Genomic DNA, 57,671 nt, shown 5'->3' on the forward strand with positions numbered 1-57,671 from the left:
CCGGTCGAAATTGTCCTTGAAGGCCTGCGCATTGAACGGCGTGCCGTCATGGAATGTCACGCCCTTGCGCAGCTTGAAGGTCCAGGTCTTGTAATCGTCGGAATGGGTCCAGGACTCCGCGAGCTTCGGCGCCGCCTCGCCCTTGTCATCGAGCGTGACGAGCGTGTCGAAGATCGCGGCCGCCGCGGTGAAGGTGGAGGTATCGTAGACGCCGACCTTGAGCGGATCGAAGCCCGGAATGTCCAGCTCCTGGCCGACGGTGATGCTGCCGCCGGCCTTCTGCGCCGACGCCGGACCGGCCAGCGGGACGATCGCAAATGCCGCAACAAGGAAAATCGGCGCGTGCCTGCGCGCCGCAGCAGCAATCCTGGTCATGGTTCCTCCCGGGATCCTCGTCCGATGTTTCGGATCGTTGAATGACTCGGAGGCGAGATTGGCGACAAATGCGCGCGACGGCAAGGGGAACGCGCGAGCGATCAGTTGCCGCATGCGGCGGCGCAATGTTGCTCGGCGCGTCGCGGATGTTTTGCCTGTCGGAATTGACGCATCATTCGCGAAGGCCGATCTCCTCGCGCAGCGCATCCGTATGCTCGCCGAGCACGGCGATCGTCCTACCCGGCGTGGTGTCGGCACCCGACATCCGGAACGGCAGATTGAGCACCTGAAACGAGCCGCCTCCGTCCTGCACGGACGAGAGCGCTTGCCGGTGCGCGAGCTGCGGATCGGCCAGCGCCTCTGACACGGTGCGATAGGCCGAAGCCGGCACGCCGGCGGCGCCGAGCGCTGCGAGACACGCGTCGGTTGCGAGCTGCCGCGACCAGGCTTCGACGCCATCCATCACCTCTGCCCAGTTCTCGCGTCGCGTGGCATAGGTCGAGAAGCGAGGGTCAGAGATCCATTCGGGGCGGCCGATCACGCCCATCAGGGCCTGAAACGTCTTCTCGCTGGCGACCGTGATCATCACATAGCCGTTCGCCGTCTCGGTCGGCCCGAACATCGGGCGCGGCGGCGGCTTTACGGCAAATTGCGCGCCCTGCAATTCGGTCAAGGTCAGCGACAGCATCGATTCCAGCATGGAGACATCGATGTGCTGGCCGAGCCCGGTCACGCTGCGCTGATAGAGCGCGGAGGCGATCGCGCCGAAGCCGTAGGTGCCGGTGACGACGTCGGCATGATAGATGCCGCAATAGTCGGGCCTGTTGCGGCCGGGCTGATAGGCAAGATGCGCCATATCGTAGCCGGAGGCGGCATGGATTACCGGCGCGTAGGCCGGCAGCTCGGCCGAGGGGCCGGTCTGGCCGTAGCCGGAGATCGAGCAATAGATCAGCCTGGGATTGACCGGGCGCAGGCTGTCGCAGTCGAGCCGCAGCCGGCGCATCACGCCGGGACGAAAATTCTCGACCAGGATGTCCGACGTGGCGACCAGCCGGCGGACCACCTCGCGCCCGTCCTCGGACTTGAGGTCGAGCACCACGCTCTTCTTGCCGACATTGAGCTGGCCGAACACGGTGCTGCAGCCCTTGCGCAACGGTGGCCGGGTGCGCATCGTCTCGCCGCCGTCGGTCTCGATCTTGATGACCTCGGCGCCCATGTCGGCCAGCATCCGCGCGCAATGGGGCCCGGCGATGGTGGTCGAAAAATCCAGCACCCTGAGGCCCGCGAAGGCCTTTGTCGTCATCCCCTCATGCTTATCTGCTAGCTGCATCCCCATGCCCCTTTGGAACCTTCATTGTTCTCTCTTGTTGATGCGGCGACCCTAGAGGGCGGCGGCTGAGTAGGAAAGTCTTTACCGATCAGACGCGCCGCGTTGGGGGGCTGGAGAATTTCCGGAGCAACTGGACCCGTTCTTGCATAGCAGCAAACGGGATCGGATGAGGGCAGCTGTTCTTGAGGGTCTTGTTCGTCACGACAGAGATGGACGACTTCGTCCGCGTCGGTGGACTCGGCGCCGTGTCCGCGGCCTTGCCTCGTGCGCTCCGTCCCTTCGCCGATATCCGGATCATGCTGCCCGGCTATCGCGACATCATCGAGCAACTCACGCATATTCAGATCGTTGGCCGCTGCCCGGCATTCGCGGAAATGCCGGCCTGCTCGCTGGGCCGGGCCGCGACCAAGGACGGAATGCCTGTTTATGTGCTGTTGTGCTCGCAGCTCTACGACCGGCCCGGCAACCCCTATGGCGACGAGTCCGGGCGCGACTGGCCTGATAACGACATCCGCTTCGCGCGGTTTGCTTCGGCGGCCGCTGAGCTGGCCATGGGCATGCTGGACAAGAATTGGGCAGCAGACCTGATCCATGCCAATGACTGGCAGGCCTCGCTCGTGCCGGCCTATCTCGCCTGGCGCGGCGCCAAGCTGCCGTCGATCCTGACGATCCACAACCTTGCCTATCAGGGTCTCTTCCCGAAGGAGTCGTTGCGGCGGATCGGCGTCCCCGAAAGCTCCTTCCACATCGACGGCGTCGAGTTCTACGACCAGCTCTCCTTCCTGAAGGCGGGGCTGGTCTATGCCTCCCACCTCACCACCGTCAGCGGCACCTATGCGCGCGAGATCACGACCGAGGAATTCGGCTGCGGCCTCGAAGGCCTGCTGCGCGTCCGCTCCGAGGCGTCCGAGCTCACCGGCATCCTCAACGGCATCGACGAGAGCTGGGACCCGCGCTATTGCGCCCAGCTCGCGCAACAATTCGGGGCCGGCGACTGGGTCGGCAAGAAAGCCAATGCGGATTACGTGCGCAAGCAGTTCGGGCTTGCCGTCTCGCGCGGGCCGATGTTTGCGATCGTCGCACGGCTCGTGCATCAGAAGGGCATCGACCTCGTGCTGTCGGCCGCCGACGAGATCGTCGACGCCGGCGGGCAGATCGTGGTCACCGGCTCCGGCGAGCCCGCGCTCGAGCAGGCGCTGATCGACGCGCATCGCCGCCGCCCCGACGCCATCGGCGTCACCATCGGCTTCAACGACGCCCAGGCGCGGCGCATTTTCGCCGGCAGCGATTTCACCTTGATGCCCTCCCGCTTCGAGCCCTGCGGGCTCAGCCAGATGTACGCCCAGCGCTTCGGCTCGCTGCCGATCGGGCACCAGACCGGCGGCCTTGCCGAAACCATCAGCGACGGCGAGACCGGCTTCCTGTTCTCGAGACCGTCGCACGAATCTTTCCTCGGCGGCGTCCGCCGTGCCTTCGAGGCGTTCATGGCCCACGACCAGCTCGACACCATGCGCCGCAGCGCCATGGGCCGGTCATTCTCCTGGAGCATCTCGGCGGGAAGTTACAGCAAGCTGTACCGGAAGCTGGCGGCGGCGTGAGCTGCGCGTTCTCTCATGCCCCGGACGCAGCGCAGCGTCTCTTCGACGGTGCGCTGCTGAGCCGGGGCCCATGTCGCACCGGATTTCGCGGCTCCTGGATCCCGGCTCTGCGCCGCAACGCTCACGCGTTGCAGCTTGTCCGGGACACGGAGATCATTCCTCACCCCTTCCCGCGCACGTCCATTTGCGGGCGACCAATCCAGGCGCGGTTGAGGCAGCGGGTCATCCAGTCCGGCTGCGGCTCGCCGCGCAAGCGCGCCTGCGCTTCCTGGTAGGGACCGACATAGCGCAGCCGGTCGGGCAGTTTCGGATAAACGCGCGTGATCCACCGCAGGGCGTTCTGCGCAGATTTCTTGTCGCGCGCGTCGAGCTCAAGACCGAACCCTAAGCGCAGGCGCTCCGGCAGCAGGCTTGCCGTGAGCGCGCGGTACCATCGCGGCGGCCGCAGCCACGGACGTGCGCCACCGAAAATCTGCGCCGCGATCTCGCGCGCGGCCGGGCTCACGGTGAGCGTCTCCGACTGCACCATCGCGGCCATGTAGGCCGCAAAGCCGGACCAGTCGGCCGGCAGGTCATCCGCCGTCAGTCCGAACAGCGCGCCGAACGTCCGGCTTTCGGTCCAGTAGCGCTCGCGCTCCGCCACCGAGAACGGCGGCAGAACCAGATCGTGCGCCATCAACGCGGTCTCGACCAGCGTGGCATGAACCCAGCGCAGCGACGGGATGTCGTTGGCACAGTAACGCGAGCCGGCCGCGAACGGACCGACGGTCTCCGGCATCTCGCCGACGATCATGCTGTGGCGCCGGTGCAGTTGCCGCGATGACGACAGCGCCCGGTCGAGCGAGCCGAACACCATGGCAAAGACGATGTCGAAGGTGCGATGGAAGCGCCCGATCGGATCGGCAAGAGTCCTGGAATGTTCGGCGATCGCGGCCGCGACCCAGGGATGCGCGAGCTGCAGCAGCAGCGCCCGGCCGGCGCCGAGGAAGATGACGGCCTCCCGGTCGATCCGCCAGGTCACCGTGTCAGGACCGAACACGCCCGCGATCGGTCCCGCCGCGCAAGCGCGGACCTGATCGAGAGCTATCTCCAGCTCGTTCCCGGATACCACCTGCAGGGACCTCATCGACTGCGGCTTGCTACGATCCGCAACGCCTGTGGCAATTCGATGAAGCGAGCGTCGGCCTGAGGCGCTATTCCGCGGCCATCGGCATGTCGTCCAGATGCTCGTGCAGCACCACGCCCGACAGCGGATCGAATTCGCCGACCCACGGCGCGCGCGCCAGCACCGAGCGGGTATGTGCATAGCCCGCGTCCCAACGCTGCATGATCCCGGACGGGCTGAAGTCGATGTCCTTGGTGTGGCTTTCGCGATCGAGCTGAGGGGCGAGCAGCCGCACCACATGCATCCGGGTCGGACAGCCATAGCTGGTCAATTCCCTCACGGCGGGATCGGCGCGCTCGCTTTCGGACAGACGCCCGGCGAGCTGGTTGATGACGTGGCGCAGACGATGGGCCTGCTGCTGCCGGACGATCTGGCTCGCGATGCGGCTGGAGTACTGCACGTCCTTGTGACGGTTCAGCACCTCCGCCATCGTGGTCGGCTCGGTGCCGACGGGATTCCACAGATGCACCGCGAAGATCAGCGAATCCTTGCGCGGGTTGTCGTCAAAGACCGCCTCGGTCGGCGTGTTCGACAGGATGCCGCCGTCCCAATAGAGCTCGCCATCGATCCGCACCGCGGGGAATGCCGGCGGAAGCGCGCCCGATGCCATGATGTGCTTCACCGTCAGCTCGCCGTCGCGGCTGTCGAAATAGCGCATCTGGCTGCTACGGACATGCGCCGCGCCGACCGTCAACCGCGGCGCGCAGCGATTGACCAGGCTGAAATCGACGAGCTCGCGGAGCGTCTTCTCCAGCGGCGCGGTCGAATAGAAGCCCGCGTGATCGGTTCCCAGCGGGTAGGAATCGCCGGCATGCGCCAGCGGATTGGGGCGGAAGAAGCCGGGAATGCCGTTGGTGACGGTCGACCAATAAGCCAGCTTGTCATTGAAGCCGGGAAACGCGCTGCGCAGATTCCAGACCGGGTTCTGCTCCATCCGCTTCCAGAATTCTTTCAGCCGCGCCAGCCGCTGTCCCGGCTCGTTGCCTGCAATGAGGCTTGCATTGATCGCGCCGATCGAGGTGCCGATGATCCAGTCCGGCTCGATGCCGGCCTCGTGCAGGGCCTGGTACACGCCAGCCTGGTAGGAGCCGAGGGCGCCGCCGCCCTGGAGGACCAGCACGACCTGGCCCGGCAGGTCCTTGCTCTTTGCGTTGTCCTGTGTGCCGTTCATGGTTCGCTCCTGATGGGCCTGCGTCGGTCGAATGTTCGCCGTCGGCCGCGACTTGTTACGCCGCTGCGAACGATCCCGTTTCATGTCAATGCGCGGTCCAACCACCATCGACGGGAAGCGCAATGCCGGTGATCGAGGCGGCCGCGTCCGTCGCCAGGAACACCGTGAGCGCGCCAAGCTCCTCGACCGTGGCGAAGCGCTTGTTCGGCTGCTGCGGGAGCAAGACATCACGGATCACCTGATCGCGGGAAATGCCGTGCGCGGTGGCCTGCCCGTCGATCTGCGCCTCGACCAGCGGCGTGTAGACGTAACCGGGGCAGATCGCGTTACAGGTGATGCCCTCTTCCGCGGTCTCCAGCGCCGTCACCTTGGTCAGGCCGACGATGCCGTGCTTGGCGGCGACATAGGCCGCCTTGAACGGCGAACCGACCAGGCCGTGCGCGGATGCGACATTGACGATGCGGCCAAAGCCGTTCCGGCGCATCGCCGTCAGTGCGAGCCGTGTCGTGTGAAAAGCCGACGACAGGTTGATCGCAAGGATCTGGTCCCATTTCTCGACCGGAAACTGGTCCAGCGGCGCGACATGCTGGATGCCCGCATTGTTGACGAGGATGTCGAGCCGGCCGGACTCGGCGATGGTGGCTGCGATCATCTCGGCGATCGATTTCGGCCTCGTCATGTCGGCCGGCGAATAGCTCGCCTTGACGCCGAATTCGGCAGCGATCTGCTCGCGCGTCCGGCCGATTTCGCTGACGACACCAAGGCCATTGAGCACAATGTCGGCGCCGGCGGCAGCCAGCGCCCGCGCGATGCCGAGGCCGATTCCGCTGGTCGATCCGGTGATCAATGCCACCTTGCCGGCGAGCACGCGTGACGAAGCGGACGCCTGCGTCTTGATCGGGACATTCATGATCCAAACCTCTTCGGGGCAAACAGCCGGCGCGGGTCAGCGCCGTGGTCAGGCCGAAATGTGCCGGATCATCCAATCCTGTGAAAATGCCGGTTGGCTTCCGAGTCCATACGTCCGCGCTATCGCAGCCGGGATGTCATTCCCGGCGCCGATGGGCTAGATTTTCGTCGATCCTGCTGGGGAGCCGAACCATGGAAATGCATCAGGTCCGCTACTTCCTCGCCGTGGCGCAGCTCTTGAACTTCACGCGCGCCGCCGAGGAATGCAACGTGACGCAGCCGTCGCTGACGCGCGCGATCAAGCAGCTCGAGGCCGAGCTCGGCGGCGACCTGTTTCGCCGCGAGCGCCCGGCCGCCCAATTGACCGAGCTCGGCCAGCGCATGCATCCGCTGCTCAAGCAGTGCTATGACGCCGCCGCCGGCGCCCGTTCGCTTGCCTCCTCATTCAAGAGCGGCGAGATCGGTGCGCTGCGTATCGCGCTGACGCATTCGGTCGACCTTGCGTTGCTGATACCGCACCTCAACGAGATCAAACGACAGTTCAACCGGCTCGAATTCCGATTCCTGCGCGGCTCGAGCAGAGATGTCGGCGACTTCCTGAAGAAGGGGGAGGCGGAGCTCGGTATCGCGGCCGAGATCGACGAGGCCTGGGACCGGCTCGATACCTGGCCACTCTTCACCGAAGGCTTCGAGCTCGTCGTCAGCAGCGGACACCGGCTGGCCGGCCGCAGCAACATATCGGTGGAGGATTTGCGCTCCGAACAATTGCTGAGCCGGACCTTCTGCGAGCATTCCGGCCGCATCTCTGCCAGCCTGCGCGAGCATGGCATTGATCACGGCCACGAGATATCGAGCGAGCGCGATCTGATCGAGCTGGTCGAAGCCGACATCGGCGTTGCCATGGTCCCCCACACCTCGCCCGTGCCGGAAACGCTGACCCGCGCCGCGGTCACAGGGCTCGACGCCCGCCGCACCGTGAGCCTCTACGGTGTGGCTGGACGCCAGCGCACGGCGGTGGCCAATGCCGTGATGCGGATGCTGCGCGGCGCGGACTGGCGAGCGGTTGCCGGCTGAATTCGCTTGAGGAGCGTGCAGGTCGCGTCAGCGATCGGCGCTTGCGCTTTCGAGCGCTGCAAGCAGATCGTCGATCTCCATGCGCTTGCGGAAATCCGGATCGACGAAGCGGGCCTTGACGATGCCGTCGCGGCCGACCACGAACACGGCCGGGATCGGCAGCATCCAGCCGTCATTGCCGTGAAATTTCGCCATGTCTTGATAGGACAGCAAGTTCTGGATCTCGGCGCCGAGCCAGATCGCCAGATTCAACGACAGCGCGTAGCCGTTATCGAGATCGGTCAGGATCGGGAATGGCGCAGCGGAATCGACCTTGAGTTGCCGTGTATATTCCTGGGTTTCCGGCACGATGGCGACGATCCGCGCTCCCATGGCCTCGATGCGATCGAGCGCCTGAACCACGGCACGGACGTTGAGCCGGCAATAAGGACACCAGTGCCCACGGAAGAACATCACCGCGACCGGCCCATCCTCCAGGAGGGTCGGCAAGGTGACGAGACGTCCGCTTTCATCCGGCAGCATGAACGGCGGCATCGGATCTCCCGGACGAGGCGCTGTCTCGCCACCGCCGTTCCCACCCAATCGCGCCACCAGGCGATCGACCGCCTCGCCATAGGCCGGGAAGACCTCGCGGCTGGCATCGGCATAGGCGCGGAGCTGTTCGTTGAGCGTGCCATCCATGTCGCGACAGCGCTGGAAGGCGGCCCTGAGCCGCTCGGCATCGGCTGGCGAGAGAGACGTCATCTTCAGCTCCGGCATTCTTGAGACGAATACTAGTTTCCCGTTCCGGCCGCCCGCAAGGGGCGGCCGCGACTCGGGGCCGATCAGTTGACGTAGAAATTGCCTGTCGGATCCAGCCGGCCCGGCGTGTAGTACAGCGAACCGTTGTCCATGAAGAAGACGGTGTTTTCGGGCACCTTCTTGGCGTTCTTCATCATCGCCTCGTGGTTCTTCTCGGCCGGGGCCATCGCCATCGCCGACATCTTGCCGGGCCCACCATAGACATAGGCCATTCCGGCCTTGAAGTCCCAGGCCGCCTCCGAGAAGGCCGACGTGGCGATCACCGCGAAAGCTGCGGTGGCGATCATGGTCTTGGACAATTTCGTCATGGAATGCTCCTCCGGATTGACGTGAACGCCCGCCGATCGGGCGTGGGCCCATCCGACACCGGCTAGGTCGAAAGCGGAAATGCCGATGCCCAATCGGTTCGATAGCCGCCACGCATCAACATAGCGCTCGGCTATCGCATCGAGAGCAAGCCGGCATTTCAGGAGCGACGCAGCTTTCGCGACACTGCTGGCATAGCCGGCAACCAGCGGGGTTGCGGCCAACACAGGAGACCTCCCATGTCCACGAGCCACACATTGTCGCGCCTGATCTGGCCCGGCCTTGCCATCGTCGGCGCACTCTCGGCGCAGCCCGTGTTCGCCGGCGAATGTCCGGCCGACAAGATCAAGCCGAACGCACAGCAGATGGTCGACTACAAGCCGGTGGGCGTCACCGACGTCACGCTTGGCGCGATCGACCTCGGCAAGCAGCCGGCGCATCTCGAAGGCCGCGAGCTGCGTTTCCGCAAGCTCACCATCGCGCCCGGCGGCATCGTGCCCTGGCACAGCCATGACGATCGCCCTGCCCTGATCTTCGTGCAGCAAGGCGAAATCGTCGAATACGCCTCCAACTGCGTCGATCCGATCGTGCACAAGGCGGGCGACCTTCGCCCGGAAGTGTTTGGCACCTCGCATTGGTGGAAGAACCTCGGCAAGGAGACGGTCGTTCTCTATGTCGGCGACGTCCGCAAGGATCCGCACGATCACAACATGTGACGAGCACGCCGGCCCCGCTTGCTCGTGACGTGGCGCCCGGATGCCTTTCCCCCGCAAGCCGGGTGCCTCTCACTCTTAATAGGAGATGTCGGCTCATGACTGATCTGTCCGCACATATGAAGCCGTCTGCGATGGCGATGCATTCGCCCGGGCAGGCGCTTCGCTCGCTCGTGATCGGGCTGACCGCATTCCTGACTGTCGTCGATCTGTTCGCGACGCAGGCGATCCTGCCCTCGCTGACGCGCCATTACGGCGTCACGCCCGCGGCGATGGGCTTCGCCGTCAATGCCAGCACGTTCGGCATGGCGGTCGCCGGGCTTGTCGTGGGTCTCTTCAGCCCACACATCAATCGCCGCACCGGCATTCTGCTTAGCCTGATGCTTCTGGCGATCCCGACCAGCCTGCTCGCGGTCGCGCCTAATCTTGCTGTGTTCACCGCGCTCCGGGTCGTCCAAGGGCTCTGCATGGCCTCTGCCTTCGCATTGACCCTCGCCTATCTCGGCGAGCAATGCAGCGCGATGGACGCGGGCGCCGCGTTTGCCGCTTACATTACCGGGAACGTCGCCAGCAACCTGGTCGGGCGGCTGATCTCGGCCGCGGTCGCCGATCGCTTCGGGCTTGCCTGGAATTTCTACTTCTTTGCGGCCCTCAATCTTGCCGGTGCCGCGCTGGTCTACTTCAACATCAAGCGTGTCCAGCCGATGGCCACGACGAGGCTGATAGAAGCGCCGTTTGCCGCCATGGTCGCGCATTGGCGCGATCCGCGGCTGCGGGCGGCTTTCGGCATCGGCTTCTGCATCCTGTTCGCCTTTATCGGCACCTTCACATTCGTCAACTTCGTGCTAGTCCGGCCGCCGCTGTCGCTCGGCATGATGGACCTGGGGCTGATCTATTTCGTCTTCCTGCCATCAATCGTGACGACGTTGCTGGCCGGACGGGTCGTATCGCGCCTCGGGATACGTCCGACAATCTGGTGCGCGCTCGCCGTTGCTGGCGTCGGCCTGCCGCTCATGCTCACGCCGCATCTCGGCGAGGTGCTCGCCGGCATGGTCCTGGTCGGCGTAGGCACCTTTTTCGCGCAGGCCGCCGCCACCGGTTTCGTCGGACAGGCGGCAGCCGACAATCGTGGCGTTGCCAGCGGCACCTATCTCGCCTGCTATTTCTGCGGCGGGCTCGTCGGCACAGCCGTGCTCGGCCGCTTGTTCGACGGCTTCGGCTGGCATGCGTGCGTTGCCGGGATCGCGCTCGCCCTCGCGGCCGCGGCCCTGCTCACCTTCGCGTTGAAGCGCTAGCGCTTCGCGGGCACTTCCTGCGGCGGCGGGTCGTCGTCGGCAATCGCCCGCCAGGCCGCGCCGTCGAGATCGTCGTACTGGCCGCTGCGGAGCGACCAGAGGAAGGCGGCAAGGCCGGCGCCTCCGAGCAGCAGCGCCAGCGGCACCAGGTAAACCAGGATCTCCATCACACGATCTCCCGCGAGGCGCTGCGGGCACGCAGCGAATTGAGCATCACCACGATCGACGATCCGCTCATGGCGGCCGCCGCGATCAAGGGCGTGACGACGCCGCTGATCGCGATCGGCACGGCAAGCACATTATAGCCGATCGCAAGCCAGAGATTTTGCCGCATCAGATGCAGTGCCTTGCGCGCGGAATCGATCGCAGCGACGACCGGAGCCAGCGGCCGGCCGAGGAAGACGAGATCGGCGGTGGCCTGGCTGAGATGCGCAGCCGAGATCGGTGACATCGAGACATGGGCGGCCGCCAGCGACGGCGCGTCGTTCATGCCGTCGCCGACCATCAGCACCTTTGCACCGCGCTGCTTCAATTCCTCGATCCGCGCGATCTTGTCGGCCGGCGTGACGCCGGCGCGCCATTCGGCGACGTCGAGCGCGTGAGCCGCTGCGACCACCGCGGGTTCGCGGTCGCCGGAGAGGATCTCGATGCCGATATTGCGGGCCTTCAGCGCCGCGATCACCGCCTGCGCGTCCGGACGCAGGCCCTGGCGCACGGAGAGGATGAACTTATCCTCTCCCCTGCTGAAGGCCACGATGGACGCTTCGGGATCGAGACGGGTCGCGTCGGCGACCAGCGCCTCGGCGCCGCAGAAGGATGGACGGCCGAGGCGAAGCTCGACGCCGTCGGCCACGGCGCGCACGCCCTGCCCGGCCTCTTCGATCGCATTGAGGATCGGTGACTTTGCACCCGCGGCCTGCGCGACCGCGGCGGCGACCGGGTGATGGCTCGACAGTGCAAGGCGACCGGCGAGATCGAAAACATCGGCCGGGATGTCGGCGGCGTTGGTGACGTCGAGATCCGGCAACGTCAACGTGCCGGTCTTGTCGAAGATGACATGGTCGGCTTCGGCCAGCCGCTCGATGGCATCGCCGGAGTTGAGCAGCACGCCCGCCTTGAACATCGCGCCCGAGGCCACCGTCTGCACGGTCGGAATCGCAAGACCGAGCGCGCAGGGACAGGTGATGATCAAGACGGCAACGCCGGTGACAATAGCGTCATGCCAGCTCGCGCCCGCGATGACCCAGCCCAAAATGGTGATGAGCGCGGTCGCATGCACCACCGGCGCATAGAGCCGCGAAGCGCGGTCGGCGAGCCGCATGTAGCGCGAGCGCGCCTGGAGCGCGTTGTCGAGCAGCCGCGTGATCTCGGCAAGCAGCGTTGCTTCCGAAGCCGCCGAAACCCGTACCCGCAACGTGCCGGAGATGTTCATCGAGCCGGCATAGATGGGCGTGCCCTGCTCGGCCGTCACGTAGAGCGTCTCGCCGGTAATCAGGCTCTGGTCGATCTCGGAACGCCCCTCGATCACGCTTCCGTCGACCGCGCAGCGCTCGCCGGGCCTGAGCAGCACGATATCGCCGGGATGGATCGCGGCGACCGGCACCTGCGAGATTTCGTCGGGTCCAACGAATTTGGCCGCAGTCTCCGCCTTCAGCGCCGCAAGGTTGCCGGCAACAGCGCGGGTCCGCCGCCGCATGTTCTGGTCGAGGAAGCGGCCGACGAGCAGGAAGGTGAGCAGCATGATCGCCGCATCGAAATAGGCGTGCTCCGCATGATTGATGGTCTCGACCACGGACATGCCGAGCGCAAGGCACACGCCGATCGAAATCGGCACATCCATGTTGGTGGTCTTGTTCGACAGCGCGCGCCAGGCCGAACGGAAGAACGGCTGGCCGGCATAGGCCGCGGCCGGCAGTGCGATCAGCGCAGACAACCAGTGGAAGAAATCGCGCTGCTCCGGCAGCATGTCCGTGACGTTGCCCGACCACACCGGGATCGACAGCATCATCACGTTCATGGTGGCGAACGCGGCGACGCCGAGGCAGCGCAGCAGGAAGCGGGATTCCGCGACCTCGGTCGCTTCCGCGCTCTGGGTCTCGTAAGGGTAGGCCTTGTAGCCGAGTTCCTCGAGCCGATCGATGAAGCGAGCCGGATCGAGCGTACCCTCTTTCCATTCCAGCGCGACGCGCCGGTCGGTGAGGTTCACCCGCGCCAGCGTGACGTCGGGAATCGCCGACAGACCGCGCTCGATCTTGGCCATGCAGCCGGCGCAATGAACGCCCTCGACCGCCAGGTCGATATGCTGGACGCCTGCGCCCGCGGCGCGGACGTAGTGAGAGAAATCGCGCGTCACCTGCATGGCGTAAACCTCAGTTCAGGATCACGCGGTTGCGCGACAGGAACACGCGCTCGCCCTTGGCGTCACCCTCGATGACGAGATCCCACTGGCCCGGCGCGACGGAGGCGGCATTGCCGCGATAGACGCCGCTGCCCGCCTCGGCGAGCTCGACCGCAAGGTCGGCGCGCTTGTCGGTCGGCCGCTCGAGGCGCCCCTCGAATGTCAATCCGGTCACCGGTCGGTCCGCCGCGTCGCGGGCCTCGACCTGAAGCACGGCATTGCCGTCGGCGCGCCGCTCGATATGCGCACTGACCTTCCATTTGCGCGCCGCCTGATCCTGCGCCGCCGAGATCTCGCGGTCATAGACGAGGCCTGCGGCATAGGGGCTGTCAACCTCGGTGCCGGGCAGCGTCGCGATCGCGAGCTTCATCATGGTGACGTTGACGCCGATCACGACCCCGAAGAAGGCGACCAGCATCAGCAACACCTTGGTTCCGGTCAGCGGTTTGGCGGCCATTGCGATCTCCTGAACTTACGGCGCGACGAAATTGTCGGTGGTGGAGGCGACCACGCCGAGCCCGATATCGGTGACGTGGAAGCGGACCGGGATCGATTTCTCCGGATTATTGTCGGCCGGCGCGGTGACGAGCAGACGCAGCTCGCTGGTGGAGTCGCGCGGGATCACGATCATCGGCCTGTCCGGCGTCACCGAATCGACGCCGACGACGTGAATCGTGGGATTGACCGGACCGTCCGCATCGATCGCGATGACGCGATCATAACCGCTCTTGTTCAAGAGCCGCACCGTATAGGCGTTGCGGATCGAGCCGTCGCTGAGCTTGACCGCGAGCGGGTTGCGGTCGTGCAGCACGTTGACGTCGAGCAGGCTGCGGGTCGCGAGTGTATAGATCATGATGCCGCCGACCGCCGCTATGATCGCGCTGTAGACCACGGTGCGGGCGCGGACGAAGCGGTAGATCGGCGCCTTGCCTTCCTGGCGGCGGTGGATGTTGATGTCGTTGTCGTAGCCGATCAACCGCTTAGGCCGGCCGATCTTGCTCATTACGTTGTCGCAGGCGTCGATGCAGAGTCCGCACTGGATGCATTCGAGCTGCGGTCCGTTGCGGATGTCGATGCCGGTCGGGCAGACCGCGACGCATTGGTAGCAGTCGACGCAATCGCCGACCTGCTCGCCGAGCGCGCGCAGCTCCGCGGCCTTCTTGACCGAGGTGCGCTTCTCGCCGCGGTCGTAGCGGTAGGTGACGTTGAGCGCCCATTCGTCGGTGAGCGCGGCCTGGATGCGCGGCCAGGGGCACATGTAGGTGCAGACCTGCTCGCGCATATAGCCGGCGAGTAGATAGGTCGTCGCGGTGAGGATGCCGATCCAGGCATACGCGACCATCGGCGCCTGGAAGGTCAGGAGATCCTTCACCAGCGTCGGTGCATCGCTGAAATAGAGCACCCAGGCGCCGCCCGTCCACCACGCGATCATGAGCCAGATCGTATGCTTGGCGGCGATCTCCGAGACTCGCTTCAGCGTCAGTGAACCCGCCTGCTTGTCCTTGCGCATGCGCTCGCGGCGGTCACCCTCGACGAAGCGCTCGACGGCGTAGAACAGGTCGGTCCAGACCGTCTGCGGGCAGAGATAGCCGCACCAGATGCGGCCGCCGACCGAGTTCATCAGGAACAGCGCCACCGCGGCGACGATCAGAAGGCCGGTGAAGTAATAAACCTCCTGCGGCCACAGCTCGATGAAGAAGAAATAGAAGCGGCTGTTGGGCAGATCGATCAGCACCGCCTGGCTGGGGGCGCCAAGGCCGCGATTCCAGCGCACGAAGGGCAGGAAATAATAGACGCCGAGGCAGAACGCCATCAGGCCCCATTTGATGCGGCGGAAGGTACCGGAGACGCTCTGGGGATAGACCTTCTTGCGGGCGGCGTAGAGCGGCGCGTTGTCGTCAACCGGTGTGAGGTCTTTCGGATTTACGGCTTTGTTCATCGCTCAGCGCTTCCTGGAAGGTGCGATTGAACCTAGCCCCCGCGCCAACGAGGCCATTGATCCAACGCAAACGGGGGCGGATTTCTTCGCCCCCGCTGGAACCTGTTGTCCGCCGATCGACTATTTGCCGCCGCCCAGCGAGTGGACATAGACCGCCATCGCCTTGATGGTGGCGGGGTCGAGACGCCCTTCCCAGGCCGGCATGACACCGGCACGGCCGTTCGTGATGGTCTCGATCAAGACCGCCTCGTCGGAGCCGTAGAGCCAGATCTTGTCGGTCAGGTTGGGAGCGCCGAGCTCCTGGTTGCCCTTGCCGCCATCGCCATGGCAGGCGACGCAATTGTCCGCGAAGATCTTCTCGCCCTTTGCGGCGTCGTAGCCGTTGCGGGTCGGCAGGCCCGACAGCGAGCGCACGTAATTGGCCACCGTGACGATCTCGTCCGGCTTCAGCACGCCGTCCTTGCCGAAGGCCAGCATCTGGCCCTCGTGAGTCTTGGCGTGGCCGGAGCGCGCGCCGAACTGGATGGTCTGCATGATCTGGTCGAGCGTGCCGCCCCACAGCCAGTCGTCGTCGTTCAGGTTCGGGAAGCCCTTGGCGCCGGCCGCGCCGGAGCCGTGGCACGGCGCGCAATTGTCGCCGAACACGGTCTTGCCCTTGGCGCGGGCGAGCGCCAGCAAGGCCGGGTCCTTCTCGATGTCGGCGAGCGAAGCCGTGGCCAGCGCCGCCATCTTGTCACCCCGGATCTTCTCGAGATTGGCAAGCTCGACCGCGACGTCGGCGCGCGACGAGTAGCCGAACAGGCCCGTCGTGTTGCTCGAGATCAGCGGCCAGGCCGGATAGACGACCCAGTAGGCGATCGCCCAGACGATGGTCAGGTAGAAGCAGATCACCCACCAGCGCGGCAGCGGCGTGTTGAGCTCCTTGATGCCGTCCCATTCATGGCCGGTCGTGGCCCTGCCGGTGACGGAATCGATTTCGCTATGATGGTCGGTCATGATCTCTCACTCCTCCCGCAGGGGCAAGCTGGCCGCATCGTCGAACGCAGCCTTGTTGCGGGGCCAAAACGCGTAGGCGATGATCGCGAGAAAGATCGCGACGAAGACCGGCGTCCAGATCGTGGTCACGAGACCGGACGCTAGATTGTCGAGTGTCAGGATGGCTTTCATCGGTGATGCCTTCTCAGCGAAGATTGGCTTTCTCGTTGTAGATCTTGAAGTCAACCAGGGTGCCGAGCATCTGGAGGTACGCGATCAGCGCATCCATCTCGGTCGGCGTGCCGGGCTTGCCGTCGAAATTGTGCACCACGGCCTTGGCGTAGCGCTTGGTGAAGGCATCGGCGCCGGCATTGTCCGGATCGGCCTGGGCCTTCATGTCGGCGGCCGCATTGGCGATCTGGTCGTCGGTATAGGGCACGCCCACCGTCCGCAGCGTCCGCATGTGGTCGGCGATCGCGTCAGGATCGACTTCGGTCCTGGCGAGGAACGGATAGCCCGGCATCACCGATTGCGGCACGATCGCGCGCGGGTTGGTGAGATGGGTCACGTGCCAGTCGTCGGAATATTTGGCGCCGACGCGGGCGAGATCGGGACCGGTACGCTTCGAGCCCCACTGGAACGGGTGATCGAACATGCTCTCGGCGGCGAGCGAGAAGTGGCCGTAGCGCTCGACCTCGTCGCGCAGCGGGCGGATCATCTGCGAGTGGCAGAGATAGCAGCCTTCGCGGACGTAGATGTTGCGCCCGGCCAGCTCCAGCGGCGTGTAGGGCCTGACGCCGTCGACCTTCTCGATCGTGCTCTTGAGGTAGAACAGCGGGGTGATCTCGACGAGACCTCCGATCGCGACCACGAGCAGGATGCCCACGACCAGGATGATCGAGTTCTTTTCGAAGACTTGGTGGCGTGTCCAGAACGACATTGTTTGCTCCTCACTCCGCCGGCTGAAGAGCGACGGGCATCTGGACTTCCTGCTCGCCGACGCGAACCGTCATCCAGAGATTGTAGGCCATGATCAGCGCGCCGATCAGGAACAGGGCTCCGCCGGCGGCGCGGATGATGTAGAAGGGATGCATCGCCTCGACGGTCTCGATGAAGGAATATTCGAGGAAGCCGAGCGAGGTGTAGGCGCGCCACATCAGACCCTGGAGGATGCCGGACACCCACATCGCCGAGATGTAGAGAACGATGCCGAGGGTGGCGATCCAGAAGTGCCAGTTGACGAGCTTGAGGCTGTAGAGGCCCTTGCGATTCCACACCCACGGCACCAGGCAGTACAGCGCGCCGAAGGAGACGAAGCCGACCCAGCCGAGCGCACCGGAATGCACGTGGCCGATGGTCCAGTCGGTGTAGTGGCTGAGCGAGTTGACCACCTTGATCGACATCATCGGGCCTTCGAAGGTCGACATGCCGTAGAAGGCGACGGAGACGACCAGCATGCGCAGCACGGGATCGGTCCGCAGCTTGTCCCAGGCGCCCGACAGCGTCATCAGGCCGTTGATCATGCCGCCCCACGAGGGCATCCACAGCATGATCGAGAAGGTCATGCCGAGCGTCTGCGTCCAGTCCGGCAGCGCCGTGTAGTGCAGATGGTGCGGGCCGGCCCAGATGTAGAGGAAGATCAGCGCCCAGAAGTGCACGATCGAGAGACGATAGGAGTAGACCGGCCGCTCGGCCCGCTTCGGCACGAAGTAGTACATGATGGCGAGGAAGCCGGCGGTCAGGAAGAAGCCGACCGCGTTATGGCCGTACCACCACTGGAACATGGCATCCTGGATGCCGCCCCAGGCGATGTAGGACTTCGAGCCGAAGATCGACACCGGCAGCGCGGGGTTGTTGCCGAGGTGCAGGACCGCGATCGTCACGATGAAGGCGAGATAGAACCAGTTCGCGACGAAGATGTGCGGTTCCTTGCGCTTGAGGATGGTGCCCAGGAAGACGAGCAGGTAGGTGACCCAGACGATGGTCAGCCAGAGGTCCGAATACCATTCGGGCTCGGCGTATTCCTTGCCCTGCGTGACGCCGAGCAGATAGCCCGTGCCGGCGATGACGATGAAGTAGTTGTAGCCGAGCACGACGAACCAGGGCGCGAGATAGCCGGCAAGGCGCGCGCGGCAGGATTTCTGCACCACGTAGAAGGAGGTGCCGAGCAGCACGTTGCCGCCGAAGGCGAAGATCACCGCGGAGGTGTGCAGCGGCCGGAGCCGGCCGAATTGAATCCAGGGCAGATCGAAGTTCAGCGCGGGCCAGGCCAGCTGCGAGGCGATGATGAGCCCCACCAGGAAGCCTGCGATGCCCCAGAACATCGCCATGAATGCGGTGAACTTGATCGGGCCCAGATTGTAGTTGGGCCGGCCGTTGATCTCCTGCGGCGGCAGCGCCGCCGGGCGATCGTAATAGCGGTTGATGATGAAGAACACCGCGGCCAGGCTCGCGGCGGCGCTGAGCGCAGCATGAAAGGCGAAGGGCGCATCGAGCGCCTTGGCCGAAGCGATCAGGCACAGGAAGGCAGTGACCGCGAATATGAGCGCCAGGCCGCTTTCGCCTGTCGTCATGGATTTCGAGATGGAGGGCTGGGGCATCGCGGATTCTCTCTGAAAGAACACGCTGCCAGAAACCACATTCACCCTCGCGGGGAATTGATTGAAATCAAGATAGATGGATTTCTGTTAATGCGAGGCTGCCGATCGGCGAGCGCAGCGATGTCTTAAGCCTCGGGCCGAGCATTGCGGGCCGCGACCTCCGGAACATCACGGAGGTGGAACCGCAGGATTCAACAGCGTTGCATCAGTCGTTCGCGGTCGCCTTCAGCGCCACGATGACGTCCTGGCGCGCGACGATTCCGACCAGCTTCTGGCTGCTGTCGAGCACGATGATGCTCCGGATGCGATGCTCGACCATGATCTGGAGCACGCGCGTCAACCGCGTCTCGGGGCTGACATAGATGAATTCCGGAGTCATGACGTCGCCGACCTTGCGGCTCATCAGGTCGTGATAGCGCGGCAGCATCTGACTCGGCGTGAACGCAAAGCACTTCAGGATGTCGAACTTGGTGACGATTCCGACGACCTGCCCGTCGTCCTCGACCGGATAGGAGTTGAAATCGTCCTGCTCGAACATCTCGCTCAGCGCGAGCAGATTCTGGTCACGCTGCACCGTGCTGACGTTGCGCGTCATGTAACCTTCGACGGTCTGCTCAAGGAATTTGTACACGGCACGTCCTCATCAATTCTTGTCTGCCGGTCTTCCCGTCAGTGCGACAGCAGCACGCAGCGGGCGGTTTGCGTGACCAGATATTCAGTGACGCCGCCGAGAACGAGTTCGCGGAAGCGGGAATGACCGTAGGCACCGGCGACGATCAGACCGGCGCCGACATCGTCGGCGATCCTCTCCAATTGCACGACGGCGGTCTCGTTCCCGGCTTCCGGGACGCGCGCGGTCGCGGTGACACCGTGGCGGGCGAGCCAGGCAGCGACGTCGCTGACATGGGTCATCACGGCCGAGCGGTCATCGTCCTTTTCCGGAATCTCGGCGATGACGACGTCCCTGGCCTTGCGCAGCAGCGGCAGCGCATCGGCCACGGCCCGTCGCGCCTCCGGCGTGTCCTTCCAGGCCACCAGCACGCTGCGCGAATCGAGCCAGTTAATCCGGTCGGGGACGACCAAGAGCGGTCGGCCGGTCTGCATCACCAGATCCCTGGGGCTGACCAGCGAAAAGGCGTCGGAGAAAACAGGGCTCTGCCCGCCGCTGACGATGATGTCGGCGCAGCGTGCCTGCGCCAGGACATAGCGTGCGGGAAAGTCCATGGCGCTACGCCATTCCGCACGCGCGCTGCGCGTCCTGGTCGCGGCACGGAATTGCGCCTCCAGATCGGCGAGGCGCCGTTTGACGGAGCCCTCTTCCTGGTCGATCAGTCGCTGGGCCGCGATGCCGTCAGTGAAATAGAGCGGCGGGGCGAAGCGCGCCGCGGCGATTCCGATGATATCAGCCTCGAATCGCTCGGCAAGCTCGCCCGCGACCTCGAGGCGGGCGTTGTTCGGCTGATCCAGCGCCAAGCTGACCATCACGGTCGCGTATGTCATGTGGATCCTCCAAGGCAATCAATCTAAGCAAATTGTACGCCTGCCCCCGCGCCGGGAGATGAGATAGATCAATCGCCGGCCTGCCGCGCGCGACGCCAGCCGGCGTCAGACGACGGACCTTGCCTCCGGGCCGGGCTTGGGCGACATTGCGGCCAGCGGTAACCGCATCCGGAGCCAACCGCATCAGAAGAGGAGCATCGCTTGTCGCCGACCCGTGTAACGCACCCGCCGGACGACCATCGCGGCGAGCATTTCCGGGTCCGAATCGAGGGATTCGGCGTCGGTACCTGGGATCTCGACCTCTCGACGCGCGAACTGGAATGGTCGGAAACCGCGCGGATCCTGCTCGGTATCGAGCGGGGCCAGCCGGCAAGCTACGACCTCTTCCTCTCGCGGCTCGAGCCTGCGGACCGTGAACGGGTCGAGAGCGCCATCAAACAGGTCACCGAGCATGGCGGCGGATTCGACGTTTCCTTCCGGATTGCAGGAACATCCGACCGGGGCAAATGGATCAGGGCTCGCGCCGGCCTGATCAGGGATGAGGCCGGCCTTGCCCGCCATCTCAGCGGAATCCTCCTCGATATCGACAAGGAGAAGCAGGTCGAGGAAGCGCTGCGCACCCGCGAGACCCACCTCCGGTCCATTCTTCAGACCATTCCCGACGCCATGATCGTCATCGACGGCCGGGGCATCATGCAGCTGTTCAGCACGGCCGCCGAGCGCCTGTTCGGCTGGTCCGAACAGGAGGCGATCGGCCAGAACGTCAGCATCCTGATGCCGGAGCCGGACCGTAGCCGCCACGACAGCTACATTGCGCGCTATCGCACCACCAACGATCCGCACATCATCGGCATCGGCCGCATCGTGACCGGCAAGCGGCGCGACGGGACCACCTTTCCGATGCACCTGTCGATCGGCGAGATGCAGTCTGGCGGCGAGCCCTATTTCACCGGCTTCGTCCGCGATCTTACCGAGCACCAGCAGACCCAGGCGCGGCTCCAGGAGCTGCAATCCGAGCTGGTGCACGTTTCGCGGCTGACGGCGATGGGCGAAATGGCCTCGGCGCTGGCCCACGAGCTCAACCAGCCGCTGGCGGCAATCAGCAATTACATGAAAGGGTCGCGGCGCCTCCTCGCCGGCAGCGTCGATCCGAACACCCCGAAGGTCGAAAGCGCGCTTGACCGCGCGGCCGAGCAGGCCTTGCGCGCCGGGCAGATCATCCGGCGGCTGCGCGATTTCGTCTCCCGCGGCGAATCGGAGAAGCGGGTCGAGAGCCTCTCCAAACTGATCGAGGAGGCCGGCGCGCTCGGGCTCGCCGGCGCGCGCGAACAGAACGTGCAGCTTCGCTTCAGCCTCGATCCCGGCGCCGATCTCGTCCTCGCCGACCGGGTGCAGATCCAGCAGGTACTGGTCAATCTCTTCCGCAACGCGCTGGAAGCGATGGCGCAGTCGCCGCGGCGCGAGCTCGTCGTCGCCAACACCCGCGTCGCCGACGGCATGATCGAGGTCGAGGTCTCAGACACCGGCGCCGGGTTCCAGAGCGACGTGCTTCCAAACCTCTTTCAGACCTTCTTCACCACCAAGGAAACCGGCATGGGCGTGGGACTGTCCATCAGCCGCTCGATCATCGAGGCTCACGGCGGAAGGATGTGGGCCGAGAACAACGCATCGGGCGGAGCAACCTTTCGCTTCACCTTGCCGGCAACGGACGAGACCTGATTCATGACGACCAAGGGACATATCTACGTCATCGACGACGACGCCGCGATGCGGGATTCGCTGAACTTCCTGCTGGATTCCGCAGGCTTCGGCGTCACGCTGTTCGACGACGCACAGGCCTTCCTCGAGGCCCTGCCGGGCCTTGCCTTCGGCTGCGTCGTCTCCGACGTCCGCATGCCGGGGCTCGACGGCATCGAGCTCCTGAAGCGCATGAAGGCGCAGCAAAGCCCGTTCCCGATCCTGATCATGACCGGTCATGGCGACGTGCCGCTGGCGGTCGAGGCGATGAAGCTCGGGGCGGTCGACTTCCTCGAAAAGCCGTTCGAGGACGATCGTCTGACCGCCATGATCGAGCTGGCGCTCCGACAGGCCGAGCCGGCGGCCAAGAGCGAGGCCGTCGCCCAGGACATCGCCGCCCGGGTCGCGTCCCTGAGTCCCAGAGAACGCCAGGTCATGGAAGGGCTGATCGCCGGCCTCTCCAACAAGCTGATCGCCCGCGAATACGACATCAGCCCCCGGACCATCGAGGTCTACCGGGCTAACGTCATGACCAAGATGCAGGCCAATAGCCTGTCGGAGCTGGTGCGGCTGGCGATGCGCGCCGGCATGCTGAAGGACTGAAGCAATCGGATTGGGCAAATCCAATTGAGGCAGGTCAAAGCCGTTCCCGGGCGCCGTGCTAGCCAATCAGCATGATTGAGATCAGCGCGCCCCCTGAGCAGCTGTCGTCCCCCACCACAAAGCCCACCGTCTTTGTGGTCGACGATGACGCTGCCGTGTTGGGATCCCTTCGATTCCTGCTGGAAACCGACGGCTTCGCCGTGCGGACCTTCAGGAATGGCACGGCGCTGCTCAACGCCAGCGGTGCGCCCGAGGCGGATTGCTTCGTGATCGACTACAAGATGCCCGACATCAACGGCATCGATCTTGCCGGCCGGCTGCGTCAGTCCAACGGCGACACCCCGGTGATCCTGATCACCGGCTATCCCGACGGCAACATCTCGGCCCGGGCGGCGGCAGCAGGCGTCAAGGACGTGATCCTGAAGCCGCTTCTCGACGAAAACCTGATCAAACGCATCCGCCGCGCCATCCAGGACCGATCGCGGTAACCGGAGCCGGCCTCAGAACGCGCTTCTGTACTGCGCGATCTCGCTGCGAGGACCATAAATCCACATCGGCTCGCCGCACTCGCTTGGGCCGTGATCCGTCATGCAGGCGGCGCTCCAGGGCGGAGCCGCGATCTGCCGGCCCTCGATCGGGCTCGAATGCGGGTAGCTGTGGATGGTGTTGATTCGAGGCCGGGCTGTCGCTGACATGTCCGGCAGCAGCGCAAGCAACAGCGCAGCCAGAACAGGCGGAATAGATTTCGACGTCATCGGGCGTCTCCTTTGGAGAGAAGGCTTCCGATGACCAGACCTGCGTTGGAGGGCCGATATTTCCCGGACACCGAAGTGTGAGAACAGCGGTATTTTCAGCCCGCGGGGACCTCCGGGATAGTACGTAGGTAACCCCCCTTAAGATATCTCGCGAAATTTTCGATGCCCCGGATACCGCGTAGGAAAGCGCCATCACAACGGAGATGGCGCAGATGCTGACCCAGACGTTCAACACCCAGGCGATCAACACCCAAATCGGTGGCAAGATTGCCCCCGCCCATCCCGTCTCGGACCAGTTCGGCGCAATCACCGGCCATGTCGGCCTGGTCGCCACCGAGTTCTCCTACCGAAAGGACGAGGAGATCTACGGTGAAGACGAGCCGGCCGAATACGTCTATCAGGTCGTCTCCGGCGCCGTTCGCACCTACAAGCTCCTCTCCGACGGCCGCCGCCAGATCGGCGCCTTCCATCTTGCCGGCGACGTGTTCGGCCTCGAATCCGGCACCAGCCATCGCCTCGCCGCTGAAGCCATCATCGACACGACTGTGCGCCTGGTGAAGCGCGGGAGCCTCGAGAAGGCCGCCGGCACCGACGTGCAGGTCGCCCGCAAGCTCTGGGCCATGACGGCCGGCGAGCTGCGCCACGCCGAAGACCACATGCTGCTGCTTGGCCGCAAGACCGCGATGGAGCGGGTTGCGACCTTCCTGCTCGAAATGGACCGCCGCCTCGCCGTTGCCGGCATGATGGCGCTGCCGATGTGCCGCCGCGACATCGGTGACTATCTCGGCCTCACCCTCGAAACCGTCTCGCGCGCGCTGTCGCAGCTCCATGCCCAAGGCATTCTCGGCTTCTCCGGCGCCCGCCAGATCGTGCTGCGCAACCGCCAGCGCCTGCACAATCTCGACGCCTGATCTTTTCGTCCTCCCTACCAACTTGGCCGGCTGAATTCGTTCAGCCGGCCATTTCTTTTGCGGCGATCAAGCCTGTGCGCCGCGTTTCCGGCATCACGAAGAGGATCAGCAGCAGCCCGGTCGCAGCAATGCCTGCGAGGCCGAAGAAGGCGGTGGCATTGCCGAACTTGTCGCTGACATAGCCGCCGAGCGCGGTGCTCAGGGAGGCGCCGATCCCGGTCGCGGTGCCGACGATGCCCTGCGCCAGGTTGAAGTGCCCGCTGCCGAAGGCGACATCGGCGACGATCAGGGGAATCATCACCGCGAATACGGCCGCAGTGATGCCGTCGAACACCTGCACCATTACCAGCAGATAGGGATCGCGCACGGTCGCAAACAGCACGCCGCGAATCGCCAGCGCGCCGAAGCCGATCAGCAGCAACGGACGGCGGCCCCAGAGTTGCGCCTTGCGTCCGACCGAGGGCGACAGCAGCGCGACAATGGCCTGCGGCACGACGATGCAGAAAGCCACCAGCACCGTCGCCCACTGGCTCGAGCGCGCCGTCACCGCGCTTGCCATCAGGGGCATCATCGAGGCGTTGGCGAGCTGCAACAGCAACACGCTCAACGCAAAAACGATCAGCGGGCGCTGCCGAATCAGGTGCCAGATATTGGTATCGCCAGGAACAGGCGCCTCGCGCGGCATCTCGCCGTGGCAGCGCGCAATGTCGACCTCCTCCTCGCGGATGCGCGACAGCGCGATCAGGGTCGGGATCGCGAGCAGGAAGGTGACCAGGAACACCGAGCGGCTCGAGAGAAGATATCCCGCCGTCCCCATCACCGCAGCGGCGACGCCGTTGCCGAGCGAGGCAAAGCGGGCGTTGCGGCCGAGCCGCTCGCCGATCGCGAGCGGACCGACGAGGCCAAGGCTGATCGCCGCGATCGCCGGCCCCAGGACGCAGCTCGCCGCCGCATGCAGCGTGGCCGCGGTCACCACCACGGCAAAGACCGGCAGCGCCGCATAGGCCAGCGCGCAGCAGCCGATGGTCGCGATCGCAAGCGCGGCGACCAGCCGCTCGGATCTCGCGGCATCGATGATGGCGCCGCCCGGCATCTGCCCGATCAGCGCGACGATGCCGCCGATCGACAGCACGAAGCCGATCTCGACTTGCGTCCATTTCTGCGTGGTCAAATAAACGGCGATGAACGGACCGAAGCCGGTCTGCACGTCGGCGAGGAAGAAGATGAACCAGTCGAGACCGCGCAGGCTGCGGCGCGACGGCGCCGGAATGCCCGCAAGCATGGGCGCGGCGACGTTGTCCTGTTCAACGCGTCCCTCGCGCTTCTCATGATCAGGCTTCCTCGACAAGAGCACAGGCGGTCAGCCCTCCCGCATCTCACTGGATGGCTTGCAGCGGTTGAAGACTGCCGGACGCCCCCAGCACGACCATCGGCGTGTCTTCCTTGTATTCCGGCGCGGCCGCGACCTGCGCCTTGGTCAATTCCAGCGTGATGCTGTCCTTCTTGTTGGCGATCTTGCCGAAACGCAGCGCATTCCAGTCCACCACGATCTTGCGGCTGCCGACCCCGAGGAAACCGCCGAAATCGATCACGGCGGCGCGGACATGACCCTCGCGATCGACGATGACGTCGACGATGCGGCCCATGTCCTCGTCGGCAGCACTACGCACATCGCGTCCGAGCACACCGTGGGCGTCGCTGGCGCCGATGATCGTCACCGAGGGCGGCGGCGCGGCGTCCTTCGGCGTCACGGGAACGACCGATGCCGGCGGCTGAACCGTCGGAGGCGCGTTCGCCTCGGTCGTCGCCGCGGGCTGTTCCTCAGCGGCCCGCGATACGGCCACCGTCGCACCCGCGACGATCGCCACACTCAGGATCAACCATCTGCCGGTACGCATGACCCCTCCTTGCCGGCCGCTAATGCGCCAGCACGATCGACACCTGGATACGGCCGCGCGTGCGCAGAACCTCCAGCGCCACATCGTGGCCGTGGCGGCTGACGCGCAAATCGACGCTGGATTCGCCGAGGCACAGATCGCGCAGGATGACCTCGTTCAGGAACGCCGGCAGATGCGGATTGCGCAGGCGAATCTCGCAACGCGGGACGTCGAACTCGATGCCGAGCGCCGCTTCCAGCAGCGTGAACGGCGTCGCGCTGGCCCAGGCCTGCGGCGCGCAGGCGACCGGATAAAGCGTCGGACCGCGCCGCTTCTCGCGGCGGAAGCCGCAGAACAATTCCGGCAGCCGGCGCAGATCCATATAGGTTGCGGCATCGAACAGGCCCTTGAACACGTGCGCGACCGAGTGCTTCAGCCCGTAATGCGCGAGCCCGAGCGCGATGAGCGCGTTGTCGTGCGGCCAGATCGATCCGTCGTGATACGACATCGGATTGTAGCGCACCTCGCCGCGCGCGACGGTGCGAATGCCCCAGCCCGAGAAGAAGTGCGGGCGCATCAGATCGGCGGCAACGAGGCGGGCGCGGTCCTGGCGGATCATGCCGCTGAACAGCACCTGCCCGGCATTCGAGGTGCGGACCTCACACCGGCGCTTGTTGCCGTCGAGCGCGAGCGCGTATGTACCGAGCTCTTCGCACCAGAACGCCTGTTCGAAGCGTTCGGCCAGCGCCTTGGCTTCCGCCTCGAGCTTGCCGGCGAGATCGGGTTTGCCGAGCTTCAACGCGCATCGCGCGGCGAGCTGCTTGGCGGCGTAGACATAACCCTGGACTTCCGCAAGCGCGATATTGCCTTCCGCAAGCTTGCCGTCGGCGTGAAAGATCGCGTCGTAAGAGTCCTTCCAGCCCTGGTTGGCGAGGCCCTTTTCGGTGGCGCGCTGGTATTCGACGAAACCGTCCTGGTCGGGGTCGCCGGGACCGTCGATCCAGGCAAGCCCCGCCTCGATCGCCGGCCACAGCTCGATCAGCGTCTGCTCGTCACCGGTGCGCTCGAAATAGCGACCGGCAAGCAGGACGAACAAGGCGGTCGAATCCACGCTGCCGTAATATTGCGAGAACGGCACCTCGCGCAGCGCCGCCATCTCGCCGCCGCGCATCTCGTGCAGGATCTTTCCTGGCGCGGCATCGGCGAGCGGATCGACCGCCTTGGCCTGGAAATGCGCGAGCCGCCGCAGCACGCCCTTGGCGACCCGCGGATCGACCCACAGCATCTGTAGTGCGGTGATCAACCCGTCGCGGCCGAACGTCGTCGAGTACCAGGGAATGCCGGCATAGGGATAGCGCCCCTGCGGCGTCTCCGTCATCAGCATGTTGAGGTCCGCCATGGCCTGGCACAGCACCTCGTTGAAGATGTTGTTGGAGGTCTCGATGCTCGCCGCGCCGTTGGTGGACTGCCGCATCTCTCGGCGGTGGGCGAGCAACCCCCTGAAGAAGCGCGCCGGCTTTTCTCCGACCGGCCGGTTGCAGGAGACGGCGACGAACAGCGATTTGGCCTCGTGCGGATCCAGCTCGAGCTGCCAGGTCGCGGCATTGACCGAGAGCCGCGTCGGACGCGGATCGAAATGCAGGCCGGTGGTGCGCTCGGTGTCGTCGAGGCCGCGATATTCGAACAGCACGTCGGTCGGTCCGAGCAGCTTGCTGGTGCCGGTCCCGCGGCGAGGCCGTCGCTCACCGCGCACTTCGAACAGATCGGCAAAATCATTGTCGAACAGCAGCGTCAGCTCGAAGCTTGCGCGCTGCTCGCCGTGGTTCTGCAGCCCGATGCGCTGATACGCCGTGCCGCGCCACAGGAAGATCGTGCGCACGATGTGCAGCAGGTCCTTCTGCAGGACGAGACGGTCCTCGCGATAGATGTCGGGATTGGTGAGATCGACCGTCAATCCCGAATTGTCGTCGCGCAGGTTGGACCCGAGCAACAACGGCTGCAGATCGTCGAGCACGAGCTCCAGCCGCGCCAGATAGCGCGTGTCATGGTTGAACAGACCGTCGGGCCCGCCGGCCGAGGCGCCGATGTCGCCATGGCTGTCGAGAACGATGAAGGTGTCGTCGTGCTTGAGCGACCGCCGCGGCCGCGCGGCGGGGCCCGTCATCGGAATGTAGAAGGCCTGCTCCGAGACGGACTCCACCGTCTGCGATACCGAAATGATCTTGGTGACGGCTTCGGCTGCCATGAGCTGCTCCCCTGCGTCTTGATTTCGAACGCGACCAACGCAAACGCGACAGTTTGTGTTACGCGGCGAACTTCGCGAGCCGGCTCATTTCCTGGGTCACCAGCTCACGGTACGGACCATGGCTCTGCATCAGGCGGTCGGGCGCGCCGTCCTCGATGATCTTGCCGTTCTTCAGCACGACCACGCGATCGAAATTGCGCAGCGTCGCCAGCCGATGCGCGATCGCGATCACGGTGCGGCCGCGCATCAGGCGGCTTAGCGCCTCGCGGATCGCCTCCTCGGATTCGCTGTCGAGCGCGGCGGTGGCCTCGTCGAGCAGCAGGATCGGCGCATCCTTCAGGAAGGCGCGTGCGATCGCGATACGCTGACGCTGGCCGCCGGACATTTTCACGCCGCGGTCGCCGACCATGGTGTCCAGACCTTCGGGCAGGCTGTCGATGAAATCGCAGCGCGCCGCGATCGCGGCGCGGAGCACCTCGTCGTCGGTTGCGTTGGGCCGGCCGTAGCGGATGTTCTCGCGAATGGAGCGGTGGAACAGGGAAATGTCCTGGGGCACCACGGAGATCGCCTCGCGCAGGCTGAGCTGCGTCACCATCGAGATGTCCTGACCGTCGATGGTGATGCTGCCCTCGTCCACGTCGTAGAATCGCTGCAGCAGCGTGAACAGGGTCGACTTGCCGCCGCCGGACTGGCCGACCAGACCAACGCGCTGGCCCGGCTGCAGGCGCAGGCTGAACCGCTCGAAGATCTTCTCACCACCGGGATAGCCGAAGGTGACATTGTTATACGCGATCGCGGCACCGCTCTTGACCAGCGGCTCGGCCTCGGGGTGATCGCGCAGCTCGTGCGGCACCAGGAGCGTGGCGATCGCCTCGGTCAGGCGCGCCACGTGCTGGGTGACGTCGACCAGCGCCACCGCGAGATCACGCGTCGCGTTGAGGATGGAGAGGCCGAGCGTGCAGACCAGCACGACATCGCCGGTGGTGGCCTCGCCCTGCTGCCACAGCGTGATCGCCCAAGCCATCAGCGCCACCGTCAGGACCACGGTCACGGCGGCGTGAGTGAGCCGCAGCTTCTCGAGATAGCGCAGGCTGCGCCCGCGCGCCGTCAGTTCCCGGTTCACGGTCGCATCGAACCGCTCGTGCTCGTGGCCGATGCCGCAGAAGGCGCGGACCAGCGGCATGTTGCTGATGACGTCGATCATTTCGCCGTCCACGACCGCCGCCTTGTCGGCGAAATCGTCATGCAGCGGCTTGCCGGCCGCGGCCAGACGGAACATCGCGATCACCATCCCGCCGGCAACCACGATCAGGCCTGCCGCCATGTACGGACTGACGGTTCCGATCAGCATGATCGCCGCAATTGTGGCGATACACGGCGGCAACACGTTCCAGACGAACATGTTCTCGACGGTGAACACCGCGTTCGATGTCGCCGTGATGCGGCTGGTCAGCATGCCCGGCATCCGATCCGAGAAGTAGCTCGGCGCGTGTCCGGTCAGATGACGAAATATGTCACGACGTAAATCGCCCGTGACACGAACGAAGGTGAAGCTCGCGGTCCAGCTCGCGATCCGCCACAGAAAATTGTCGGCGGCGATCAGCGACATGAGCAGAATGAATGCCAGCCATACGCTGCCGCCATGCGAAGTTCCTGCAGACAAACTGTCGACAAGAGATTTGACGCCGTACTGCGTGCCTACGGAGCAGGCAACCGCGGCGACGACAGCGCCCAGGATCACCAGATGCGACGCCAGCCGATGCCGCAGATAGCGCAACACAAAGGCAAATGGTCTGCGCGCGTATCTCGAAAGATGATCCATGTGACTACCGACCCCGTCGTGATGACTTCAGTTTTCTCTTAAGCCGACTGAACATCGACCGCTTCGCCTCGGTTCCCGGGCAAGTTCATCACGACATGCGGATGCGGACGATGTGAGAAGAGGTGATGGCAGCATCGCGACCACGCTGCACTGTGTCGAAGAAGTAACGTTCGGGATAAGGAACTTCGCAACTGCGGGAACGTTCCCTTGTCGGCATGCCGGTGCCCGATACACGGCGGGGGTTTCAACCACATGATCGCAGAGGAGATGGTGAGATGCGCATCGCGCAGGTAGCTCCGTTGACGGAGGCTGTTCCACCCAAGCTGTACGGCGGCACCGAGCGGGTGGTGCATTGGTTGACGGAAGAGCTGGTTGCGCTCGGACACGACGTGACGCTGTTCGCCAGCGGCGATTCGCAGACGTCCGCGAAGCTGGACGCGCTATGGCCGCGGGCGCTCCGGCTCGACGGCTCGGTGCGCGATCCGAACGCGCTGCACATGGTGCTGCTGGAGCGCGTGCGGCAGAAATGCGACGACGAGCAGTTCGATTTCGTTCACTTCCATCTCGACTATTATCCGTGGTCGCTGTTCTACCGGCAGCCGACGCCGTTCCTGACTACGCTGCACGGCCGGCTCGACCTGCCGGAACATCAGCCCGTCTTCAACACCTTCTCCAAGATGCCCGTCATCTCGATCTCGAATGCGCAGCGGCGGCCGGTGCCGCAGGCAAACTGGGTGTCGACCATCTACCATGGGCTTCCCGAGAACCTGCTGACACCAAAGCCCGCAAAGCAGGAATACCTTGCCGTGCTCGGCCGCATCGCCCCGGAAAAAGGCGTCGACCGCGCCATCAAGATCGCGACCCATTGCGGCATCCCGCTGAAGATCGCGGCGAAGGTCGACAGGGCCGACCAGGATTACTACGACGAGCTGATCAAGCCGATGATCGATAACAATCCGCTGGTGGATTTCATCGGCGAGATCGGCGATCACGAGAAGTCGGACTTCCTGAGCGGGGCGCTCGGTCTGTTGCTGCCGATCGACTGGCCTGAGCCCTTCGGCCTCGTGATGATCGAGTCCATGGCCTGCGGCACACCGGTCGTGGCCTTCAATCGCGGCTCGGTTCCTGAGATCATCGACGAGGGCCTCACCGGCTTCGTGGTCGAAGACGTCCTCAGCGCCGCCGGCGTGGTCAACCGCCTGGCACAGCTCGACCGCACGGCCATCCGCAAGCAGTTCGAGAAGCGCTTCACCGCGCGGCGGATGGCGCTGGACTATCTCGCCGCCTATCGCAGCCTCGCGGAAGAACAGGCGCCGCGGATCAAGCTGGTGAGCAGCGCGGAGTAAGGGCTCCACAGGACTGCGCGCGGCCTGGCCGGGCTCGTCCCGGCCATAGACGTTTTGAGCCCCACTCCATCAACACGTCATTGCGAGCGTGGCGAAGCAATCCAGGCCGTCTCCGCGGAGGGACTCTGGATTGTTTCGTCGCAAGAGCTCCTCGCAATGACGGGGGACGGAGCGAGGAACGCCCCCTACACCACCGCCGCCCGCTTCGGCTCCACGATCTCGAACATCCGCGGGAATTCGTCCATCAGCCCCATCAGCTCGGCGAGCTTCATCGGATTGCCCGACAGCTTGACCTTGCCGGCGGCGACGGCTTCCGGAAAGCTCGTCAGCTTGGCGATCACTTCGTCCAGCGTCGCGCGCGCCAGCGTAAAGCTGGCGTCGGCGTTTTCGGCCTGCACGCCTTCGGTATAGGTGAGCGCGCAGTTCTCGAGGTTGAGCACGAATGTCTCGCCGGTGTCCGAAAAGCGCCAGTTCAGCACGATGCGCTTGCCTTCCGCCTTCGGGCCGTTGAGGCGGATGCCGAGCACGTCCCAGAGCTGCGAGGTGCAGAGTGCCGCCAACGTCTCGCGCGGCATCGGCGGGCGCGGCGGCGTCTTCGGCATGCCCTGCCGCAGCTCCTGGGCGCCGAACAGATAGGCATTGCGCCAGGTCGAGCTCTCGGCGGCGTAGCCGAGCTGCTCCAGCGTATCGGCCAGCAGGCTCCGCGCCGCCCCATGATCGGGCTCGGCGAAGACGAGATGGCCGAGTGCCTGCGCCACGAAGCGGAATTCGCCCCTGTCGAAATCCGCGCGCGCCCGCGCGAGGATCGCATCCGCGCCGCCCATGTATTCGACATATTTCTTGCCTGCCGCCACCGGCGGCAACGGATCGAGATTGACCGGGTTGGCGTCGTACCAGCCGAGATATTTCTGGTAGATCGCTTTCACATTGTGCCTGATATGGCCGTAATAGCCGCGGCCGTGCCAGGCGCCTTCGAGGCTCTTCGGCAGCTGGATCGTCTCGGCGATCTCGGCCGCGTTCAGCCCGTGATTCATCAGCCGGATGGTCTGGTCGTGCGCGAACTTGTAGAGGTCGCGCTGCTCGCGGATCATGGCGTCGATGCGCTCGCGGCCCCACACCGGCCAGTGATGCTGGCCGCACATCGCCTCGGCCTTGCCGCCCCACAGCTGCAGCGCTTCGCCCAGATACTTCGACCAGGCCAGCGCGTCGCGCACGTCGGCGCCGCGGAACGGCAGCAAGTTGTGGAAATTATGCGTGCAGTTCTCGGCGAGGTTCAAGAGCTTGTAGCGCGGCAGGAAGAAGTGCATCTCCGCCGGCGCTTCGCTGTTCGGCGCCATCTGGAATTCGAACTCGACGCCGTCGATCACGCGCTTGTCGCCGGTTGCCATGATCAGGTCGGTCGGTCGCAGCAACGCGACCGCGCCCGCCGCCATGGTCTTGCCGAGGCCGCAATCGACCTGCCCGCGTACCCCCTTGGCGAGGAACGGCCCGAACTGGTACTGCGCCCGGCGCAGCATCGCAGGTCCCGCGATGATGTTCTCGGAGACGGCATGCTCCATGAACAGATCAGGCGCGATGATCGGCACGCGGCCCGTGGCGAGCGCATCCTCCTCCAGCACGCCGCGCGCCCCGCCCCAATGGTCGGTGTGGGTGTGAGTGAAGATCACCGCCGCGACCGGCTTGAGGCCGCGGTGCTTGAAATACAGATCGAGCGCGGCGCGCGCGCCCTCGATCGAGGTCAGGGTGTCGACCACGATGACACCGCTGTCGCCCTCGATCAGCGTCATGTTGGCGATGTCGAGCCCGCGCACCTGGTAGACGCCCGGCACGACCTCGAACAGGCCGTGCTGCATGTTGAGCCGCGACTGCCGCCACAGGCTGGGATTGACCGTCGGCGGCGCCTCTTCAGCCGACAGAAAGCCATAGGGCTCGAGGCTCCAGACCGTCCGCCCCTGCGGATTCGTGATCTTCGCCTGCTCGATCGTGCCGAGGAAGCCGCGCGCGGCATCATCGAAATCCCGCGTATCGGAAAACGGCAGCGCCTTCAGCATCGCCTGATGCTGCGCAATCACGGACGGCGTTGCATCCTTCGGCTCAAAGCTGGTCATTTGTATCCTCCCGGCCTGATGCACGGCATCTAACCGCATCTCGCGGTCGATTGCCATCGTTAGCGCAGGGAGGAGAAAGGACCGCTCCTCTTCCTTCTCCCCCTGTGGGAGAAGGTGGCGCGAAGCGCCGGATGAGGGGTATCTCTCCGCTAGCGAGACTAACCGTGAACCCTCACCCGTCTCGCCGCTACGCGGCGAGCCACCCTCTCCAACGAGGGGAGAGGGTGCAAGGTCAGTGCATCCCAAGCACCCGCGGCAGCCAGAGCGTCAGGTCGGGCCAATAGGTCACGATGACGAGGAAGCCGAGCATGGTGAGCAGCCACGGCATCACCGCTCCCGCGAGATCCGTGATGCGCATTCGCGCGATCATCGATGCGACGTAGAGGTTGAGGCCCACAGGGGGATGGCAGAGGCCGACCTCCATGTTGACGTCCATGACGATGCCGAAATGGACGAGGTCGATGCCGAGCTTCTTGGCCGCCGGCGCCAGGATCGGCGCCATGATCAGGATGATCGAGTTCGGCTCCATGAAGTTGCCGGCGAGCAGCAGCAGCACGTTGACCAGCAGCAGGAAGCCGACCCAGCCGAGGTTCTGCGCCGCGATCCAGTCGGCGAGCGTCGCCGGCAGGTTCTCGTTGGAGAGCACGAAGGAGAACAGCACCGCGTTGGTGACGATGTAGAGCAGCATCGCGCTGGTGTTGGCGGCGCGGAGCAGCACCCGCGGCACGTCCTTCATCCCGATCGCCTTGTAGACGAACACCGAGATGAAGAACGAATAGACCGCGGCCATCGCAGCCGCCTCGGTCGCGGTGAACAGCCCGCTGTAGATGCCGCCGATGATGATGACGACCAGCATCAGGCCCCAGACACTCTCGCGGAAGGCGTGAACGGTTTCCGCCCAGGTTGCCTTCGTCAGCCGGGGATAGTCGCGCTTGCGCGCCAGCCACCAGGTGACGATGCAGAGCATGGTGGTGAGCAGGATGCCGGGCAACAGGCCGGCGACGAACAGCGCCCCGATCGAGGTATTGGTCGAGACCGCGTAGACGATCTTCGGGATCGACGGCAGCATCAAGATCCCGAGCGAGCCCGCGACCGTGATGATGCCGGCGCCGAAACGCATCGGATAGCCGTGGCGGACCATCTCCGGCAGCACGATGGCGCCGATCGCGGCGACCGTCGCCACGCTCGAGCCGCACACCAGAGCGAACATCGCGCAAGCGACGATGCCGGCAAGCCCGAGACCGCCGTGCCAGTGCCCGATCAGCGAGGTCGCGAAGTTGATCATGCGCCGCGCGACGCCGCCATGGGTGAGGAAGTTGCCGGCGAGGATGAAGAACGGGATCGCCATGATCTCGAAGCCTTCGATGCCGGTGAAGAGCTTCATCGAGACCGCTTCGATCGGCACCGCGGTCAACGTGAACAGGAACGTCATCACGGTGAGGCCGAGCGCGATCGAGACCGGAATGCCGGTCAGCATCAGCGCGATCAGCAGTGCGAACACGGTTGCCGCGCGCATCCAGTGCGGCAGCACGATGAAGCCGGTCTTCTCGGCGAGACAGAGCATGAAGATCAGGATCGGCGTCAGGATCAGGATCACGCCGAGCGGCGAGACCTTTCGCGACGCCGCTTTCGTCGCCGCGCCCGCGGGCTGCGGATGCAGCGCCGGCGAGACGTCGGCCTGGACGCCCTCGACATGGGTCTCGTCGTGATGCGGCAGATCGCCGGTCCAGAAATAGAACCAGGAGACCTGGAGGAAGCGGAAGCACATCAAGCCGGAGCCGAGCGGGATCGCCAGATAGACGAACCACATCGGCGCTTCCAGATCGTTGGATTGCTGCCCGGTGTGGAACATCTCGCCCACGAAGGAGGCGCCGAAGGCGGCGATCATGCCGGTGAACAGCGCGCCGCAGAGCAGCGCGAACAGGATGACGTGCTTGCGCGAATGCTCCGGCAGGCGGTTGACGAGCAGATCGACGCCGACATGGATGCCGGTCCGCACGCCATAGGCCGCGCCGAACTTCGCCATCCAGATGAACATGTAGATGCAGAGCTCCTGCGCCCACGACAGGTCCAGCTCGGACATGAAGGTGAACACGGCCATCGCGAGCGACGCCAGCCAGGGCATTCCGTGTGCGGTCGCCCATCGCGCGAGGTTGATCGATTCGCCCGCACCGTAACGGTGCACGACGGCGATGAAGATCAGTCCGGTTGCAGCGGCAATGAGCGTCGCGATCAACCATTCTTCGAGATGGTTGAGCGCCTGGTTGAGCAGGCGAAGCAAATCAAAGTCCCCCTATCGATACGAAACGGCCGGGAGTGCATGCACTCCCGACCGTTCGTCTTGTTCTCCCGGACAACGCGTCAGTTCATCTTGACGTCGAGTTCCTTGGCAACGAGATCGAGCACCTCCTGCCCGACCCGGCCCTTGGCCCATTTGTAGGTCGGCTGCATCGCCTCCTGCCAGGCCTTGCGGTCGGCGTCGGTCAGATAGTGCAGCGTGGTCTTGCCGGACTTCTTGATCTCGGCCAGCGCGTCCTCGTTCTCCTGGTGCGCGATCTGGTTGGTGTAGTCGGTTGCGTCCGCCATCGCCTTCTCGAGCTGGGTGCGGATATCAGGCGGCAGGCCCGACCAGAATTTCGAATTGACGATGACGGCGTATTGCAGATGCGCATGATAGGACACGGTGATGTCCTTCTGCACCTCGTAGAACTTCTGCGTCAGATAATTGGACGCCGTGTTCTCGCAGCCGTCGACCACGCCGGTCTGCAGCGCCTGGTAGACTTCCGAGAACGCCATGATCTGCGGGATCGACCCCATCAGGCGGAAGTATTGGTCGGCGATCTTGGATCCGGAGATGCGGAATTTCAGGCCCTTGAAATCCTCCGGCTTGATCAGCGGCCGGTTCGAGGACACCATGTGGAAACCGTTGTCCCAATAGGCGAGCCCGGTGATGCCCTTGGTCTCCAGCTTCTGGAACAGCCACTTGCCGACGGTGCCCTTCATCGCGGCGGAATAGGTCGCCTCGTCCTTGAACAGCCAGGGCAGATCGAGCGCCTCGAATTCCTTGATCCCGAGCGGGGCGAATTTCGCGGTCGAGGGTGCCAGCATCTGCACCGAGCCGAGCTGCAGCGCCTCGATCTCTTCCTTGTCCTTGTAGAGGGAGGAGTTCGGATAGACTTCGACCTTCACCTTGCCGTCGGTGTACTTCTCCGCAAGCTCCTTGAACTTCAGCGCGCCCTTCCCCTTCGGGGTGTCGTTGGCGACGACATGGCTGAACTTGATGACGATCGGGCTCTGGGCCTGGGCAACGGCCGGAGCCAGAGCGAACGCGACCGCAGCGGCCGCAAAGAGCAGTTTGCGCATGAAGGACCTCCCCAACAACCTAGGAAACCGGATTCTTTTTTGTTTTTAGGAATTCAGTAGTGGCAGCAATCCGGACCCCGAACAACTAGACCTAAGCCCAATTTGCCACAGCGAAGCTATGCCGCAGGCAGGCTAGCTTGACGGCGGTCGCATGCGCAACCCGGCGTTCGCTCGCCCGCGAGGAAGCGAGCGCTTATGTCGCATTGCCGAAGGTTGTTAACCTTTGCGCTGGGCGACCATGAACAGCCGCCGGAACGGGAACAGGGTCTGCCCCGCCGCATTCTTCGGATACGCCTTTGCAACCCGCATCCCGTAGGCCGTTTCGAACGCAACCTTCTCGTCGCCCTCGAGCACGTCGAGATAGCGCGTCAGCCAGGTGCCCTTGGTCCATTCCTTCACAGGATTTTCGCCTTCCAGCACCTGAAGATATTCGGTCTCCCAGATATCGATATTCTGGGACAGCGGCGCGAGCACGTCGTGATAGAAGGCCGGTCCCTCGACCGGGGGCGGCGTGACGAGGTGTTCGAGCTTGGATCGCCACGGTCCGTCCAGGGCGGTCTCGCCGATCAGGACATGCGATGGCGCCAGGAAGTTGCGCGGCATCTGCACGGCAAGGATCCCGCCGGGTGCGACCTTCTCCATGACCGAGGGAAATAGTGCCGCATGATTGGGCAGCCAGTGCAGTGCGGCATTGGAATAGACGATGTCGTATTGCTTTGCGGGATGCCAGTGGCCGAGGTCTTCATGTGACCATTCCACATCGGGCGCGGCTTTGCGTCCGGCGGCAACCATCTCGGCGGAGCCCTCGACGCCGGTCACCGCCGCAGACGGCCAGCGCTCCTTGATCAGTTTTGTCACGTTGCCGGCGCCCGCGCCGAGATCGGCGATCGTGCGCGGACCGACATCCGGAATTCGCATCAGCAGGTCCACGGCGGGCCGAAGCCGGTGGCCGGAGAATTTCAGATATTGCTGCGGATCCCAGACCATCGGCCTACGCCTTTTCTTTTTGGTGTTTCCTTCACTGTCGCTCTTGGTTACCACTGCTTGTCCCGCCCAGGCAATTCGCAAAGCCTGCGAGGCGAGCGGGAAACGAAAGCAAAAAGCAAGAACCCCAAGAGAGCGTGTGACCATGGACCTCGGCCTGAAATCGAAAACCGCTGTCGTCACCGGCGCGAGCATCGGCATCGGCCGTGCCATCGCCAAGGGCTTGGCAGCCGAAGGCGTCCGCGTCGTCGGCGTGGCCCGACGCACCGAGCTGCTCGCCGAGCTGGTGAAGGAGGTCGGAGGCGGCCTGATCACCCCGTTCGAGCAGGACGTGATGGCCAAGGACGCCGCGGAGAGGATCACCGCTTTCGCGCTGAAGCAGCTCGGTCATGTCGACATCCTCATCAACAATGCCGGCGGCAGCCGCCCTCTCCCCGTCGATGCGCCCGACAGCAAATGGGACGAGGCGATCGCGCTGAACTTCACCAGCTACCGCCGCATCGCACATGCGCTCTTGCCGCAGATGATCGAACGCAAATGGGGCCGCATCGTCAACATCACCGGCAAGTCCGAGCCGGAAGGCCTCAATGCCGCCTTTGCGGCAAAGGCCGCCGTGCATGCCTGGGCCAAGGGCCTGTCGCGCGAGATCGGCGAGCACGGCATCACCATCAACTGCATCCCGCCCGGCCGCATCATGAGCGAGCAGATCCGCCGCAACTATCCTGAGGATTATCGCGAGCGTTTTGCCGAGGAAGAGATTCCGGTCGGCTATTGGGGCGAGCCGGAAGACCTCGCCGCCCTCGCCGTGTTCCTGGCGTCGCCGGTGGCGCGCTACATCACGGGCACGGTGATCCCGGTGGATGGCGGGTTGAGAAGGTATCAGTTCTAGAGAACGGCGCCCAACCCGCTCGGTGCCGTCGCGTGGGCAAAGGCGCGCTTTCGCGCGCCGTGCCCACGATCTTTATACTCATTGCCAATAGTGGGCACGCCACCCTACGAGATCTGGCTCCACCCGGTGGCGCGATACATCACGGGCATGGTGATCCCGGCTTCGCAACTACACGATCACAAAGCTCGATGCGTGCAATTGGCTGATCGCGGTGTCGACGAAATCGATCGACCCCGCGTTCGGCGCACTGCCCAGGGCCAGCACGGTCCCGCCATGCCCATCACCCCTCAGCGCGTTCATGATATCGGCAACGGAGTGGTAATTGCCGACGCCGTTCGCGAGATCGACGACACCCGACACGTCATTGCCAAATCCGGAGATCGTATCGATCTGGTTGCCGGAATTGACAGCGACGATCAGGCCCGTGCTGTGATCGTTGATGTCGACATGGGCCGGGCCATTGATGATCGCCTGGTTGCCGAACCCGACAAAGTTGAACTGGTCTGATCCGCCATTGGCCGTCACGACGTCCAGGCCAATCTGGTTCGTCACGGTCGCCTGGGAGCCGTTGAGCACCACGTGGTTGCCGGTTCCACCCAGTGTGATCGTGTCGTGGCCGGCCCCGGCGACGACGCTGTCCGCCCCGTTGCCGGCGATGACGGTGTTTGTCCCTGAACCGACGGTGATCTGGTTGACCATTCCGCCGAGATTCACAATGTTGTTGCCGTCGCCGAGCGTGACGCTGTTGGCGCCGCCTCCGCCCGTGACGAGATCGTTTCCGTTTCCAAGTATGACCGTGTTGCCAAACCCGGAAAGCGTCACCTGGTCGTTGCCGTTGCCGCCTATCGTTGTGCTGGCGCCGTCGCCCGGATGAGCAACATTGTTGCCGTTGCCCAGCGTGATGTAGTCACCGTATCCGCCGGCGTCGATGGCGTTGTTGCCGTTCCCGAGCGTCATCATGGTGGCGCCTGTCGATCCCGTCACCGTGATGTTGCCGTCGCCACCTGTGACGCGGTTGCCGAAACCCTCCAGATGGACGGCGCTATCGCCGCTCGACACATCGACCGTCCCGTACAGTCCGGCGTAGATCGTGTCGTTGCCGCCATTGCTGTGGATGACATTGAACATGCCATAGGCGTGGATGATGTCGTTGCCCGTCGTGCCCTGAATGGTCGCGTAGCCGGATGCCGGGCCGTTGATCACGGTGGGGCCGGCCTGATGCGTGTCTATGAGGTGTTGATATCGTTGACAGTCAGGCCGACGCTGCTGGTGTCGCTCAGCGTGAACGTGGTCGTCGCGCTGCCGTCTCCGTGAGGCGAAGCGACGAAGGTGAGGTCGTGCAGCTCGGCGGTCAGCTGGGCTGCACTGGTCGCCGCCAGTTCGTAGGTCTCGTTTCCGAGCGAGATCAATCCTGCCTCGGACAGGCTACCAGCCGCGCCCGCGAGGGTGATGATCAGACTATCCATTGCCCCTGCGTTCGGATCTGTGATCGTGACGGCTGCGAACGGATTGATCGCAGCCTCGTTGCTGGTGGTTTGCCCGGATATGGCTCCCGCGATGGTCGGCAGAGCGGCGGCCGTCAGCAGAATGCCGCCGGCGCCGTCCTTCGTGATCCCGAAATGCGTGACCGAGGTATCCGCCAGCGTTAAAGTCTCGCTGGCCATGCCGTTGCTGACCGTGAGTTTCGAGCCGGATATGGTCGCCGTTGCGCGGCTGGTATAGGACAGCCCGGAAAGATCGATCCGGTCGCCGAGCGAGACGCTCTTGATCTCGCTGACAAAGGTCGCCGCACCCGACGTCAGCCTCTGCTCGAGCTTGAGTGTGCCTTGTCCGGAGAAGGTGATCGCATCGTCGGAGATCGCGCCCGCCTTGAGGTCGAGCATGCCGCCGGCGATCGTGGTCGCACCGACAATGCCGCCGGTCTCCACGAACTCCGAGGCCCCAAGATGAATGGTCGAAGCGTTCGCGGTGCCCTGATTGAGCACATCGAGCGTGCCGCCGTTCAGGGTCGTGGAGGTAATGATGCCGCCCTCGGAGACGGAGAGGCTTCCTGAATTGAGGATGGTCCCGCTCGCCGCGCTGGCATCGACCGCCGGTGCGTTTGGGTCGTCGGTTACGGGATCAGGAATCGATCCCGACACCGTCATCACGCCACCATCGATCGTGGTGTTCTTGGCGATCCCCGCCCCGGTCAAGTGCAATTGCCCGCCGCTGTCGACGACAGCTGAATCGACTTCGCTTCTGATGACGGCGGCGTACATGCCTCCGGGCGAATGATAGACGTTTCTCCCGATGCATTGAGGACGCCGCCAGATTTGACGATCGTATTGCTTGCAATTCCGCCGTTCGTGAGATTCTGAACGCCGCCGGCATTGACGGTGGTCGACGTGACGATGCCGGTATCGACGTCTTGCTCGCCGCCATTGTTGATGGTGGTGTGATCGGCCCGCCCCGGCCCAGGCAAATCGTGGATGTAAACGCCGGTGACGCGCTGAAGCCCGCCTGCGTTGATGGTCGTGTAGCTCGCGGTGGACTGCAGTCCGACATCCTGTTCGCCGCCATTGATGATCGTGTGGCTGGCGACTCCACCCAGATCGTATTCGCCGACGAGTTGCTTGCCGCCGGCCGATATCGTGGTGTTCGTGGCAGTGCCGAACACCTTGAACAATATGCCGTTCGCTACGGTGAAGCCGCCTTCGGTGTAGCCATAGTCGGCAACGAAGGTTGCCCCGCTTTGGAACGTCGTATGGGATAGCGTCGCGCCGGCTTCGGCGAACAGTGTTCCCCCCGCGGCGACGATGCTGTCATTGAGGATACCCCCGTTCAAAACGTCCAGCGTCACCCCGTTCGCGACAGTAAACCCGCTTTCAATCGTACCGTCGCCGATTTCGAAGGTGCTGCCGGCGTTGAAGACCGTCCCGGAAAAATGGGCGTTCCCCAGCACAACGAAAACGCCGAATTGATTGACGGTCGTGTTGGTCGCCGTGGCGCCGGCAGACAGTTGCATCGTGCCGTAATTGACCGTCGTGTCGCTCGCTGTGCCACCGGCATCCACGTTCATCTTGCCGAAATTCTGGAGCATTGTTCCTGATACCAAGGCTCCGTTCGAGACCGTCAGCAGTCCAAAACCTTCGACAATGGTGCCGGTCGCCATGCTGGCGTCGACGGCCGGCTGACCGGGAACATTGGCGAACGGATCCGGTATCGATCCCGAGACCGTCATCACGCCGCCGTTGACGGTTGCGTTCACGGCGGTCCCGCCGCCGGTGACGTTGAATTCGCCTCCGTAGTTGACGGTTGCACCGGTCGCAACGCTTGGAATCACCGGCGGTGGATAGACGGGGGCGATGTCTATGGTTTCACCGGATACGTTGAGAACACCGCCGGACATGACGATCGTGCCGCTGGCGCTGCCGCCCTTCGTCACGTTCTGGACGCCGCCGGAATTGACCGTGGTCGCCGTTGCGGTGCCCGTATCGATATCCTGCTCGCCGCCGCTATTGATCGTAGTGTGATCGACCGCCCCGGGCGTCGGACCTTCATGGGCGAATTGGCCAGTGACACGCTGCACGCCGCCTGCGTCGATCGTGGTATAGCTGGCGACGCCGTCAAGGATAACGTCCTGCTCTCCACCATCGATGAGGGTGTGGGTCGCCGTACTCGTTCCGAAAGATCCGCCGACCGTCTGCAAGCCGCCAGTCAGGATCGTCGTGCTGTCGACGGAAGCGCCGTAGCTGACATCCATTGTATCGCCATTGTGGAGCGTAACTCCACTGGCGGGAGGAACAACCGTCATCTGAATGCTCCGCGTTTGGTGCCTGGAAAATCAAACGAGCAAAGCAAAATCATTCGAAGGTCATTCAACCCAACTGCGGCAGTTCAGAATGACTGTCAAGCAACCGATATCTTTCACCGAAGTTTGGAACGGATGCTCGTGCGATTTTTAGCTATGAAACTCGTGACGTGTACGTGCGTGCATTTTGCTGGATGAATTTATCAACAGCATGACGCAGCGGCATCGGGTGAAAGAGTGAAAACGGGAAAGGTGGTCGCGCCGTCATGCGCATCGCCGCCATGGTGACATCGTGCCGGTGTTTTGCCCGACGTGTCAACCTTGCCGGAGCGATGCGGGTCGAATCCGCACCGGTTGGGAAATCCCTTTGTCGATCAAGGGGGCTTCTACTATGCATGGGGTTGTTTTCGAGTTCCTGCTTCGAGAGCGAAAGAAAACGCGCCAATGGAAACTCACTCCGCCTGCAGGATCTCCGCGATCGCGGCCCCCGCCGCGATCGTACCGAGCGTGCCGCCGACATCGCGCGTCGCCCTGCCCGCTGCTATCGCCTTCGCCACGGCCGCCTCGATCGCGCGCGCCGCTTCCTCGTAGCGGACGGCGCCGGCCTTCTCGCCATGCCAGGCGAGCAGCAGCGCGGTCGAGAGGATCAAGGAGACCGGGTTGGCGACGTCCTGCCCTGCGATGTCGGGCGCCGAGCCGTGCGCGGCCTGCGCCATGGCGTAGCGGTCGCCGACATTGAGCGAGCCGCCGAGGCCGAGGCTGCCGGAAAGCTCCGCGGTGAGATCGGACAGGATGTCGCCGAACATGTTGGTGGCGACGATGACGTCGAAGCGGTCGGGGCTGCGCACCACATGCGCCATCATGGCATCGACCAGGATGTCGTCGACCGCGAGACAGGGATAGGATTTCGCCGCCTCGCGGCAGATGTCGAGGAACATGCCGTCGCCGATCTTGAGCACATTGGCCTTGTGCACGACGGTGAGATGCCTGCGCCGTTTCATCGCCAGCCGACAGGCGGCGTGCGCGATGCGCTCGCAGCACGCCCGCGTGATCCGGCGCAGCGAGATGACGACGTCGGACGTGACCAGGAGCTCGCCATTGCCCTGCTCCATGTTGCGATCGGCGTAAAACCCTTCGGTGTTCTCGCGGACGACGACGAGGTCGAAATCGCCGAGCCTGCCCGGTCGGCCTGGATAGGTGCGCGCGGGCCTGATGTTGGCGTAGAGGTCGAGGTTCTTGCGGAAGTACCTGGACGGATTGATCTCGCCATGCGCCTCGTCCTTGAAGTCGAAAGTCGCGGTCGGCCCCAGGATGAGGCCGTCGGCGCCGCGGACGATGGCGAGCAGTTCGGGGCGCACCGTGGTGCCCGACAGCTTCAGGCTGGCATGCCCGACCGCATGCTCCTCCAGACGCAGATCGAGCTGGAAGCGTTCGGAGGCGGCGCGCAGCACGCCCGAGGTTGCGGCGGTGATCTCCGGTCCGATGCCGTCCCCCGGCAGAACGACGATATGCATGGTGATTTCCTTTCCGAGCGCGGCGACTGACCTTCGCGCATACAATGCATGCAAGCATATGGCTGTGGAAGCCGCCTCAAGCGTAGTACATGGCCTGGGATCATCGAGGCCAAAACCGCCGGAGCGAAGCGCTGAGGCAATGACATCAACGTTACCTGCCGCTGCGCGTAAGCCCGATCATCACGCTGCCGACGGCCTGCCGGCCGAGCAGCGCCGCTGGGCGATCGCCGCGATCTTCACGGCGCTGGCGATGGCCTCGCTCGATACCGCGATCGCCAACATCGCGCTGCCCGCCATTGCCGCCGACCTGCATGTCAGCCCCGAGCAGTCGGTCTGGGTGGTCAACGTCTACCAGATCGCGCTGGTGGCGACGCTCTTGCCGCTCGGGGCGCTCGGCGAGATCGTCGGGCACCAGCGCATCTATCTCGGCGGCCTCGTGCTGTTCACCATCGCCTCGCTGCTCTGCGCGGTGGCGTGGTCGCTGGACAGCCTGCTGGTCGCGCGCACGCTGCAGGGCTTGGGTGCCAGCGGCATCATGAGCGTCAACACCGCGCTGGTGCGCTTCGTCTACCCCGGCCGGATGCAGGGCCGCGGCTTCGGCCACAACGCGCTGGTGGTCGCCACCGCCTTCACTTTCGGCCCGTCGATCGCCTCCGCCATCCTCGCGGTCGGCCCTTGGCCGTGGCTGTTCGCGGTCAACATTCCCTTCGGCCTCGTCGCAACCGGCATCGGCTTTGCGATGCTGCCGAAGACGCCGCGCGCCGATCACGGTTTCGATTTCCTCGGCGCGCTGCTCGCCGCCGTCTGCCTCGGCCTGTTCATCACGGGTATCGGCAGCGCCGCGCACAATCTGTCGCCGGCTCTGGTGGGCATCGAGTTGATCACGGCGCTCGCGCTCGGCTTCATCCTGACGCGACGTCACGCCGATCATCCGGCGCCGATGCTGCCGATCGATTTGTTCAGCCGGCCGATGTTCGCGCTGTCAGCGGCGACCGCGGTCTGCTCCTTCGCCGTGCAAGGCCTCGCCTTCGTCTCGCTGCCATTCTATTTCGAGGATGTGCTGGGGCGCTCGCAGGTCGAGACCGGCTTCTTCATGACGCCGTGGCCGCTGGTGGTCGGCATCATGGCGCCGATCGCGGGGCGCCTCTCCGACCGCCATCCGGTCGGCCTGCTCGGCGGCGTCGGCCTCATCCTGCTCGGCCTCGGCATGGCGCTGCTCGCGCTGCTTCCGGCGAATCCCGGCATCCCCGACATCGTCTGGCGAATCGTGATCTGCGGCATGGGGTTCGGCTTCTTCCAGGCGCCGAACATGAAGGCGATCATGTCGAGCGCGCCGCCGCACCGCGGCGGCAGTGCCTCGGGCATCGTCGCCACGGCACGCCTGACCGGACAGACCACCGGCGCGGCGCTCGCCGCCGCTTGCTTTGCGTTCGCCGGCCATGACGGCGCCACCGTGGCGCTGGCGCTGGGTGCAGGCTTTGCCGCGCTCGGCAGCGTGATGAGCTTTTTGCGGCTGGCGGTGAAGTAAACCGGCTTTCACGGTGCCTTCTGCACCATTGGCCGGCTTACGACTGCCGCCGCATCGAGCGGCTCGCATGTGATCGTCCGTCTCAGTTTTGGCGGACCGTTCCACCCCGCGGTGTCTCTCACCGGCGTGAACGTATCCCCCTTCGGTGCGAGAATGATCGGCTCCGATTTCAGACAGGCATCGGGAAACGCGATGGCATGGCCGGCGCTTTTCGAGAAATGCCCGACCAGCATCTGCGAGGCCTGCATCCGAGCGGCCGGCGAGGCCCGCATCGAACGATCGGGATCGAAAGCGCGATAGCATGGCCAGTCGGTGTGGTGGGCTGCGAATTCATAGGTGATGCGGCAAGCCGCGCCTGCCGATCTGACGAATGGCGCATCCGCAGGCGCGGCTGCGTCGCGTTCGAACACCAGGGTCTGCAATGTCAGCGCTTCCGTCGTCGCGTCGGGCGCGACGGGCTTGCCCGGGTCGATCGCGATGTCGCCACGCGAGAACACCAGCCTGGTCTTGGGTCGAGCGTCCCGGGTCTCCAGCACCATCACGGGCCTTGCGGCCCAGGAGCGGTCCAGCTCCACGTCGGCACCTCCCGACATCAAGCGGACATTGCCCATGGCGGGGTTGTTCCTGGCGAAATCGATCTGCCGAAGGCGCACGGTCTCTTTCGACGCCTCCAGGCTCAGGAAGCGCAAATCATCGACTTTGCGCGTGATCGGCATCATCGGATCGAAGCGATCTTCGATGTTGAACCGGACAACCTTCTTCAGGCTGGCCGACGCTGGTCCTTTGGGCGTGGTCGGCGGCCCGACGTCGATCACGAGGAGCGCTCCTCCCGGTGAATAGGTGTCGCCGAAGGCACGTTGCAAGATCGCCGTCAGCGGCGAAGTCGTCCGCTGGTCGACGTCCCGCGCGAAGACAATCTGTTGTCCGGGACGAATGATCGGAAAGTCCTGAAATGCGCCGAGGGCTGCGCCCTTGCTGACATCGTCTCCGGAGAAGTCGATGCATGCGGACCGGTCGTCGTTCCCGGATCGATCGACGGGCCGGGATGCCGAGCGCGAGCAGAAACTAAGATCGTTGTCGGGTGTCCTCTGCGGGCTGATCGCTGTCGCGTAGATCGGGTCCGGCGCGCCTGGAATTTCCATCGGCAACGGCGACGTCGCGAACATGTCGATCTCCACCATGGTCAGCGACGAGCCGGAATCGATCGAGCACAGATCCCGCCGCGGCAACGTGTTGGTCAGAAGCCGCGCGGCATCGGAACCAACGATGCAGGACATGGTGTCCTGCGGATTGTTCCGGCTCATCCAGATCAGATGATCCTTGCCCGCAGCATCGACCAGCAAATGCGGAGCAGCATGATGGCGCCGTGGCGGCAGCCAGATCGGAACGGTTTCCGACAACATCGGCTCGCGCTTGAGCAACGCCTCCGGCAGTTTCGTCACGCCGACCGAACGCAGTTCGGCGTCGACCTGATTCGGATCCTGCGTATATTCGAACACCGGCAGTTGCCCGCAGGTGATGCAGGTGACGGCAATATCGGATCGAATGTTCTCGAACGTCAGGATGACTTGATCCGGGTCGTTGCGATATTTGACGGGATCGACGGCCTTGAACGGATGATCTACCACCCGGCTGGCCTGGAAGCCGTCCGAGCGGAAAGGATCGGATTCGAACTCGAAATAGGTTGACCGGTCCCAGCCACGAAAGGCGTTGTACCCGCCCATGCTGACACCCGCCAGGACCATCTTCGAGTCGGTCTGGCACCGCGTCGCGCTGCCGGTGCCGCTGCCGTTGCGGATATAGACGCACAGCCGGAACGCCGCATTCTGCAGGATGCGATCGCAATCATTCTGGTTATAGCCGTAGGTGGCGAGGCCATGGCGGTAGCAGAGGTCGTGGAAGACGCAGGCCTGCCGGAACCGCTGCAGCACGAGATGGCGTCTCCCTCGAGAATCGCTGCTTCCGTCGAAAAAGAGGTTGGTTAGCGCAGGAAGGCTGCAATTCAACCCCTCACCACTGCCGCCGATCGTGCTGACGACATCGGGCCCCGATTCAAATGAGGTGACGGTGGCGGGCATCTCCCCGTCGGTGATGTCGTCGACGTTCTTGTAGAGGGAGTCGGCGACGAACGAAGGCAGATAATTGAAGATCAGAACAATTGCGACGATCGCCGCAACCGACCAGCCGATCACCTTTCTGGACATGCCGCACTCCGCTGCCACTGCAACTGGCGTTATCCAGAGAACGATCCCCTTCAGGCTGTCACGCTGTCAAGCGACTGGCTCACAAGTGCGGTCGAGAATTTCGACTTCAGTCCCGGGTGTCAGGCCAGATTTCGTGCCGCGGTCGCGCCATCGGCAAGGACCGGAACAGGCATTTGCTCGTCGAGCGCGGCGAGACGCGCGTCGATGGCATCGATGACCTTGCGCGAGAACGGGCCGAGATGCGCATAGGCTGCGATCATCTGCACTGCGATCCGCGCCGACGAGGTGTCGCGCTTGGCACAGTTCATGAAAGTCTGCCAGAGCGGCCCCCGTGCCTCGGGAATCGCGGTGACCACGCGGTGCACGGTCTCCATCGCACCAACCCGCGCGCGGATGTCGCCGTCGGCGAGCTCATGGCGCTGCCTCGAACGGTCGAGCAAGGTCATCAACTTGTCGACACGGCCTGCATAGGCGGCCGGGCTGTAGATCCGTTCCAGCACGTTCCTGTAGTCCGTCAGTATCTCGCGCAGCGGCCGCACCGGATCGAAATTGATACCGCCGGTGCATTGGTCGCCGCCAGTCGTCGAGGCAAGATCGTGATCGGGATGCAGACGACCTTCCTTGGCCAGACGCCGCGTGAGCTGCGTGTTCGGCAAGGCATAGAGCAGGCCGACCATGGCGACGGGGATCGCGGCCTCCTCGATGAAGTCGACCATGGCATCCGCCATCGAGACCTTTTCATTGTCGAAGCCGACGATGAAACCCGCGGTGACGAGCATGCCGGCGGCATAGATCTTGTGGATGCTTTCGGCGATGTTGCGCCGCGTGTTCTGCTTCTTGCGCATTGCGACCAGCGTCGCAGGATCCGGACTTTCGATGCCGACGAAAATGCCGAAGAAATTCGCCGCCCCCATCAGCTCCAGCAATTCAGGATCGTCAGCCAGATTCACCGAGGCCTCGGTCGACAGCTCGAAAGGATAGCCGTGTGCGCGCTGCCACTCGGCTAATTGGGGCAGGAACTGGCGCAGCGACTTCTTGTTGCCGATGAAATTGTCGTCGACGAAGTCGAGATGACCGCGATAGCCCATCTGGTAGAGCCGCTCGAGCTCGACGAACATCTGCTCGGTCGCCTTGGTGCGCGGCACACGGCCATAGAGCTCGATGATGTCGCAGAACTCGCAGGTGAACGGACATCCCCGCGAATATTGCACCCCGAGATAGAGGTAGTCCTCAAACCTCAGCAGGTCGAACCGGGGCACCGGCGTCTTGGTGACATCGGCCTGGAATTTCGGCGCCGTGAAGACGCCCGAGCGCTTCCCGCTGTCCCAGGCGGCAATGAACTCGTCGATGACGCCTTCGGCTTCGCCGAGCACCTGGAAGTCGGCCTTCTCATAGATGTGAGGGCTTGACGTCGGATCCGGCCCGCCGACCACCACCGGCTTGCCCGCCGCGCGGCACTTGTCGATCAGCCGCAGCGTATCGGCCTGCTGCGGCAGCATGCCGCCGGTGAAGACCACGTCGGCCCAGGCGAGATCCTCATCGCAAAAAGGCTGCGTGTTGCAGTCGATGAGCTTGACCGTCCAGCTCTCCGGCAACATCGCCGCGACGGTGATCAGCCCCAGCGGCGCGGCAGGGCGCCGCACACCCATCAGCTTGCAGGACTCGCCAAAACTCCAGAAGGACTCCGCGGTGAACAGCGGATAGAGCATGAGCACGTTGCAGGGCTGCGGCACGTTTACGGAACTCCCAGGGAACTTTCGAATGCTTGCCATCACTCTAGCAAAGCAGCGCAGCCTTGCACCCCAGTAAAAGGGACAAGCTGTCGCGCGTCGCTGGCGTCCGGACGTCGCGCCAGGCCATGCTGCTGGCGTTCAGGGAGAGGGCGCGACCATGCTATTCGGGAGACTTTCAGAAAGCGCCATAACACCTCCCGCCTCACAATCTTCCCGCAGCCGCGATAATTCTTCGAGGACAACCCTCAGACTCTTGATTTGAACAGTTCCAGTTGGCCGGACAGATTGCGCCGCTGAGTCCATCGGTGGATGGGCCAATCAGGGGACTTGCGATGGCAAACCTAACAATCAACGGAAAAACCTTCATCCTCGACGTCGAGCCGGACACTCCGCTCCTTTGGGCAATCCGCGAGAATGCGGGCCTGACCGGCACCAAATACGGCTGCGGCATTGCACAATGCGGCGCCTGCACCGTGCACGTGGACGGTATAGCCACCCGCTCCTGCGGCATTTCGGTAGCCGAGGCCGAGGGCAAGAAGATCACCACGATCGAAGGGCTCGCCTCCGGCGCTACGCTGCACAAGGTACAACAGGCCTGGATCGCCAAGGACGTCCCGCAATGCGGCTATTGCCAGAGCGGCATGATCATGGCCGTGGCGGCCTTGCTGAACGAGAAACCGAAGCCGACCGACGCCGATATCGACGAGGCCATCACCAATATCTGCCGCTGCGGCACCTTCCAGCAGGTGCGCGAAGCGATCCACACGATCGCAAGCGCGTAAGGAGCCGGCACATGAACAAGCATGTTTCTCCCAGGATAAACCGCCGCGCTTTCGTGATCGGCACCGCCGCTGTCGGCGCCGGCCTCGCCGTCGGTCTCGATATCCCGTTCGGCGGCCCCGCCGTGGTGCGCGCGGCCGACGGCTCGCCCGAGGTCAATGCCTGGGTCGTGGTCAGGCCCGACGACACCGTGGTGATCCGCATTGCCCGCTCCGAAATGGGCCAGGGCTCGCTCACCGGCCTCGCCCAGCTCGTCGCCGAGGAGCTGGAATGCGACTGGTCGAAAGTCACAACCGAATATCCGACTCCTGGTCAGAGCGTCGCTCGCAAGCGCGCCTGGGGCGATTTCTCGACCGGCGGCAGCCGTGGCATCCGCTCCTCGCAGGACTATGTCCGCAAGGGCGGTGCAACTGCCCGCGTGATGCTGATCGAGGCCGCCGCGAATGAGTGGAAGGTTCCAGCCTCGGAGTGCACCGTCGCCAGGGGCGTCATCACCCATAAGGCGTCGGGCCGGACCACGACCTACGGCAAGGTCGCCGAGGCCGCGGCAAAGCTGACCCCGCCGGCCGACGTCAAGCTAAAGGATCCGAAGGACTGGACGATCGTCGGCAAAGGCTTGCTGCGGCTCGACACGGCCGACAAGACCACCGGCGCGATGGTCTACGGCATCGACTTCAAGCTGCCCGGCATGCTGAACGCCGCGATCAAGGATTGCCCGGTGTTCGGCGGCAAGGTGAAGAGTTTTGACGATACCAAGATCGCCGGCATGAAAGGTGTCAAGAAGGTCGTCAAGGTCGGCGATTCCGCGGTCGCGGTCGTCGCCGACACCTGGTGGCACGCCAAGACCGCGCTGGAAACACTGCCGATCGTCTGGGACGAAGGCGACAACGCCAAGGTCTCGAGCGAGACGATTGCGAAATGGCTCGCCGAGGGCCTCGACGATGCGCAACCAGCTTTCGTCGGCAACAAGAACGGTGATGCAAAGGCGGCGATCGCCGGCGCGGCAAAGAAGATCGAGGCCGTCTACAACTATCCGTACCAGAACCACGCCACCATGGAGCCGATGAACGCCACCGCGCTCTATACGGCGGACAAGTGCGAAGTCTGGTGCGGCACGCAGAACGGCGAGGCGGCCTTCGCGGCAGTGCTGGAGGTCTCGGGCCTGCCGGCGGAGAAGTGCGACGTGCACAAGCTGATGCTCGGCGGCGGCTTCGGCCGGCGCGGCACGACGGACTACGTTCGCCAGGCCGTCGCGATCGCCAAGCAGATGCCGGGCACGCCGATCAAGCTGTTGTGGTCACGCGAAGAGGATATGACGCACGGAAAGTATCACCCGGTCACCCAGTGCAAGATGACAGGCGCGTTCGATGCCGACGACAATCTGATCGCGCTGCACTACCGGCTATCAGGGCAGTCGATCCTGTTCTCGGTGCGTCCCGAAGCGCTGCAGAACGGCATGGACCCGGCGGCCTTCCAAGGCGTGGCGCAATCCGGCGAGGCCGCATTCGGCTACGCGGTGCCGAACCTGCTCATCGAGCATTCGATGCGTAACCCGCACGTTCCGCCCGGCTTCTGGCGCGGCGTGAACGTCAATCACAATGCGATCTACGTGGAATGCTTCATGGACGAGCTCGCCCATGAAGCGGGCCAGGATCCGCTCGAGTTCCGCCGCAAGCTGATGGGCAATCACCCCAAGCATCTGGCGGTGCTCAATGCCGTGGCCGAGAGGATCGGCTGGGACAAGCCGGCGCCGCAGGGCGTCTATCGCGGCATCGCGCAGGTGATGGGCTATGGCAGCTATGTCGCCGGCGCCGCCGAAATCTCGGTGACGGACGGCAACAAGATCAAGGTGCATCGCATCGTCGCCTCCACCGATCCCGGTTACGTCGTCAATCCGGCACAGGTTGAGCGGCAAATCGCCGGCTCCTTCGTCTATGGCCTCTCGGCGCTGTTCTACGGCGGCTGCACGGTCAAGGATGGTCGCATCGAGCAGACCAACTTCGATAGCTACAACTCGATGCGCATCAACGAAATGCCGAAGGTCGAGGCGGTGATGGTGCCAAGCGGCGGATTCTGGGGCGGCGTCGGCGAACCGACCATCGGCGTCGCCGCGCCGGCGGTGCTCAACGCCTATTTCGCGGCGACCGGCAAGCGCATTCGATCGGTCCCGTTGCGCGACCAGAACATCACCTTTGCCTGAGAAACGCCGCGGCGGCCATCATGGCCGCCGCGGCATCTTGCCTGGATGATCCTGATGAGCATGCGACCGGTGACACGGCGAAGCGCCGTGCTCGGTATCACCGCTACGGCCGCGACCTTGGCGCGGCCACAGGTCTTGCGCGCGCAGTCGACGGGCCGCGTCGTCGTGGTCGGTGGCGGCTTTGGCGGAGCAGCCTGTGCTCGCGCGCTCAAGCGCGCGCGAGCCGACCTGCAGGTCATCCTGATCGACCCCAATGTGGTCTTCACCGCCTGCCCCTTCAGCAACGAGGTGATCGCGGGCCTGCGCAACATCGAAGCTCAACAGTTCAGCCATGACAAGCTCGCGGCCGAGGGCCTCACCATCGTCGACCAGGCCGTGACCACGATCGAGCCGCAACAGCGCAGCGTCCTGACGGCTGATGGCGTCGCGCTACCCTATGACCGTCTCGTGCTCTCGCCCGGCATCGATTTCAATTTTGAAGCCTTGCCGGGCTATGACGAGATCGCATCGGAAAAGATGCCGCACGCCTGGAAGGCGGGGGCGCAGACGCTGCTGCTGCGCCGGCAGTTGGAGGCGATGGACGATGGCGGCACGGTCGCCATGGCGATCCCTGCCAATCCCTCCCGTTGTCCGCCCGCGCCCTACGAGCGCGCCAGCCTGATCGCCCACTATTTGAAAACGAACAAGCCGCGCTCGAAAGTCCTCATCCTCGATGCCAAGGACAATTTCCCGCAGCAGCGGCTGTTCGAGAAAGCATGGAAGGAGCTCTATGGCGACATGATCGAGCGCATCGGCCTGTCTCAAGGTGGCCGCGTGACATCCGTCGATGGTTCGACCAAGACCATCGTCACGGAGTTCGGCAATTACACCCCTGACGTCGCCAACGTCATCCCACCACAGCGCGCCGGCCACATTGCCGCGGTCGCGGGCGCTGTGGATGCCACCGGCTGGTGCCCGATCGATCCCGTGACCTTCGAGTCAAAGCTCGTCAAGAACGTCCACATCATCGGCGACGCGTGCCTTGGCGGCGGCATCCCCAAGTCGGCATCGGCGGCAAGCGCGCAAGGCAAGGCTTGCGCCGCAGCGATCGTCGCCTTGCTCGGCGGCCGCGCGCCGGAAACACCGCGGCTCACCGGCGTCTGCTACAACATCGTGGCGCCCGGTTATGGTTTCTCGCTTGCCGGCAATTACCAGCCTAAAGGCGATATCTTCGCCGAGGTCGAGGGCGGAGCGATAAGCCCGGTCGATGCGCCGCGCGAACTGCGCGCCCGCGAAGCGGCTGAGGCCGAACACTGGTTTCAAACCATCACGGCGGACACCTTTGGCTAGATCCGACCTTTACACCGCCGTGCTGCTCGTCGGTCTCGCGTTCATCTCCGATACGCACGCGGAAGGACTCGTGCCTTACAAAATCACAGCCGACGGCATTGCGGAATCGCTTACCGGTGCGCCCGGCGACGCCGCGCGTGGACGCGCGCTAGTGGTCGCACGCACCACCACCTGCATCCTCTGCCATTCCGGCCCCTTCCCGGAAACGCGGTTCCAGGGCGACCTCGCGCCTGATCTCGCTGGTGCCGGGAACCGCTGGACGGTGAGCCAGTTGCGACTTCGGTTGGTTGACGCCGCGCGGTTCAACCCGCAGACCATCATGCCCTCCTATTATCGAAACGATGGGCTGGTGCGGGTTGGGCGTACTTTCGCCGGCAAGCCGATATTGTCCGCCGCAGAGATCGAGGACATCGTGGCTTTTCTCGCAACGCTTCGGGACTAGGACTGTTCATGCGAACGACGCGACGACAATTCCTGAGCCTTGCCGGCGGGGTTACGGTCATTCCGATCGTCACCCTGCGGCCGGTCGAGGCGACGCCAGCGATGCTCAACAGCGCGATCCGCAACGTCGTTGGCGAAGCGCCCATTCGCAGCGGCAGGATCAAGCTCGACATTCCACCGCTGGTCGAGAACGGCAACACGGTGCCGATGACGGTGAGCATCGCAAGCCCGATGACGGCGACCGAGTACGTCAAGAGCATTCACGTTTTCAACGAGAAGAACCCGCAGCCGAACATCGGTAGTTTCTATCTCACTCCCGCCTCCGGCCGCGCCCAGGTCTCGACCCGGATCCGGCTCGCCGACACCCAGAAGGTGGTCGCGATCGCGCGCCTCTCCGACGACACCTTCTGGCAAGCTGCCGTCGACGTCGTGGTCACCCTGGCCGCCTGCACTGAGGAGATGAACTGATGGCTGCGCTCATCAACGTTCCGGCGAAAGCCAAGCGCGGCGACATCATCGAAATCCGCACGCTGACCTCGCACATCATGGAAACCGGTTTCCGCCACACCATGGACGGCGCCTTGGTGCCGCGTGACATCATCACGAGCTTCACATGCCGCTACAACGGCATCGAGATCTTTCGCGCCGATCTGTTTCCGGCCATCGCGGCCAATCCTTATTTGTCGTTCTTTACGGTCGCCAAAGAGAGCGGCAAGTTCGAGTTCGAATGGATCGGCGATAACGGCTATTCGTCCACCGCATCGGCATCGATCACTGTCGAATGATATTCCGGCGCGCGATAGCAGTGGCGGCACTTCTTGCCACGGCCCCGGCCCTCCTTGCAGGAGAAATCCCGCCTGATGCACGTCGCTCCGGCTATTCCTTCATGGGGCCTGACACCCGCGCCATGCAGGATGACGACACGTCCAATCCGGGCATGCTGTTCGTGCTCGACGGCGAAGCACTGTGGACGAAGAAGGAAGGCAGCGCAGACAAGGCCTGCGCGGATTGTCACGGCGATGCAAAGAGCAGCATGAAAGGGATCGCGGCACGTTACCCCGCCTTCGACAGGGCATTGGGCCGTCCCGTTACGCTTGACCAGCGCATCAATCTCTGTCGCGCCAATCATCAACACGCCCCGCCGCTGCCTTTTGAGAGCCACGACATCCTCGCGCTGTCCGCATTCGTCGCCCACCAATCGCGCGGCATCGCGATCACCGCAGGGGACCCCCCGGAGGCAAAACCTTTTGTCGAACAGGGCCGCCATCTCTTCATGGAGCGTGAAGGTCAGCTCAACCTGGCCTGCGCAAATTGTCACGACGACAACTTCGACAGGCATCTCGCGGGCTCGCCGATCACGCAAGGGCAACCGACCGGCTATCCGATCTATCGGCTGGAATGGCAGACTCTGGGATCGCTGGAGCGGCGCCTGCGAAGCTGCATGAGCGGTGTTCGCGCCCAGGCCTATGATTATGGCGCGCCCGAACTGGTTGCGCTCGAGCTCTATCTGATGTCGCGGGCCCGCGGAATGCCGATGGAAACGCCGGCAGTGCGACCGTAGCGGCCAAATTAGGGCTAGGCAGGCGCGGAACGGCCGCTAGTATCCCCCCAAAACGAGTCACAGGGAGGGACTGAAGTGGCTGACCACAAAATCTCGCGCCGTACGCTTTTGACGGGCACTGCGGCGGCTGGCGCGCTCAGCTTGACAGGATTGCCGGCGCGCGCCGAGGTGAACTGGAAGAAGTATGCCGGGACCAAGCTGGAGGTGATCCTCGCCAAGGGACCACGCGGCGACAATCTGCAAAAATACGTCAAGGAGTTCACCGAGCTCACCGGCATCCAGGTCGAATCCGAGCAGATCCCCGAGCAGCAGCAGCGGCAGAAATGCGTGATCGAGCTGACCTCAGGACGACCGAGCTTCGATGTCGTCCATCTCAGCTATCACGTGCAGAAGCGGCAATTCGAGAAGGCCGGCTGGCTCGCCGACTTGACGCCCTACATGAAGGATCCGACGCTGACCGCGCCTGATCTTGTCGAGAGCGATTTCTCGGCCGCCGGCCTGCAATACGCCAAGAACGACAAGGGCCAGATGCTGTCGCTACCCTGGTCGGTCGACTATTTCATCCTCTACTACAACAAGGAGCTGTTCCAGAAGAAGGGAGTCGCGGTCCCGAAGACGCTTGATGAAATGGTCGCCGCTGCCGAAAAGCTCACCGATCCGAAGGAAGGCACCTTTGGCTTCGTCGGGCGCGGCTTGCGCAATGCCAACATGACATTGTGGACCAACTTCTTCCTCGACTATGGCGGCGAATTCCTCGATGCCAAGGGCAACATCCTGACCGACGGCCCCGAAGCGATCGCTGCCACCAAGCTCTATCAGACGCTGTTGACGAAAGTCGCCCCGCCCGGCGTCGCCGGCTTCAACTGGATGGAATCCATGGCCTCGTTCACGCAAGGACGCTCGGCGATGTGGATCGACGGCGTCGGCTGGGCGCCGCCGCTGGAGGATCCCGCCGCGTCGCGCGTGGTCGGCAAGGTCGGCTACACCGTCGTCCCCGCCGGACCAAAGGGACAATATTCGGCTACCTACGGTGATGGCGTCGGCATTCCAGCCGCTAGCAAGAACAAGGAAGCCGCCTACCTGCTGTGCCAGTGGATGGTCTCGAAGCAGCAAGGCGCCCGGCTGTTGCAGGCCGGCGGCGGCGTGCCGTTCCGCAACTCGATCCTGAACGATCCCGAAATCCAGAAGGGCGTGAAGATGCCCAAGGAATGGCTGCAATCGGTGATCGACTCCGCCAAGATCAGCAAGCTCGGCCTTCCCGTCGTGATCCCGGTCGCGGAATTCCGCGACATCGTCGGCGCGGCGCTCACCGCGACATTGTCGGGCGCCGATCCCGCCACCGAGTTGAAGAAGGCCAACGACCAATACCGGCCGATCCTGGAGCGTAGCGAAAAGGCGTGAGTGCGTTGACACAGGCGACTCCGGGCGCGGTAGAGTCTGGTGCCGCGCCGGAGAAGGAATTGCGGCCACCGTCCTATTGGCCGTTCGTGGTGCCGGCGCTGGTCGTTGTACTCGCGATCATCATCTTCCCGTGGGTCTTCACCATCTGGATGAGCCTGAACGAGTGGAAGGTCGGCTCGCCGACCACCTTCGTCGGGTTCTCCAACTATTTGCGGCTGACCAGCGATCCCCGCTTCATCGAAGCCATCGGGCATACGCTTGCCTATACCGTGCTGTCCGTGCTGCTGCCGCTCGCGTTCGGCACGTTCGCAGCCGTGGTCTTTCACCAGAAATTCGTCGGGCGCGGCTTCCTGCGCGGCATCTTCATCATGCCGATGATGGCGACGCCTGTCGCGATC

General features: G+C 64.3%; 52 protein-coding genes and 2 pseudogenes (2 of these 54 cut by a window edge). 20 read left to right on the forward strand and 34 right to left on the reverse strand.

Annotation, left to right across the window (positions count from 1 at the left end; translation table 11 throughout):
* A protein-coding gene (locus X265_RS26860) for an ABC transporter substrate-binding protein (RefSeq protein ID WP_128967564.1) crosses the window boundary here: on the reverse strand, window positions 1-375 show its start. Its footprint begins 1,170 nt before the window's first position; the window shows 375 of its 1,545 coding nt (coding positions 1-375); it begins with the start codon at window positions 373-375; its stop codon lies beyond the left edge, outside the window.
* Window positions 376-519: 144 nt separating this feature from the next.
* A pseudogene (locus tag X265_RS26865) lies at window positions 520-1,705 on the reverse strand (CaiB/BaiF CoA transferase family protein); the annotation flags it as partial.
* A gap of 182 nt (window positions 1,706-1,887) precedes the next feature.
* Here X265_RS26865 and glgA point away from each other — a divergent pair.
* Window positions 1,888-3,303 (forward strand): glycogen synthase GlgA, encoded by a 1,416-nt coding sequence (gene glgA, locus X265_RS26870; protein ID WP_128967566.1) that lies wholly within the window; start codon window positions 1,888-1,890, stop codon window positions 3,301-3,303.
* A 160-nt stretch (window positions 3,304-3,463) separates the two neighbouring features.
* Here the strand turns inward: glgA and X265_RS26875 are convergent, their stop codons facing one another.
* The 3 genes from X265_RS26875 to X265_RS26885 form a co-directional block, all read right to left on the reverse strand.
* Entirely contained in the window at window positions 3,464-4,429 is a 966-nt protein-coding gene (locus tag X265_RS26875; protein WP_373291586.1) for an oxygenase MpaB family protein, read from the reverse strand.
* Between the two features lie 67 nt (window positions 4,430-4,496).
* On the reverse strand, window positions 4,497-5,639 hold the full coding sequence (locus tag X265_RS26880; protein ID WP_128967567.1) for a patatin-like phospholipase family protein: 1,143 nt from the start codon (window positions 5,637-5,639) through the stop codon (window positions 4,497-4,499).
* Window positions 5,640-5,724: 85 nt separating this feature from the next.
* Window positions 5,725-6,549 (reverse strand): 3-hydroxybutyrate dehydrogenase, encoded by an 825-nt coding sequence (locus X265_RS26885; RefSeq protein WP_128967568.1) that lies wholly within the window; start codon window positions 6,547-6,549, stop codon window positions 5,725-5,727.
* Window positions 6,550-6,740: 191 nt separating this feature from the next.
* Between X265_RS26885 and X265_RS26890 the strand changes: the two genes are divergently transcribed.
* Complete coding sequence (locus X265_RS26890) at window positions 6,741-7,622, forward strand: LysR family transcriptional regulator (protein ID WP_164938812.1); 882 nt, start codon at window positions 6,741-6,743, stop codon at window positions 7,620-7,622.
* Window positions 7,623-7,649: 27 nt separating this feature from the next.
* Here the strand turns inward: X265_RS26890 and X265_RS26895 are convergent, their stop codons facing one another.
* Window positions 7,650-8,366 (reverse strand): peroxiredoxin-like family protein, encoded by a 717-nt coding sequence (locus tag X265_RS26895; RefSeq protein ID WP_128967569.1) that lies wholly within the window; start codon window positions 8,364-8,366, stop codon window positions 7,650-7,652.
* An 80-nt stretch (window positions 8,367-8,446) separates the two neighbouring features.
* A complete protein-coding gene (locus tag X265_RS42110; RefSeq protein ID WP_164939051.1) occupies window positions 8,447-8,731 on the reverse strand; it encodes a hypothetical protein in 285 nt (94 codons plus the stop codon).
* Between the two features lie 237 nt (window positions 8,732-8,968).
* Here X265_RS42110 and X265_RS26905 point away from each other — a divergent pair, with 237 nt between their 5' ends.
* Window positions 8,969-9,445 carry a cupin domain-containing protein gene (locus X265_RS26905; RefSeq protein ID WP_128967571.1) on the forward strand — a complete coding sequence of 159 codons (477 nt, stop codon included), beginning with the start codon at window positions 8,969-8,971 and terminating at the stop codon, window positions 9,443-9,445.
* Window positions 9,446-9,540: 95 nt separating this feature from the next.
* The gene (locus tag X265_RS26910; RefSeq protein ID WP_128967572.1) at window positions 9,541-10,737 is read left to right on the forward strand and encodes an MFS transporter; all 1,197 of its coding nucleotides are present in this window, start codon (window positions 9,541-9,543) and stop codon (window positions 10,735-10,737) included.
* Here X265_RS26910 and ccoS read toward each other — a convergent pair.
* From ccoS to X265_RS26960, 10 genes are all read right to left on the reverse strand, one after another.
* Entirely contained in the window at window positions 10,734-10,904 is a 171-nt protein-coding gene (ccoS, locus tag X265_RS26915) for a cbb3-type cytochrome oxidase assembly protein CcoS (RefSeq protein WP_128967573.1), read from the reverse strand. The two genes, X265_RS26910 and ccoS, sit on opposite strands and share 4 nt — an antisense overlap.
* Window positions 10,904-13,096, reverse strand: a complete 2,193-nt coding sequence (locus X265_RS26920; protein WP_128967574.1) for a cation-translocating P-type ATPase — start codon at window positions 13,094-13,096, stop codon at window positions 10,904-10,906. Before X265_RS26920 ends, ccoS begins: the two co-directional genes overlap by 1 nt.
* A 10-nt stretch (window positions 13,097-13,106) precedes the next feature.
* Window positions 13,107-13,592, reverse strand: a complete 486-nt coding sequence (locus X265_RS26925) for a FixH family protein (RefSeq protein ID WP_128967575.1) — start codon at window positions 13,590-13,592, stop codon at window positions 13,107-13,109.
* 15 nt (window positions 13,593-13,607) lie between these two features.
* On the reverse strand, window positions 13,608-15,074 hold the full coding sequence (gene ccoG, locus X265_RS26930; protein WP_128967576.1) for a cytochrome c oxidase accessory protein CcoG: 1,467 nt from the start codon (window positions 15,072-15,074) through the stop codon (window positions 13,608-13,610).
* A gap of 120 nt (window positions 15,075-15,194) precedes the next feature.
* Window positions 15,195-16,070 (reverse strand): cytochrome-c oxidase, cbb3-type subunit III, encoded by an 876-nt coding sequence (ccoP, locus tag X265_RS26935; RefSeq protein WP_128967577.1) that lies wholly within the window; start codon window positions 16,068-16,070, stop codon window positions 15,195-15,197.
* A 6-nt stretch (window positions 16,071-16,076) separates the two neighbouring features.
* The gene (locus tag X265_RS26940; protein ID WP_092295718.1) at window positions 16,077-16,241 is read right to left on the reverse strand and encodes a cbb3-type cytochrome oxidase subunit 3; all 165 of its coding nucleotides are present in this window, start codon (window positions 16,239-16,241) and stop codon (window positions 16,077-16,079) included.
* A 13-nt stretch (window positions 16,242-16,254) separates the two neighbouring features.
* Window positions 16,255-16,989 carry a cytochrome-c oxidase, cbb3-type subunit II gene (gene ccoO / locus X265_RS26945; protein ID WP_128967578.1) on the reverse strand — a complete coding sequence of 245 codons (735 nt, stop codon included), beginning with the start codon at window positions 16,987-16,989 and terminating at the stop codon, window positions 16,255-16,257.
* Between the two features lie 10 nt (window positions 16,990-16,999).
* Window positions 17,000-18,649 carry a cytochrome-c oxidase, cbb3-type subunit I gene (gene ccoN, locus X265_RS26950; protein ID WP_128967579.1) on the reverse strand — a complete coding sequence of 550 codons (1,650 nt, stop codon included), beginning with the start codon at window positions 18,647-18,649 and terminating at the stop codon, window positions 17,000-17,002.
* 205 nt (window positions 18,650-18,854) lie between these two features.
* Window positions 18,855-19,280 (reverse strand): CBS domain-containing protein, encoded by a 426-nt coding sequence (locus X265_RS26955; protein ID WP_128967580.1) that lies wholly within the window; start codon window positions 19,278-19,280, stop codon window positions 18,855-18,857.
* 38 nt (window positions 19,281-19,318) lie between these two features.
* A complete protein-coding gene (locus X265_RS26960) occupies window positions 19,319-20,149 on the reverse strand; it encodes a universal stress protein (protein ID WP_128967581.1) in 831 nt (276 codons plus the stop codon).
* A 201-nt stretch (window positions 20,150-20,350) separates the two neighbouring features.
* Here X265_RS26960 and fixL point away from each other — a divergent pair, with 201 nt between their 5' ends.
* The 3 genes from fixL (at window position 20,351) to X265_RS26975 (ending at window position 22,977) form a co-directional block, all read left to right on the forward strand.
* On the forward strand, window positions 20,351-21,868 hold the full coding sequence (gene fixL, locus X265_RS26965) for a sensor protein FixL (protein ID WP_128967582.1): 1,518 nt from the start codon (window positions 20,351-20,353) through the stop codon (window positions 21,866-21,868).
* A 3-nt stretch (window positions 21,869-21,871) separates the two neighbouring features.
* Window positions 21,872-22,489 carry a response regulator FixJ gene (fixJ, locus tag X265_RS26970; protein ID WP_128967583.1) on the forward strand — a complete coding sequence of 206 codons (618 nt, stop codon included), beginning with the start codon at window positions 21,872-21,874 and terminating at the stop codon, window positions 22,487-22,489.
* A gap of 71 nt (window positions 22,490-22,560) precedes the next feature.
* On the forward strand, window positions 22,561-22,977 hold the full coding sequence (locus X265_RS26975) for a response regulator transcription factor (protein ID WP_128967584.1): 417 nt from the start codon (window positions 22,561-22,563) through the stop codon (window positions 22,975-22,977).
* A 12-nt stretch (window positions 22,978-22,989) separates the two neighbouring features.
* Here X265_RS26975 and X265_RS26980 read toward each other — a convergent pair whose 3' ends face one another.
* On the reverse strand, window positions 22,990-23,244 hold the full coding sequence (locus tag X265_RS26980) for a hypothetical protein (protein ID WP_128967585.1): 255 nt from the start codon (window positions 23,242-23,244) through the stop codon (window positions 22,990-22,992).
* A gap of 212 nt (window positions 23,245-23,456) precedes the next feature.
* On the opposite strand from X265_RS26980, the gene X265_RS26985 reads away from it, so the two are divergent.
* Window positions 23,457-24,155, forward strand: coding sequence for a helix-turn-helix domain-containing protein (locus tag X265_RS26985; RefSeq protein ID WP_164938813.1), 699 nt, complete (start codon window positions 23,457-23,459; stop codon window positions 24,153-24,155).
* 40 nt (window positions 24,156-24,195) lie between these two features.
* On the opposite strand, the gene X265_RS26990 is transcribed toward X265_RS26985, so the two are convergent.
* From X265_RS26990 to X265_RS27005, 4 genes are read right to left on the reverse strand one after another with little or no spacing between them, the layout of a single operon-like run.
* Entirely contained in the window at window positions 24,196-25,509 is a 1,314-nt protein-coding gene (locus X265_RS26990; protein ID WP_128967587.1) for an MFS transporter, read from the reverse strand.
* A 22-nt stretch (window positions 25,510-25,531) separates the two neighbouring features.
* Window positions 25,532-26,053, reverse strand: a complete 522-nt coding sequence (locus tag X265_RS26995; protein ID WP_164938814.1) for a PRC-barrel domain-containing protein — start codon at window positions 26,051-26,053, stop codon at window positions 25,532-25,534.
* A gap of 19 nt (window positions 26,054-26,072) precedes the next feature.
* A complete protein-coding gene (locus X265_RS27000) occupies window positions 26,073-28,277 on the reverse strand; it encodes an amylo-alpha-1,6-glucosidase (protein WP_128967588.1) in 2,205 nt (734 codons plus the stop codon).
* 58 nt (window positions 28,278-28,335) lie between these two features.
* Window positions 28,336-30,099 (reverse strand): ABC transporter ATP-binding protein, encoded by a 1,764-nt coding sequence (locus tag X265_RS27005; RefSeq protein WP_128967589.1) that lies wholly within the window; start codon window positions 30,097-30,099, stop codon window positions 28,336-28,338.
* A gap of 275 nt (window positions 30,100-30,374) precedes the next feature.
* Between X265_RS27005 and X265_RS27010 the strand changes: the two genes are divergently transcribed.
* Window positions 30,375-31,445 (forward strand): glycosyltransferase family 4 protein, encoded by a 1,071-nt coding sequence (locus tag X265_RS27010; protein ID WP_128967590.1) that lies wholly within the window; start codon window positions 30,375-30,377, stop codon window positions 31,443-31,445.
* A 185-nt stretch (window positions 31,446-31,630) separates the two neighbouring features.
* On the opposite strand, the gene X265_RS27015 is transcribed toward X265_RS27010, so the two are convergent.
* From X265_RS27015 to X265_RS27030, 5 genes and pseudogenes are all read right to left on the reverse strand, one after another.
* Window positions 31,631-33,553, reverse strand: coding sequence for an alkyl/aryl-sulfatase (locus tag X265_RS27015; RefSeq protein WP_128967591.1), 1,923 nt, complete (start codon window positions 33,551-33,553; stop codon window positions 31,631-31,633).
* Between the two features lie 232 nt (window positions 33,554-33,785).
* Window positions 33,786-35,069: a TRAP transporter large permease gene (locus X265_RS42115; protein WP_308421656.1), complete on the reverse strand. Its 1,284-nt coding sequence runs from the start codon at window positions 35,067-35,069 to the stop codon at window positions 33,786-33,788.
* A 291-nt stretch (window positions 35,070-35,360) separates the two neighbouring features.
* A pseudogene (locus tag X265_RS42120) lies at window positions 35,361-35,678 on the reverse strand (TRAP transporter small permease); the annotation flags it as partial.
* A gap of 236 nt (window positions 35,679-35,914) precedes the next feature.
* Entirely contained in the window at window positions 35,915-36,916 is a 1,002-nt protein-coding gene (locus tag X265_RS27025) for a DctP family TRAP transporter solute-binding subunit (protein ID WP_128967592.1), read from the reverse strand.
* 216 nt (window positions 36,917-37,132) lie between these two features.
* Complete coding sequence (locus X265_RS27030) at window positions 37,133-37,903, reverse strand: methyltransferase domain-containing protein (protein ID WP_128967593.1); 771 nt, start codon at window positions 37,901-37,903, stop codon at window positions 37,133-37,135.
* A gap of 142 nt (window positions 37,904-38,045) precedes the next feature.
* Here X265_RS27030 and X265_RS27035 point away from each other — a divergent pair, with 142 nt between their 5' ends.
* Window positions 38,046-38,789 carry an SDR family NAD(P)-dependent oxidoreductase gene (locus tag X265_RS27035; RefSeq protein WP_128969421.1) on the forward strand — a complete coding sequence of 248 codons (744 nt, stop codon included), beginning with the start codon at window positions 38,046-38,048 and terminating at the stop codon, window positions 38,787-38,789.
* Window positions 38,790-38,957: 168 nt separating this feature from the next.
* On the opposite strand, the gene X265_RS41515 is transcribed toward X265_RS27035, so the two are convergent.
* The 5 genes from X265_RS41515 to X265_RS27050 all read right to left on the reverse strand — a co-directional run bounded on the left by X265_RS41515 (window position 38,958) and on the right by X265_RS27050 (window position 44,096).
* Window positions 38,958-39,992 (reverse strand): calcium-binding protein, encoded by a 1,035-nt coding sequence (locus tag X265_RS41515; RefSeq protein WP_244659279.1) that lies wholly within the window; start codon window positions 39,990-39,992, stop codon window positions 38,958-38,960.
* Between the two features lie 23 nt (window positions 39,993-40,015).
* Window positions 40,016-40,984 (reverse strand): hypothetical protein, encoded by a 969-nt coding sequence (locus X265_RS41520; protein ID WP_244659278.1) that lies wholly within the window; start codon window positions 40,982-40,984, stop codon window positions 40,016-40,018.
* A complete protein-coding gene (locus X265_RS41525) occupies window positions 40,981-42,534 on the reverse strand; it encodes a hypothetical protein (RefSeq protein WP_244659277.1) in 1,554 nt (517 codons plus the stop codon). The genes X265_RS41520 and X265_RS41525 overlap by 4 nt, the downstream gene beginning before the upstream one ends.
* Window positions 42,535-42,736: 202 nt before the next feature.
* A complete protein-coding gene (locus tag X265_RS27045) occupies window positions 42,737-43,027 on the reverse strand; it encodes a hypothetical protein (RefSeq protein WP_128967594.1) in 291 nt (96 codons plus the stop codon).
* 7 nt (window positions 43,028-43,034) lie between these two features.
* Window positions 43,035-44,096 (reverse strand): isocitrate/isopropylmalate dehydrogenase family protein, encoded by a 1,062-nt coding sequence (locus X265_RS27050; RefSeq protein ID WP_128967595.1) that lies wholly within the window; start codon window positions 44,094-44,096, stop codon window positions 43,035-43,037.
* 139 nt (window positions 44,097-44,235) lie between these two features.
* On the opposite strand from X265_RS27050, the gene X265_RS27055 reads away from it, so the two are divergent.
* A complete protein-coding gene (locus X265_RS27055) occupies window positions 44,236-45,624 on the forward strand; it encodes an MFS transporter (protein WP_128967596.1) in 1,389 nt (462 codons plus the stop codon).
* Between the two features lie 8 nt (window positions 45,625-45,632).
* Here the strand turns inward: X265_RS27055 and X265_RS27060 are convergent, their stop codons facing one another.
* Window positions 45,633-47,828 (reverse strand): hypothetical protein, encoded by a 2,196-nt coding sequence (locus tag X265_RS27060; RefSeq protein WP_128967597.1) that lies wholly within the window; start codon window positions 47,826-47,828, stop codon window positions 45,633-45,635.
* Between the two features lie 119 nt (window positions 47,829-47,947).
* On the reverse strand, window positions 47,948-49,600 hold the full coding sequence (locus tag X265_RS27065; protein ID WP_128967598.1) for a B12-binding domain-containing radical SAM protein: 1,653 nt from the start codon (window positions 49,598-49,600) through the stop codon (window positions 47,948-47,950).
* Window positions 49,601-49,893: 293 nt separating this feature from the next.
* Here X265_RS27065 and X265_RS27070 point away from each other — a divergent pair, with 293 nt between their 5' ends.
* From X265_RS27070 to X265_RS27110, 9 genes are all read left to right on the forward strand, one after another.
* The gene (locus X265_RS27070; RefSeq protein ID WP_164938816.1) at window positions 49,894-50,343 is read left to right on the forward strand and encodes a (2Fe-2S)-binding protein; all 450 of its coding nucleotides are present in this window, start codon (window positions 49,894-49,896) and stop codon (window positions 50,341-50,343) included.
* Between the two features lie 11 nt (window positions 50,344-50,354).
* On the forward strand, window positions 50,355-52,541 hold the full coding sequence (locus tag X265_RS27075) for a xanthine dehydrogenase family protein molybdopterin-binding subunit (protein ID WP_128967600.1): 2,187 nt from the start codon (window positions 50,355-50,357) through the stop codon (window positions 52,539-52,541).
* 45 nt (window positions 52,542-52,586) lie between these two features.
* Window positions 52,587-53,870 (forward strand): NAD(P)/FAD-dependent oxidoreductase, encoded by a 1,284-nt coding sequence (locus tag X265_RS27080; RefSeq protein ID WP_373291584.1) that lies wholly within the window; start codon window positions 52,587-52,589, stop codon window positions 53,868-53,870.
* 19 nt (window positions 53,871-53,889) lie between these two features.
* The gene (soxX, locus tag X265_RS27085) at window positions 53,890-54,312 is read left to right on the forward strand and encodes a sulfur oxidation c-type cytochrome SoxX (RefSeq protein WP_128969422.1); all 423 of its coding nucleotides are present in this window, start codon (window positions 53,890-53,892) and stop codon (window positions 54,310-54,312) included.
* Window positions 54,313-54,320: 8 nt separating this feature from the next.
* Window positions 54,321-54,779 (forward strand): SoxY-related AACIE arm protein, encoded by a 459-nt coding sequence (locus X265_RS27090; protein ID WP_128967601.1) that lies wholly within the window; start codon window positions 54,321-54,323, stop codon window positions 54,777-54,779.
* Window positions 54,779-55,096 carry a thiosulfate oxidation carrier complex protein SoxZ gene (gene soxZ, locus X265_RS27095; RefSeq protein WP_128967602.1) on the forward strand — a complete coding sequence of 106 codons (318 nt, stop codon included), beginning with the start codon at window positions 54,779-54,781 and terminating at the stop codon, window positions 55,094-55,096. Before X265_RS27090 ends, soxZ begins: the two co-directional genes overlap by 1 nt.
* A complete protein-coding gene (gene soxA / locus X265_RS27100) occupies window positions 55,093-55,872 on the forward strand; it encodes a sulfur oxidation c-type cytochrome SoxA (protein WP_128967603.1) in 780 nt (259 codons plus the stop codon). Before soxZ ends, soxA begins: the two co-directional genes overlap by 4 nt.
* Before the next feature lie 75 nt (window positions 55,873-55,947).
* On the forward strand, window positions 55,948-57,273 hold the full coding sequence (locus X265_RS27105) for an ABC transporter substrate-binding protein (protein WP_128967604.1): 1,326 nt from the start codon (window positions 55,948-55,950) through the stop codon (window positions 57,271-57,273).
* Window positions 57,270-57,671 carry the 5' end (the start) of a carbohydrate ABC transporter permease gene (locus X265_RS27110; RefSeq protein ID WP_128967605.1) on the forward strand. The gene runs 537 nt beyond the window's last position, so 402 of the gene's 939 nt are visible here — the first part of the coding sequence; the start codon lies at window positions 57,270-57,272; its stop codon lies beyond the right edge, outside the window. Before X265_RS27105 ends, X265_RS27110 begins: the two co-directional genes overlap by 4 nt.

The sequence above is a fragment of the Bradyrhizobium guangdongense genome (genome assembly GCF_004114975.1).
Taxonomy (GTDB): Bacteria; Pseudomonadota; Alphaproteobacteria; order Rhizobiales; family Xanthobacteraceae; genus Bradyrhizobium; species Bradyrhizobium guangdongense.

Coding starts and splice junctions, on each gene's coding strand:
- X265_RS26875 (WP_373291586.1), bottom strand. CDS start 4,429: ATGAGGTCCCTGCAGGTGGTATCCGGGAACGAGCTGGAGATAGCTCTC.
- X265_RS26880 (WP_128967567.1), bottom strand. CDS start 5,639: ATGAACGGCACACAGGACAACGCAAAGAGCAAGGACCTGCCGGGCCAG.
- X265_RS26885 (WP_128967568.1), bottom strand. CDS start 6,549: ATGAATGTCCCGATCAAGACGCAGGCGTCCGCTTCGTCACGCGTGCTC.
- X265_RS26890 (WP_164938812.1), top strand. CDS start 6,741: ATGGAAATGCATCAGGTCCGCTACTTCCTCGCCGTGGCGCAGCTCTTG.
- X265_RS26895 (WP_128967569.1), bottom strand. CDS start 8,366: ATGACGTCTCTCTCGCCAGCCGATGCCGAGCGGCTCAGGGCCGCCTTC.
- X265_RS42110 (WP_164939051.1), bottom strand. CDS start 8,731: ATGACGAAATTGTCCAAGACCATGATCGCCACCGCAGCTTTCGCGGTG.
- X265_RS26905 (WP_128967571.1), top strand. CDS start 8,969: ATGTCCACGAGCCACACATTGTCGCGCCTGATCTGGCCCGGCCTTGCC.
- X265_RS26910 (WP_128967572.1), top strand. CDS start 9,541: ATGACTGATCTGTCCGCACATATGAAGCCGTCTGCGATGGCGATGCAT.
- ccoS (WP_128967573.1), bottom strand. CDS start 10,904: ATGGAGATCCTGGTTTACCTGGTGCCGCTGGCGCTGCTGCTCGGAGGC.
- X265_RS26920 (WP_128967574.1), bottom strand. CDS start 13,096: ATGCAGGTGACGCGCGATTTCTCTCACTACGTCCGCGCCGCGGGCGCA.
- X265_RS26925 (WP_128967575.1), bottom strand. CDS start 13,592: ATGGCCGCCAAACCGCTGACCGGAACCAAGGTGTTGCTGATGCTGGTC.
- ccoG (WP_128967576.1), bottom strand. CDS start 15,074: ATGAACAAAGCCGTAAATCCGAAAGACCTCACACCGGTTGACGACAAC.
- ccoP (WP_128967577.1), bottom strand. CDS start 16,070: ATGACCGACCATCATAGCGAAATCGATTCCGTCACCGGCAGGGCCACG.
- X265_RS26940 (WP_092295718.1), bottom strand. CDS start 16,241: ATGAAAGCCATCCTGACACTCGACAATCTAGCGTCCGGTCTCGTGACC.
- ccoO (WP_128967578.1), bottom strand. CDS start 16,989: ATGTCGTTCTGGACACGCCACCAAGTCTTCGAAAAGAACTCGATCATC.
- ccoN (WP_128967579.1), bottom strand. CDS start 18,649: ATGCCCCAGCCCTCCATCTCGAAATCCATGACGACAGGCGAAAGCGGC.
- X265_RS26960 (WP_128967581.1), bottom strand. CDS start 20,149: ATGACATACGCGACCGTGATGGTCAGCTTGGCGCTGGATCAGCCGAAC.
- fixJ (WP_128967583.1), top strand. CDS start 21,872: ATGACGACCAAGGGACATATCTACGTCATCGACGACGACGCCGCGATG.
- X265_RS26975 (WP_128967584.1), top strand. CDS start 22,561: ATGATTGAGATCAGCGCGCCCCCTGAGCAGCTGTCGTCCCCCACCACA.
- X265_RS26980 (WP_128967585.1), bottom strand. CDS start 23,244: ATGACGTCGAAATCTATTCCGCCTGTTCTGGCTGCGCTGTTGCTTGCG.
- X265_RS26985 (WP_164938813.1), top strand. CDS start 23,457: ATGCTGACCCAGACGTTCAACACCCAGGCGATCAACACCCAAATCGGT.
- X265_RS26995 (WP_164938814.1), bottom strand. CDS start 26,053: ATGCGTACCGGCAGATGGTTGATCCTGAGTGTGGCGATCGTCGCGGGT.
- X265_RS27000 (WP_128967588.1), bottom strand. CDS start 28,277: ATGGCAGCCGAAGCCGTCACCAAGATCATTTCGGTATCGCAGACGGTG.
- X265_RS27005 (WP_128967589.1), bottom strand. CDS start 30,099: ATGGATCATCTTTCGAGATACGCGCGCAGACCATTTGCCTTTGTGTTG.
- X265_RS27010 (WP_128967590.1), top strand. CDS start 30,375: ATGCGCATCGCGCAGGTAGCTCCGTTGACGGAGGCTGTTCCACCCAAG.
- X265_RS27015 (WP_128967591.1), bottom strand. CDS start 33,553: ATGACCAGCTTTGAGCCGAAGGATGCAACGCCGTCCGTGATTGCGCAG.
- X265_RS42115 (WP_308421656.1), bottom strand. CDS start 35,069: ATGCGCGCGGCAACCGTGTTCGCACTGCTGATCGCGCTGATGCTGACC.
- X265_RS27025 (WP_128967592.1), bottom strand. CDS start 36,916: ATGCGCAAACTGCTCTTTGCGGCCGCTGCGGTCGCGTTCGCTCTGGCT.
- X265_RS27030 (WP_128967593.1), bottom strand. CDS start 37,903: ATGGTCTGGGATCCGCAGCAATATCTGAAATTCTCCGGCCACCGGCTT.
- X265_RS27035 (WP_128969421.1), top strand. CDS start 38,046: ATGGACCTCGGCCTGAAATCGAAAACCGCTGTCGTCACCGGCGCGAGC.
- X265_RS41525 (WP_244659277.1), bottom strand. CDS start 42,534: ATGGATGTCAGCTACGGCGCTTCCGTCGACAGCACGACGATCCTGACT.
- X265_RS27050 (WP_128967595.1), bottom strand. CDS start 44,096: ATGCATATCGTCGTTCTGCCGGGGGACGGCATCGGACCGGAGATCACC.
- X265_RS27055 (WP_128967596.1), top strand. CDS start 44,236: ATGACATCAACGTTACCTGCCGCTGCGCGTAAGCCCGATCATCACGCT.
- X265_RS27060 (WP_128967597.1), bottom strand. CDS start 47,828: ATGTCCAGAAAGGTGATCGGCTGGTCGGTTGCGGCGATCGTCGCAATT.
- X265_RS27065 (WP_128967598.1), bottom strand. CDS start 49,600: ATGGCAAGCATTCGAAAGTTCCCTGGGAGTTCCGTAAACGTGCCGCAG.
- X265_RS27070 (WP_164938816.1), top strand. CDS start 49,894: ATGGCAAACCTAACAATCAACGGAAAAACCTTCATCCTCGACGTCGAG.
- X265_RS27075 (WP_128967600.1), top strand. CDS start 50,355: ATGAACAAGCATGTTTCTCCCAGGATAAACCGCCGCGCTTTCGTGATC.
- X265_RS27080 (WP_373291584.1), top strand. CDS start 52,587: ATGATCCTGATGAGCATGCGACCGGTGACACGGCGAAGCGCCGTGCTC.
- X265_RS27090 (WP_128967601.1), top strand. CDS start 54,321: ATGCGAACGACGCGACGACAATTCCTGAGCCTTGCCGGCGGGGTTACG.
- soxZ (WP_128967602.1), top strand. CDS start 54,779: ATGGCTGCGCTCATCAACGTTCCGGCGAAAGCCAAGCGCGGCGACATC.
- soxA (WP_128967603.1), top strand. CDS start 55,093: ATGATATTCCGGCGCGCGATAGCAGTGGCGGCACTTCTTGCCACGGCC.